The sequence below is a fragment of the Anaerofustis butyriciformans genome (genome assembly GCF_036289385.1).
Lineage (GTDB): Bacteria > Bacillota > Clostridia > Eubacteriales > Anaerofustaceae > Anaerofustis > Anaerofustis butyriciformans.
Window position 1 is genome coordinate 115344 of sequence record NZ_JAYFFH010000005.1, and the last position, 51652, is coordinate 166995.

A 51652-nucleotide genomic window follows, 5' to 3' on the forward strand; every position below is an offset into this window, starting at 1 on the left:
CGCTTTTAAGTCTCATTCCAAAGTATTCGCTTATTGGTTTACCTAAAACATATTCGATATATTCTATACAATATACTGCATTTGTGAAAAATACTCCGCCGCCTTTTGATAAATCAAGAGTCCAAGCATTGTAATCTCCAGGGAAAGAAGTCGCAAAGTCCATAAGACCTATTTCACCGATTTGTTTTTCTTTAATTATTTCTTTTACTTTATTTGTAACAGGAAGAAAAACTTCTTTTTGTGCTTCTGCCAAAAATAGATTTTTTTCTTTTGCAAGTTCAAATAATTCTTCTGCTTGTTTTTTTTCTAAAACCAATGGTTTTTCGCAAACTACATGTTTGCCTGCGTTTAATGCATCTTTAATATTTTGATAATGAGCAAAGTTTATAGTTGCTATATATATTACATCAACTTCATCATCATTATATAATTCTTCATAGCTTCCGTAGTATTTTCCTATATTTAATTCTTCTGCTTTTTGTTTTGCTTTTTCTTCTCCTCTTGAAGCTATTGCAACAACTTCTCCGTTTTCGCTTTCTCTTACACCTTTTACAAATCTTGGAACTATCGACGCTGTGCTTAATATCCCGTATTTAACCATTTTACTATCTCCTCATATTTTATATAGATAATTATACACTAAATAGATTTATTACTAAAGTATAACTTCTTGAATTTGAATAATTTAAAGGGTATAATTATATAATAAATTTTTAAGATAAGGGATGATAAAAATGATTATAGCGTTTACCGGAGCAGGTATATCAAAACAAAGTAATATTCCGACTTTTATGGAAAGACCTGATGTAAGAGAAAAACTGTTTAGAGATTTTGCCATATTACATCCAAAAGAATATAACGAAACAATCAGACAATTAAAAGCAAATATGAATGGAGCTGAGCCTAATGATGCTCATTATGCTTTAAGTGAATACAATATTCCAATTATTACAATGAATATAGATGGACTCCATACAAAAGCAGGAAGCGAACCTTTGGAGCTTCATGGGGGGCTGCCTGAAGATGACGAAATGGATATAGCATATAAATTACGCAATAAGCCTGTTTTATATGGAGATCCAGCTCCTAATTATCAAAAGGCTTATGAACTTGTTTCTACAATGAAACCTGGAGATGTATTTCTTGTTATAGGCTGCTCTTATCATACTGCTATTGCTTGTGATTTAAGAGAAGTAGCAAAAAGCAGAGGTGCAAAAATTGTAGAGATACAAGAAGATGCTCAAAAAAATGTAAGAAAAGTATTAGAAGAATTGACAAAATAAAAAATAATATCTTGGGAAAGAATATTATTATATTGTTTTCTTAGGAGGTAAGATTATGAAAGACGATTATTTGCAAGGTATATTGGTTGCTAATAAGAAACTTGGCGTTCTTGGTTGTAGTCAAGATGTATTTACACAACTTGAAAAATACAATGATGAATTTTTAGATGACCTTTTAAATGCTCTTGTAAAGTTTACAATGATTGAAACAAACGGTGTTGTAAATAAGTTTGCAAGATATGATACTTGTGTAGGTAATATTACAATATATACTAAAAAAGGACCAAATGACGAAGTGTATACAAATATATTATTTTCCGGAGAGATTATTTAGATTATGAAATATATAAAAACTGACTTTAAAGTACCTTACTATAACATGGCTTTTGAAAATTATGTAATGAATAATGATAAGTTCGATGATGATTATTTCTTTTTTTATATTCACGTTCCTTCAATTATAGTTGGAAAACATCAAAATACAATCGAAGAAATAAACAGTGAATATGTAAAAAAGAATAATATCATTGTTGCAAGAAGGAATACGGGAGGAGGAGCAGTGTATCATGATGAAGGGAATTTGAATTTTTCTTTCATTACAACAAAAAAAGATGATATAAAAGAAATTGATTTTGAAAAATATACTACTCCTGTAATAAAAGCATTAAAGAAACTGGGAATTGATGCTGTATTAAGCGGAAGAAACGACATACTTGTTGATGGAAAAAAAATAAGTGGCAATGCGCAGTGTATGAACAAAAAGAAAGTGTTACATCATGGAACTATAATGTTTGATGTTAATGTTGAAGCACTTGTTAATGCTTTAAATGTCAGCGATATAAAGATAACTTCAAAGGCAATAAAATCCGTAAGAAGCAGGGTTTTGAATATTAAAGATATGATAAACAGAGATATGGATATTTATGAATTTAAGGATTTTATTTTAAATGAAATATATAACAATGAGGATATTGATGAATACATACTTTCAAAGGAAGATATTGAGAATATAGAAAAACTGGTTAAAGAAAAGTATGGAACTTGGGACTTTAACTATGGATATTCGCCTAAATTTACAATAAAAAATAAAAAGAAAATAGAGGGCGTAGGTATAATTGATATTATGCTTGATATAAAAAACGGACTTATAAATGATATTAATATAAGCGGAGATTATTTTTCTGTTAAAGAAACCAAAGAGCTTGAAGATAATTTAAAAGGTATAAGATATAAAAAAGAAGATGTATTTAAACTTTTAAGTAATATAAATATATCTGATTATATTATAAATATTAAAAATGATGATTTTATTAAAATTTTATTTAATGAAAAAGACTGAGGATAATCAGTCTTTTTTATTATTTTTTTGCTTAATGCATATATATTAATATAGTCATTATTAGAATGTCGTTAGAATCTTATAATTATATTAAAAATAACAAATTATATAAAAATTTTACAAATTTTGTGCTAATATATGTTTATGTCAAAACGGAGGCGTAATGTAGAATGAAAATATTTCTAAAAAATAATGAAAATAGAATAAAAAAATCAAAATTAGGATTTAGTTTTACAACTTTGTTTTTTGGGCCATTTGTACCTTTGTTAAGAGCAGATTTTTTCTGGACATTAATAATGCTTTGCACTTATTTTGTTGTGGGATATATTCAAGATAAGTTTAATTTAATTTTACTAAATAGGTCTTTTACTTTGTTATGTATATGGTTTGTAATAAATTTGGTTTTTGCTTTTATTTATAATAGAAACTATGTGAAAACTCTTCTTTTAAATGGTTTTATGGGATATGATGAGGAAAATGAAGAAAAACTTAAATCAAAAAACATGAGTGTTACAAAAGAACAAATTGAAGAGTATCAAAATAAAAAAGAAGAAAAAAGAATTAAGAAAATAAATAAAAGACAACAAAGAGAGGAAAAAGAAAGAGAAAGACTTAGAAGAAAAAAAGAAGCAAAGCAGCTTAAAAAAGAAGAACAAGAAAAAAAGAATAATGCTAATAAAAATAGCGATAATTAATATTAAATTATAAAAATATACTTATATATTTAAGTATATTTTTTTGTATAAAATAGCGGTGATAATATGGAAATAAAAGAAAAAATAAAAATTCAGAATAAATTTTTTAATAGCGGCAAGACCTTAGATATTAATTTTAGAATAGAACTTTTAAATAATTTAAAAATGGGAATTCTTAAAATGGAAGAAGAAATTTGTGAAGCTATAAAAAAAGATTTAGGTAAAAGTTATTATGAAAGTTATATGTGTGAAATTGGAATGGTTTTAACTGAAATAAACTATATGATAAAACATATAAAGAAATTTAGTAAAATAAAGAAAGTTAAAACACCGATATCACAGTTTTATAGTAAAAGTTACAAGGTAAAGGTTCCTTATGGTTTAGTTCTTATTATGAGTCCTTGGAATTATCCTTTTATGCTCACGATTTCTCCTTTAGTAGATGCAATAAGTGCGGGAAATGTTTGTGTTGTAAAGCCAAGTGCTTATTCAAAATATACAGGTGAAGTATTAAAAAAGCTTCTTGAAAAATATTTGCCTAAAGAAGTAGTAAGTGTTGCAATTGGAGGAAGAGAAGTAAATAGCTTTTTACTTGATTTAAAATATGATTATATATTTTTTACAGGTAGTGTAAGCGTTGGGAAACTGGTTATGGAAAAGGCAAGTAAGAATTTAACACCCGTAACGTTAGAACTTGGAGGGAAAAGCCCTTGTGTTGTTGATGAAAATACAAATTTGAAACTTGCAGCAAAAAGAATAGTATTTGGCAAATTTTTAAATGCAGGACAAACTTGTGTTGCTCCTGATTATCTAATTGTAAAAGAAAATATAAAAGATAATTTTATAGAATTGTTAAAAAATGAAATATCAATTCAATACGGAGAAGAGCCTCTTAAAAATAAAGATTATGTAAAAATAATAAATGAAAAGCATTTTAATAGAATTGTATCTATGTTAAAAAAAGAAGATATAATTTGGGGAGGGAAAGTTGCCAGAGCAAATTTAAGAATTGAGCCTGCAATAATAGATAATGTAACATTTGAAAGCGCTTGTATGAAGGAAGAAATATTTGGGCCTATTCTTCCTATAATGACGTTTAAAACAAAAGAAGATATTGTAGAAATAATAAACCATAACAAAACTCCATTAGCTTTATATTTGTTTTCTAATAATAAAGCTTTAGAAGATTATATTTTATCAAGAGTTAATTTCGGGGGTGGATGTATAAATGATACCATTGTTCATCTTACAAACGAATATATGGGGTTTGGAGGAGTAGGTAACAGTGGTATGGGAAGTTATCACGGAGAATATGGGTTTAATACTTTTTCTCATGAAAAAAGTATACTTAAAAGAAGCAATTTAATTGATATTAATCTAAGATATCAGCCTTATACAAAGAAAAAAGAAAATCTTATAAAAAAAATTTTAAAATAAAAAGAAGAGTTTGTACTCTTCTTTTTTGTTTTTAAAAAATTAAAGCATATAAAATAGGGATTAAAAGTCCCGGAAGCATATTTAAAACTTTTATTTCTTTTATTTTCATTAAGTCAAGACCGATACATACAATCATTGCATATCCAACCAGACATATGTTATTTATAAGTGCATCAGATAAATAAGGAGATAAATATATTCCAAGAATTGTTATTGCTCCTTGATAAATTAAAACGGTTAAGCTTGAAAAATATACTCCAAACCCTAAAGTTGAAGCGAATAATATTGCTATTGTTCCGTCAAGTATTGATTTAGTGAAGAGAATTGTATGATCTCCTATAAGACCGTCATTTAAAGAGCCTATTATTGCCATTGCCCCTGTGCAGAATAAAACCGAAGCAGGAATAAATCCATCTGAAAATCCTTGTATTGAAAGTTTATTTTCTAATTTTTTTATTATCTGATTTGTCTTATAGTCTATATTTAAGATTTCACCGATAAACGTTCCTATTACCAAACTTAAAACAAGTAATAATACATTATTTGATTGTAGTACTCCTTTATTATCTACTGTAATACTAGAAGTGATTATTCCAAGTATGCCTATTATTACAGTAGAAAGTCCCAGAGCGGTTTTTAAGTTATTCTCTATTCTTTTATTTATAAATTTTTTAAAAAGCATTCCTATGGTACTTCCAAATAAAATTGCAATAACATTTACTATTGTTCCCATTTATTACCTCTTTGCCATATTAAGTTATTGATTGTTTTAATTTCATAATTAATATTTGTATCTAATATATTACTATTAAAATTTTTGTTTTTCAATAAAAGACTTTTTATATAAGTACAAAATTAAATAAATCAGCATACTATAATGGTGAATAACAATTTGGGAGGTAGTACATTGAAAAAGATTATTGCACTTTTAGTTAGTGCGTTTGTTTGCTTATCTTGTTTTATTGGGTGTGGAAACAATAAAGATGAGGGACTTGCAACTGTGAAAGTCAGCGAAGTTGCTCGTTCAATCTTTTATGCACCTCAATATGCGGCAATTAGTCTTGGATATTTTGAAGAAGAAGGTATAAATATTGAGCTTACAACAGCACAGGGAGCCGATAAAGTAACTGCTGCGGTTTTAAGCGGGGATAGTGATATTGGGTTTTGCGGTCCGGAAGCAACAATTTATGTTATGCAGGGAGGTCAAGAGGATTATTTAATAAACTTTGCTCAAGTAACAAAAAAAGATGGATCATTTTTAGTTGGTAGAGAAGACAGTAAAGGTAATTTTAAATATTCTGATTTAATAGGAAAACATATTATTGCAGGAAGAGCCGGTGGTGTTCCTGAAATGACTCTTGAATATGTACTTAAAAAGAACGGTTTAGATATTAAAAAAGATGTGACATTAGATACCTCAGTGCAATTTGCTGCAATGGCAGGAACTTTTGTAGGAGGAACCGGTGATTATGTAGCATTGTTTGAACCTAGTGCAACAGAAGTTGAAGAAAATAAACAAGGATATGTTCTTAAGTCAATAGGTGAAGAAAGCGGTGAAGTTCCTTATACCGTATATAATGCAAGAAAAGGGTTTATAGAAGAAAATCCAAATCTTATTCAAAGTTTTACAAATGCTGTTTCTAAAGGTTTAAAATACGTAAATAGCGCAAGCAGTGAGGAAATTGCAGATAACATAGCAGAATTTTTCCCTGATACAGATAAAGATACTTTAGTTAAAGTAATTGACAGATATAAAAGTATTGATGCATGGAATAATACACCTGTTATAACACAAGATGCTTTTAACAGACTTCAAGAAATTATGACAATGGCTGGACAGCTTGATGAAAAAGCAGCATATGAAGATTTGGTAAATACTACATTTGCAGAGAAAACAAAATAAATAAAGGAGTATGAGTGATGAGAAAACCTTTATTGGAAATTAGAGATTTGGTGAAAAACTTTCATACGAAAAACAGCATAATAACTGCAGTAGAAGGGTTTTCTCTGGATGTATATGAAGGTGAATTTATAGCTTTGGTAGGTCCAAGCGGTTGTGGAAAAAGTACTATTTTATCGATGCTTTCTAATTTGATTAAGCCAAGCAGCGGTACTTTTGCCATAAACAAACAAAACCCTACAATAGGTTATATGCTGCAACAAGATGAATTGTTTCCTTTTCGTACCATATTAAGTAATGCATTACTTGGTCTTGAAATAAGATCAAGAGGAAAAATAGATGATAAAGATAAAAAATATGTAATGGAACTTTTAAAAATGTATGGTTTGGAAAATTTCATAAATGCTTATCCAAAGCAATTATCAGGAGGAATGAGGCAGAGAGTTGCTTTAATAAGAACTCTTGCTCTAAAACCCGATATACTTTTGCTTGATGAACCATTTTCAGCTCTCGATTATCAAACAAGGCTTGCCGTAAGTGAAGATATAAGTTTGGCTATAAGAAGAAGTAATAAAACTGCAATACTTGTTACTCATGATTTATCAGAGGCTATTTCTTTGGCTGACAGGGTGGTTGTAATTTCTCAAAGACCGGCAAATATAAAAAATATATATGAAATTAATCTTTCCGTTGATTCTTTAAGTCCAGTTGAAAGGCGTAAAGCAAAGGAATTTGCTGATTATTATGATAAAATATGGAGGGATTTGGATGTGCATATATGATGATTTAAAGAAAAAAGAACATGAAAATTTCTTAAAAAATATAAAAAAAGAAAATTTTATAGTTTTGTTTTGGAAAGTTGCGATTTTAGTATGTTTTGTTTTGATTTGGGAACTAAGTGCAAAAATGGGATGGATTAATCAATTTATTACATCTTCTCCAAGTAGAATTTTTAAAACAATAGTGGATTTAATAAAAACAAACGGGCTTTATAATCACCTCTTTATTACAACTTTTGAAACTGTAATGGGTTTTAGTATAGGTACAATTCTTGGAACGATAATAGCAATGATGTTATGGTGGAGTGATAGGCTTGCAAAGGTACTTGATCCTTATTTGGTTGTGTTAAATGCTTTACCTAAAGTAGCATTAGGTCCGGTAATAATCGTATGGGCCGGAGCAGGAATGGGTTCTATTTTAATTATGACTCTTGCAATTTCAATTGTTGCAACAATAATAGGTGTATATTCCGGATTTATGCAAGTCGAGGAAGAAAAGATAATACTGCTTAAGACTTTTAATGCAACAAAGATGCAAATTTTTTCAAAAGCAGTTTTTCCTTCAAGTATAGAAAATATAATAAATGCTTTAAAAATAAACGTAGGTCTTTCATGGGTAGGCGTTATAATGGGAGAATTTCTTGTAAGTAAAGAGGGTCTTGGGTACTTAATTGTCTATGGTTCACAGGTATTTAATCTTGATCTTGTTATGGCAGGAGTCGTTATTTTATCGGCTGTTGCAGGAATTATGTATTTTTTAGTTTCATTCTTAGAGAAAAAAATCATTAAATATAATTAAAATATATTGAAAAATTTTCACTTATCGTATATAATAAATATAACTTAATAGAAAGTTTTGGAAGAGAATTAGAGAAACCATAACGAAATGCACATGTTACATGTGTTATTATGTTATGGTTTTTTTATATAAAATATAGTAATTAAAATAAAGAGAGGTACATATAATATGGCTAATGTAACAATTCTTGGTGCAGGGGCGATGGGAAGTGCCCTTTCTACTCCACTTAGAAAGAACGGACACAATGTAAACTTATGGGGGACTCATCTTGATACTGAAATTATCGATCAGTTGAAAAAAGACGGAACTCATATAAAACACAAATGTAAACTTGCAGACGGAATTAAGTATTTTTACAATGAAGAACTTGAACAAGCTATGGAAGGCGCAGATTTAGTTATAATGGGTATAACAAGCGACGGTCTTGCAAGTGTATTTAAAAAAGCAATTCCTTATTTAAAAGAAGGAATGGTTGTAGGTAGTGTTTCAAAAGGTTTTGAATACGATCTTGAACAAAAAGACAAAGTAATTATTCTTCCTGATATTTTAGAACAATTACTTCCTGAAGAATTAAAAGGAAAAATTCCTTTGGTATTTGTTGGCGGACCATGTAAAGCTGTAGAAGTTGTATGGGAATGTCCAAACTCAGTAGATTATGCAAGCAGAGATATTGAAGCAGCAAAATATATGAGAAGTCTTCTTGCAACAGATAAATATAATGTAGGTGTTACAACTGATGTAATCGGACTTGAAATTTGTGCGGCAATGAAAAATGCTTATTCAATCGGTCTTGGAATGGCTGAAGGTTTTAAAGAACTTGAAGGTAAAAACAACAATAACTGTAAAGCAGCTTTATTCACATTTGCAGTTGCTGAAATGGGCGTTTTAACAAAAGCAATGGGCGGAAGTTATGCTTCTGTTATAGGTCAACCGGGTGTTGGAGATCTTGAAATTACATGTGAAGCAGGAAGAAACAGAATTTTAGGTGAAGTTGTAGGTGCTGGGACTCCGGGAACAAAAGCCATAAAGAAAATGAGAGATGAAGATATAACAGTTGAAGGTTATAATGCGATAAAATTTGCTTGGGAACTTGTAGCTCAACTTGAAGAAAAAGGAGTATTAAAAAGAGAAAAACTTCCTTTCTTGGAAGCTTTGTATGAAATTTTATACAACGATGCTCCATCATATGAAACAATCGTTAAAGTAATGAATAAATGTACAGGTTTTGATTACGAATAGGAGGAAGAATATGAAAAAAATAGTATTAGGTGCAGATGCAGTAGGTTTACTTTTAAAGGATGAAATTGTTAAATTTTTACAAGACGAAGGATACGAAGTAACTGATTTAGGAGTTAAAGATGAAAATGATAAAACTTTTTATGCTCATATAGCAGAAAAAGTTGCATTAGCCGTAAGAGATGAAGATTATGACAGAGGTTTATTATTCTGCGGAACAGGTATTGGAATGAGTATTGCTGCCAATAAAGTTCCTGGAGTATGTGCAACTGTTTGTCATGACCCATATTCAGCAGAAAGAGCAAGCTTAAGCAACAATGCACAAATTATCACTATGGGATACAGAGTTATTGGTAAAGAAACAGCAAAAGTTGTTTTAAAACACTGGTTAGACAATGACTTTGAACAAGGTTGTAAGAGTCAAAGCAACGTTGATGAAGTAATGAAGCTTGACGAAAAATATCGTAAATAATTATTTTAATAATTATATATGTTTACCATTTTTTCTTTTTGGTAGGAAAGCCGCTTTTAGCGGCTTTTTTACATATAAAAAAAGAACCTTATCGGTTCTTTTTTATTGAACAGGTTCTTTTTTACTTATAAAGTCTTTTATTGTTTCTTTTGAAGCTTCTTCAATAGAAAAATCTAAATCGATATTTTTAATTTCAATATCTTTTTTATTTGCTATATCTAGTAATATTTCTTTTGTTAACCATGGATTTTTAATAAAAACAGGTCCTAATGCATTTGTATAAATTAAATTATTTTTTCTTGCTCCTTCTTTATGGTTTTTGTCATTTCCAAGTCCGTAGTTTACACTTCCGAAAGGAGTAATTTCATCACTGTTAAAAGTCATGTCAATTGAATTAATTTGGCATGATATTATTTCCATATCTTTACCATCTATATTAGCATTAAATGTTAAATCATCACCATATATCCATTTTCTTTCTGTTGCTGTCATATCAAATACATTTAAGCCTTCTTTTTCTCTTCCGTCTTCAAATTTAATATTTTTTGCAAGTATTGCACCTGTTGTGCCAATTGCAAACATATATTTATTTTCGTTTACGTATTTCTCAAATTCGTCTCTTTGATTATTAAAAGTTTCTACTATTGTGTCCATTACTTTTAATTCTCCAGGAGATAAAAGTATAATATCGAATTTGTCAAAGTCAATTTTTTCGTTTGGGCTGTCAATTCTTGTAGTTTTTAATTCTATACCCATTTCTTTTGCTATTTTCTCAAAAGCAAGAACATTTCCTCTGTCTCCGTGAAGGTTTAATATATCGGCATAAAGGTAAGCTAAATTAATTTCTTTTCCCATTTTTTTCTCCTATAAATTGTTTTTCTTAACATAATTTTTGATATCTATAAATGTTTCAAGCCATGTTATTAAATAAACATTTTTACATTCAGCTTCATCTACTTTTTCAAGTATTTTTTCTACATCATCTGTATTTAATATATCTATTTTATCTTTTTCAACACCTTCATAGATAAATCTGTTTGCAGTGTCATAACATACATATTCAGAGAATGCGATATATTTTTTTATATTTGAATTAACAAGTGGTGTGAAATTACAGTCATATGCATAGAATGTGTTTGTATAGTGAGGTGGCTCGTCTTTTATTATACAAAGTCCTAGTATAAATGTTTTTTCTGTTTTATCATTAGCCACTACATCTATGGCAGATTGTAATGTTTCAGGGTTTTCTTGTTTGATTCTTATATATTTAAGTTCTTTATCTTTATACTTAATTGTTTCTATTCTTCCGCCAATATTAACAAAAGTATTAAATGAATGTTGCATTTGTTCTTTTGTAAGTCCAAGTTTGTCGGCAAGTGCTATAACAAGAGCATAGTTATACATCATGAAAGGAACGTTATATGGCATTTTGAATGTTGTTCCATCATAAGTAAAAGTTGCGTTTTCAAAATCAACGTCTTTCATTTGATAAACAGGTTTGTCTTCGCTTTTAAAACCACAGTTTGTACAATTAAAATTACCTACATTGTCAACATTGTAATAATTAAAGTTAACTTTATGATTACATTTTGGACAAGGCATTGTAACAGCAAGCCTGTCATTATCAACTACAGATCTTTCATTTCTTTCAACACTGTAATATGTTATATCATCTGCAAAGTCTTCAAATGATTTACTTCTTGGTTCTTCATTGTTTAAATATAAATGCATATCTTTTGTTACAACATCTTTTATTTTTCTATAAATAAAGTCAGGGTCAGCATTTCTGTGTACTTGGTCTTTTTGAAGATTTGTTATAACAAGATGTTTTGCTGGGATAACTCTGTGAATGTTTTTTAATGATCTTTCATCTATTTCAAAAACAAAATATTCAGGCTTTAATTTTCCGGTTAAAGTAGAGTTTTTGATTAATGTTGTTGTTATTCCGGCAATTAAATTTGCACCTTCAAGATTTGATGCAACGCTGTAATTGTTTGATTTTAAGACATGGTGTATTAAGTTTGTAGTTGTAGATTTTCCGTTTGTTCCAGTTACAAATATTACTTTATTGTAGTCAATATTCTTAAATCCCAAAGGAAAATTTTTATTAAGCTTTAAAGCTATTTTACCGGGAAGGTCTGTTCCTCTGGTTTTATCAATAATATTAATAAGCAGGATAATCAATTTAGATATTATCATATCAATATAAAACATACATCGTACCTCTTTTTCTTATATTTTACGGTAAATTATTGTATCATAACTATAAAAAAAAGTATAGTGATTATTAATTTGTCTGAAAATTAAATTTCTATTATATTTTTAATTATGTTACATTTGGTTTCGTAAGAAAAACAAAAAAAACTTTTTTTTGCTTGTTGTCTTTAAAATCTTTGACAAAAGAAACTTTGTAAAGTATAATATATTCAAAGCTAAAATATGAGGTTTTTTATGAATAATATAGAATACATTTTATCTAATATATTTTTGCATTTATTTTATTATATATTCTTTTTTATTCCAATAAATAAGAAGAAGATAACTTTTGCTTCTCCAAGGAATACTATTTTAGAAGGAAATATTAAGTATATATATAGAGCATTATATGAAAAGCGTAAAGATTATAAATACATTTTTTTATTTGAAAAATATAGTTACTCTTTTTTAGGGAAAATTTTTTATTTATTTAGATTAATAAGAGGGGTATATCATTTATCAACTTCAAAAGTTTTTATTTTAGATAATGCATATTTCCCTGTTCATATAATTAAACATAAAAAAGGAACTACTGTAATACAAGTTTGGCATGGTGGTGGTGTATTTAAAAAGTTTGGAAATGACTGCGAAAATGTTGGAGAAAAGACTGAAGATAAGTTTAGACATAAAAATTATGATTTATGTATTATGGGTAGTGATTTTTCAAAAAAACATTTTGCAACAGCAACTGGGACAAGTTTGGATAAAATTATTGTTTTAGGTTGTGCAAGAACAGATTTGTTTTTTGATGATTCAAAACTTGAAAGAGTTAAAAATGAATTTTATGAAAAATATCCTAATTTGAAAAATAAAAAAATCATTTTATATGCACCTACATTTAGAGGTAGAGGAAGTAATGCTTATTGTGAATGTCATTTAGATAGAGATGAAATGGAAAAAGAGTTAAAAGATTTAGGTTATGTATTACTATATAAACCTCATTTAAGTGCAGTAGCTGAATATAACGAAGAAGATTCATTTTTAATAAATTTAGATAAAGATGATATATTAAATAAATTGATGCCTGTTTGTGATATTTTTATTACGGATTATTCTTCATCAATAATAGAATATGCAATTTTGAAAAAACCTCTTATTTTATATGCTTATGATGTTAAAGAATATGAGAAAAATCCGGGCTTTTATCAAGATTATGAAAAAGAAACTATAGGTGAAAAGGCCTATACAACAAAGGAGGTTATTAAACTTATTAAAGAAAATAATTTTAATTTTGACAATTATGATGAATTTATAAATGTTCACTATAAATTCCTTGATGGTAAAAGCTCACAAAGAGCTGCAGACTATATTATAAATAATTTAATGGAAAAATAAATTTTTAAGGAGGTAATTATGGCAACGGGCGTAATAATGCCTAGACAAGGGCAATCGGTAGAAAGTTGTATTATTACTAATTGGAACGTAAAAGAAGGAGACAGCGTAAAGGAGGGTGATGTTTTATTTGAATATGAAACAGATAAATCTGCTTTTGAAGAAGAAGCTAGTGTAGGCGGAACAATTTTAAAAATTTTGGCAGAAGAAGGTGACGATGTACCTTGTCTTGATATTGTTTGTGTGATTGGCAGTGAAGGTGAAGACATAAGTGAATTTTTATCTAAAGAAGAAAACGAAGTAAAAGAAGAAGTAAAAAACGACGTAGAAGAAAAGAAAGTTGAAGTAGAAAAAACACAAGTTACTTTATCTTCAGTTTCTGGTGAAAACAAAGTTTCTCCAAGAGCAAAAATGCTTGCAGAAGAAAAACATTTAGATTTAGACAAAGCTGTTGCCACAGGTCCAAACGGAAGGGTAATAGAAAGAGATATTTTAACTTTGGCTAAAAATGGATATAAAATCAATAATGAAATTCAACAAGAAGAAAGTTCTATTTTTATTAATGAAAATGTAAACGATACAATAAATGAATATGAAGATATTCCTCATTCAAATGTAAGAAAAGTTATTGCAAAATCAATGCATGCATCTTTAAGCAATATGGCTCAACTTACATTTAATCGTAGCTTTGATACTACAAACATGATGAACTATAGAAAGACTATAAAATCATCAATGGAAAGTTTAGGACTTAAAAAGATTACCGTAAACGACATAATAATGTACGCAGTATCAAGAATTATTTTAAATCACAAGAGCTTTAATGCTCATTATGATGATGAAAAATTGAGAGTATTTAACAATGTTCATTTAGGTATGGCTGTTGATACAAAGAGAGGTCTTTTAGTTCCTACAATATTTAATGCAAACAAGATGTCTTTAAATGAAATTTCAAAAAGATCAAAAGAACTTGGTGCTATGGCAAGTGAAGGTAAGATAAGCCCTGATTTATTGAGCGGTGCTACATTTACTGTAAGTAATTTGGGTTCTATGGGAATAGAAAGTTTTACTCCAATAGTAAATCCACCTCAAACAGGTATCTTAGGTGTTTGTGGTCTTGTTGATAAAATAAAAGTTGTAGATGGAAATATCGTTCCATATAAAGCAATGAACTTATCACTTACATGTGACCATAGAGCAGTAGATGGTGCTGATGCAGCAAGATTATTAAAGGATTTATGCGAAGCGCTTGAAAATTTCTCTGCTTTGCTTGCTAAATAGGAGGTAAATTTTTATGTATGATGTAATCGTTATAGGTGCAGGCCCAGGCGGATATCTTGCTGCTGAAAGAATATCAGCCGAAGGTAAAAAGACTTTACTTATTGAAAAAGAGCATATTGGTGGAGTATGTTTAAACGAAGGCTGTATACCTACAAAAACATTATTATATTCTGCAAAACTTTATGATGGAGCATTACACGGTGATAAATACGGAATAAGTGCAAAGGATATAACAATTGATCACAGTGCTGTAATAGATAGAAAAGATAAGGTTGTTAAAACTCTTGTTGGGGGTGTTTCTATGGCATTAAAATCAAAAAAAGTAGAAGTTATTATGGGTGATGCTCAAATTAAAGAAAAAAAAGACGGTAAAATTCAAGTAGAAGTAAACGGTGAGATAAAAGAAAGTACATATTTGATTATTGCGACAGGATCTGATAGTGTAAAACCTCCTATTCCTGGAGTAAAAGAAGGACTTGAAAGCGGATTTATTTTAACAAATAAAGAAATTCTTTCACTAAAAGAAGCTCCAAAGAAATTAGTTGTTATAGGAGGCGGAGTTATCGGTCTTGAAATGGCAAGTTATTTTAACTCTATAGGTTGTGAAGTTACAGTAGTTGAAATGATGGGTAAAATTGCCGGTCCTACAGATATAACAATATCTGAAAGTTTAAAGAAAGAATATGAGAAAAAAGGTGTTAAATTCTATTTAGAATCAAAAGTAACTAAAGTTGATGATAAATTTGTTTACTTTGAAAAGAATGGTGAAGAAAATAAAGTTGAAGCAGACAAAGTATTGTTATCAATAGGAAGAAGAGCAAATATTAACGGAATAGGTCTTGAAAATTTGAATGTATATACTGAAAGAGGCTGTATAAAAGTAGACGAAAAACAACAAACAAATATAGCAAACGTATATGCAGTTGGAGACTGTGTAGGTGGTGTTATGTTAGCTCATACAGCATACAGAGAAGCAGAAGTTGCAGTTAATAATATTTTAGGTAAGAAAGACAGAATGCAATATAACGCTGTTCCTAGTGTAATTTATACAAACCCTGAAATTGCAAGTGTGGGAGAAAGTGAACAAAGTGCAAAAGAATATGGTTTGGATATTATAGTAAAACAACTTCCTATGCAGTATTCCGGAAGATATGTAGCTGAAAATGAAGGCGGAAGCGGAATAATAAAAATAATTGTAGATAAAAAATGGAATACCTTAATAGGTGTTCATATGATGGGAAATTACTCAAGTGAAATTATCTTGGCAGCTGCAACAATGGTTGAAAGTAATATGAATATAGAGGAAATAAAAAAGGTAGTATTCCCTCATCCAAGTGTTGGTGAAATAATAAGAGAGGCAATATTTAGTATATAAGGAGAAAGTAAAATGACTAAGAGTTTATATGTTGACCCAAACGAAGTTAGAAAAAAAGGCACGATAAAATTCGAAGATATAAAAGTTAATGATTATCAAAAAAAGGTTAAAGATGTACTTGATGAATTCTCTACTGATGAATTTAAAAGAATATACAGAGATATGTGGTATATCAGAGAATTTGAAACAATGCTTAACTTAATAAAAACAAGAAGCGAATATGAAGGAATGGAATATAATAATCCCGGACCTGCTCATCTTGCCATTGGACAGGAAGCTGCTTATGTAGGTCAAGCTTTTGATTTAACCATTGATGATTATTCTTTCGGTTCTCATCGTTCTCATGGTGAAGTTTTGGCGAAAGGTTTATCTGCCATAGAAAAATTAAGCGATGAAGAATTAACTAAAATAATGGAAGAATTTGATGGTGGAAAAATCTATAAAATAATAAAAGAAAATACAACTTCAACTGATGTAAAAGATATAGCAAGAGAATTTTATTTATATGGATTTTTAGCTGAAATATTTGCAAAAGAAACTGGTTTTTCAAAAGGTCTTGGTGGTTCAATGCATGCTTATTTCTTACCTTTTGGTCTTTATCCTAATAATGCCATTGTAGGGGGCTCTGCTCCTATAGCTACAGGTGCTGCATTATATAAAAGAGCAAATCAGAAAAAAGGTATAGTAATTGCAAACTGTGGAGATGGTGCAATTGGATGCGGTCCTGTATATGAATCAATGAACTTCGCAAGTATGGATCAATTTAGAGAGCTTTGGGAAGATGGATTTAACGGCGGACTTCCTATTATTTATAATGTATTTAATAATAGTTATGGTATGGGTGGTCAAACTAAAGGTGAAACAATGGCTTATGGCATGGTTGCAAGATTAGGGGCTGGGGTTACTCCTAACCAAATGCATGCTGAAAGGGTTGACGGTTATAATCCTCTTGCTGTTATAGATGCATATAGAAGAAAGAGAAAAAAAGTTGAAAGCGGAGAAGGTCCGGTACTTCTTGAAGTTGTTACTTATAGATTCTCAGGTCACTCTCCATCAGACTCTTCTACATATAGAACAAAAGAAGAAATTGCTGCATGGGAAGAACAAGATTCAATAATTGATTTCGGAAATCAAATGGTAGAAGCTGGTGTATGCACTAAGGAAGATTTAAAGGAAATAGAACTTGCAGTAAGAGAAGATATTAAAAAAGCTGTTAAACTTTCAATCGATCCTGAAATATCACCAAGAATGGATCTTGATAATCATCCTGAACTTATGGAAAATATTATGTTTTCTAATGAAAAAATAGTAAACAGAGATGAAAGCAGAGTTCCTGAAATTAATCTTGAAGATAATCCAAGAATAAAAGCAATAGAAAGAAAAGTAAGAAGTGCTTATGATGAAGATGGTAAAAAAGTATCTAAAAACAAAGTTTTCCAAATAAGGGATGGTTTGTTTGAAGCGATAGTTGAAGGTTATAAAAATGACTCTACACTTATTGCCTACGGCGAAGAATGTCGTGACTGGGGAGGTGCTTTTGCAGTATATAGAGGATTAACAGAAGCTCTTCCATATCACAGATTATTCAATTCTCCTATTTCTGAAGCTGCCATAGTCGGAACAGCCGTAGGTTATGCTATGGCAGGGGGAAGAGTTATTGCAGAACTTATGTATGCTGATTTTATCGGTAGATGTGGAGATGAAGTATTTAATCAAATGGCAAAATGGCATGCAATGAGTGCCGGAGTACTTAAGATTCCTGTAATACTTAGACTTCCTGTTGGAAATAAATATGGGGCACAACATTCTCAGGACTGGAGCGGACTTTGCACACATATTCCAGGACTAAAAGTTGTTTATCCAAATACTCCTTATGATGCAAAAGGTCTTATGAATTCAGCACTTAGAGGAACAGATCCTGTTATATTTGTTGAAAGTCAAAAAATGTATGACAAAGGTGAAGAATTTGAAGAAAGTGTTCCAGAATGCTATTATGAAATAGAATTTGGTGAACCAAGCATAAAGAGAAAAGGAAACGATGTTACAATACTTACAATCGGTCCTACATTATATACAGCATTAGAAGCTGCTGATAAACTTGAAGAATATGGAATAAGTGCAGAAGTAATAGATGCAAGAAGTCTTGTTCCGTTTAACTATGAAAAAGTAATAGAATCTGTTAAGAAAACAGGCAAAATTATTCTTGCATCAGATGCATGTGAAAGAGGTTCATATCTTCAAGATATGGCAAGTAATATTACAAGACTTGCTTTTGATTATCTTGACGGACCTGCTGTTGTTGTGGGAGCTAAAAACTGGATTACTCCTGCGCATGAACTTGATCATACTTTCTTCCCTCAAAGCGATTGGATTATTGACGCCTTTCATGAAAATATAATGCCAATCGAGGGATACACCCCAAAACATAACTTTACACCTACAGAACTTATTAGACTAAATAAGCAGGGTGTATAACAAAAAGCTCTCCTTTAAGGAGAGTTTTTTGTAAAAAAACTATAAAAAAAGTGACAATAGATAAGTGAATATTAATAAGATAATTCTGCATAAAAATATAAAAATATGCAAAATCATATATAAAATAATAATATCATGAATGTCTCTAAAAGTATGCTTATTGTGATAAAACAAAGGAAAAGGAGATATTTATGAAAAAGATTTTTGCATTAATTTTATGTGGATTTATTATGTTAAGCCTTGTTAGTCCTGTAAGTGCATCAAATACGACTATAAATACGAACAAAATCATTGTTTCAGAAGAATTATATAATAATGGTGAACAAAGTCAGGTAGGAAATATTCCTACATTAGAAGAACAATTAACCGATCTTAACGGAACTATTTCGGCTGGTGAAGTTACAGGAAGTAAAAACGGATATTTTGAAAATGAAAAAGATAAAGAAGAGAGAACAGTAAAAATCAATATTGATTTAACAGCAAAGGGTGTTCAAACAGAAAGCGATACTATTTTTATTCTCGATGAATCAGGAAGTATGGGGTCGTATACGAGTAAGACAGAAGATGGTTTAGGTATAAATGGTGGTGGTGCATCTCCATGTCAAAATGTGGATCATTACTATAAGGTTGAGAAAGGAAAATACGGAGCAACCGAAGATACATATTTTAAATTATCAGATTATATGGCATTACCTTTTAATGGTTGGTCATCTTCTATTTTTACAAAAGTTAATTCTGATTTAGGGTTAAATTTAATAGCTGATAGAAGTACAATTACTTATTTAATAGATAATCATTATTGTAAAAAATCTGACGGATCTTATACTCATATACCACCAGATTATACATCGATGGGGTCTCCACGTGTTGATAATCCTTATGGATGTATTGATAAAGGAAATGTAGCTCATGCAGGTATATGGAATATAACTAAAAATTTAATAGAATCAAATCCAAACAATAGAGTTGCATTTGTAAGTTTTTGTTATACTTTAAGAGATAATGTAGATTTTTCTAATGACTTAGATATGTTAGAACCTATATTAAAAGATACACAGTTAGCTCTTGGAACAGATTATGGGACTGGATTCTCTGCTGCAAAAGCATTAATAGAAAAAAGAGAAAGTACGGATGTTCCTTTAAATGTAATATTTATTAGCGATGGTATGCCGACAGATTCATTCACTGTTAATAATGCTAATTATAAATATATAAAAAGTTTACCAAATACAAAAATATATACAATAAATATTATGTCTTCTGCATCAACATTATTAAGCAACATGGCTTCTTCAAGTGAATTGTATAGTTACTGTGCTGACTTAGATGAGCTTAATAATGTATTTAGTTCTCTTGCAGATTCATTAAGTGGATATCCAAAAATGGAAGTAACAGATGTAATTGACAAAGGATTTACCTTAAGAGTAGACAGTGAACATCCAATAACAATAGATGGGGTTGAATATACAAACATAGCCGATATACCAGCTGATATAGCAACAATAAGCGAAGACCAAAGAACACTTACATTTACACCTGAAATAGTAACTGAAAAAGGATATAGAATAAGCTTTTATGAAAGTTTAAATACAGAGGCACTAAATAAAGAGGATATAGCCGGAACATATTACACAAATGAAAAATGTGACATTACATATAAAAAATTAAATATAGACGGTGGAACAATAACTGAAGATAGTGAATTTACGACTATAAGTTTACCTTCGCCTGAATATAAAATAGTTACTACAGTTATAGATGATGGAAATAACGGTAATAACAATGGTAATAATAGTGGTAATAGTGATAATACATCAAATAATAATGACATACAAGGTGGAGTGAAAACATCAGATGAAAGCAATATATATCTTTATGTGATATTGTTAGGTGTGAGTATCTTTGGAATGGGATATGCTTTAAGAAAGAAATTTGTTAAATAAATAAAAAATAATTTTATGGACAGAGATAATATCTTTGTCCTTTTTTTCGTTAAAAAAATATAATATTTATATAAGAAATATATAAATTTTTTTAACTTTTTATATAAAAATATATAAAAATACTAATTAAAATATATAAAAATATGTTATTATTAATTAATACATAAAAGTTTAACTTTTTTAATAATATTATTACATGATTTGGAGTAAGAGATGATAAAAAGAGTATTTATAGGTAAAAAGGATGGGTTTGATACCTCAGGTGCAAATTTATTAAGTGATTTAAAAATCAACTTAAATATTTCTTCTTTAACTAAAGTAAACATATTTAATAGATATGATATTTTAGTTGACGGTGAAGAACATTTTGAAAATTTGGTTAACAATGTTTTAAGTGAAGTTAACGTTGATAATATTTATGTTGATAAATTGCCTGAATTTAGCGGTGCAACATTATTTGGTATAGAATACCTTCCGGGACAATATGACCAAAGAGCAGATTCTGCAGAACAATGTGCTAATTTAATTATGAACAATGAACAATTAAAGGTTAAAAATGCAAGAATTTATGTTCTTTATGGCGATATCAGTAATGATGAATTATTAAAAATTAAAAATTATTTAATAAATCCTGTCGATTCAAGAGAAGTCGAAGTTGACAGCAAAATCGATATGGAAGATGAAAAAGTAGAAGTTAAAAAAACTCCTATAATTGAAGGTTTCATAGATTCTGATGATGAATATCTTGAAAATCTTTTAAGTGAAATGGGTCTTGCAATGGATATAAATGACCTAAAACTTATAAGAGAATATTTTAAGAATGATGAAAAAAGAAATCCTACTCTTACAGAAATAAGAGTTCTTGATACTTATTGGTCTGACCATTGTCGTCATACAACTTTTTCTACTCATTTAACAGATATTGATATTGAAGCTGGTGGAATAAATGATGAAATTAAAGAGACATATGATGAATATATGGCTCTTAGAGATAAATTATATGTAGGTAAAAATAAACCTGTTACTCTTATGGATATGGCAGTAATCGGAACAAAAGAAATAAAAGCAAGAGGTTTATTAAAGGATCTTGAAGAAAGTGATGAGATAAATGCTTGCAGTATAAGAGCTGATGTAGATGTTGATGGAAAAGATGAAAAATATCTTATTATGTTTAAAAATGAAACACATAACCACCCAACAGAAATAGAACCATTCGGTGGAGCAGCTACTTGTCTTGGTGGGGCAATAAGAGATCCGCTTTCAGGTAGAAGTTATGTATATCAATCAATGAGAGTTACCGGTAGTGCAGACCCTACTGTAGCATATGATAAAACTTTAAAAGGTAAACTTTCACAAAGAAAAATTACAACAGGTGCTTGTCATGGTTTCTCTTCATACGGAAACCAAATCGGACTTCAAACAGGACAAGTTAAAGAATATTATCATCCAAATTATGTAGCTAAAAGGATGGAAATTGGTGCAGTTATAGCTGCTGCAAAAGAAGAAAACGTAAAAAGACTTACATCTGATCCAGGAGATATAATCGTTCTTGTTGGCGGAAGAACAGGTAGAGACGGTATCGGAGGTGCCAGCGGTTCTTCAAAAGAACATACTGAAAAATCAGTATTAACTGCAGGAAGTGAAGTACAAAAAGGTAATCCTATAGAAGAAAGAAAACTTCAAAGATTATTTAGAACTGATGAAGTTGCAAAAATGATTAAAAAATGTAACGACTTCGGTGCAGGCGGAGTAAGTGTTGCAGTAGGTGAACTTGCAGACAGCTTAAATATTAATCTTGATAGTGTACTTAAAAAATATGAAGGTCTTGATGCTACTGAAATTGCAATAAGTGAATCTCAAGAGAGAATGGCCGTTGTAATAGCAAAAGAAGACAAAGAAAAATTCATAGAAGCTGCAAGAAAAGAAAATCTTGAAGCCGTTCAAGTTGCAACAGTAACTAATGACGGTAATATCATAATGACAAAAGACGGCGAAGAAGTCTTAAAAATCAAAAGAAGTTTTGTTGATACTAACGGAGCAAGCAAAAATGCAAGCATTAAAGTTGGAAAAACTTCAAATGTTATATCTTCTTTAGCTGATAAAAATAAAACAAATAAAGAAAACTTTATAAATATACTTAAAAACCACAATGTTTGTTCTCAAAAAGGACTTGTTGAATATTTTGACAATACTATCGGGGCAAACAATGTTTTGATGCCTTACGGCGGAAAATATATGTTAAGTGAAGTTGATGGAATGGTAGCTAAAGTGCCTCTTGAAAAAGGAGATACAAAAACTGCAACTGTAATGACAAATGGATTTGACCCTGAATTATTAAGTGAAAATCCATATCTTGGTTCAATTTATGCAGTTGTTTCTTCTGTTTCAAAAGCAGTTGCAATAGGTGCTGATTATAAAAAATTAAGACTTTCATTCCAAGAATATTTTGAAAGACTTAGAAAAGACCCTACAAGATGGGCAAAACCATTTATTGCACTTCTTGGTGCTTTAAAAGTTCAACTTGAACTTAATACTCCTGCAATCGGAGGAAAAGACAGTATGTCTGGTTCTTTTGAAGATATAGATGTTCCTCCAACACTTGTTTCATTTGCTGTTGGTATTGTAAATGCTGATAAAGTTGTAAGCAGTGAATTTAAGAATGCAGGAAATAATGTATATGTAATTAAAATAAATAAAACAGAAAATAACACTCCTGAGTTTGAAAGCGTAAGAAAAGCCTTTGATTTGGTTCATGAATTAATTGAACAAGGAAAAGTAAAAGCTTCAAAATCAATAACTGTCGGCGGAGCTTGTGAAGCTGTTTCAAAAATGTGTTTCGGTAATAAAATCGGTTTTGAATTCTCAGATTCAGACTATGATATTTATGCTAAAAATTATGGTGATATCATTATTGAAACAAGCGAAACAATAGAAAGCGAAAATGCTGTTTTGCTTGGTAAAACAATAAGCGAAAAAGAAATAAGAGTTAAAGGTGAAGTTCTTGACCTTGAAATGCTTATAAAAGAATGGGAAAATCCATTGCTTAGCGTATTCCCAATTGACAGCGGAATTGAAACAGACGTAAAAGAAATCAGTTATACAAAAGGAAGTATAATAACAAGAAAAACAAGCATTGCTTCTCCAAAAGTTATCGTTCCCGTATTCCCTGGAACAAACTGCGAATATGATACTGCAAAAGCTTTTAATGAAGCAGGCGGAAACAGTGATATATTTGTATTTAAAAACAAAACTCAAAACGATATAGAAGATTCTGTAATCGAACTTGAAAAGAGAATAAGAAATTCTCAAATTATTGCCCTACCCGGCGGTTTCTCAGCCGGTGATGAACCTGATGGTTCTGCTAAGTTTATCGTAAGCGTATTTAAAAATGAAAGAATAAAAGATGCGGTTATGGATTTACTTAAAAACAGAGACGGCTTAATGCTTGGTATTTGTAACGGCTTCCAAGCTTTAATCAAAACAGGTCTTGTTCCTTACGGAGAAATAAGAGATCTTGATGAAACAAGCCCAACTCTTACATTTAACTTAATAAACAGACACATAGCAAATATTTCATATATAAAAGTTGCATCAAACTTATCTCCATGGTTTAAAAATGTAAAAGTAGGGGAAACATTTGTAAATCCTATATCTCATGGAGAAGGAAGATTTGTATGTAATGAAGAAGTTTTACAAAAACTTATAGATAACGGACAAGTTGCAACACAATACACAGATGAAAGCGGTAATTTATCTGTTTCACCAAAAGTTAATCAAAACGGAAGTGTATGTGCAATAGAAGGTATCACATCACCTGATGGAAGAATTTTAGGTAAGATGGGACACAGTGAAAGAAAAGGAAGCAACTTATATAAAAATATTTATGGAGAAATGGAACAAAATATTTTCTTAAGTGGTGTAGAATATTTCAAATAAAAGGAGAAACTAATGGGAAAAGTAGCAGTTATTATGGGAAGCGACTCTGATCTTGGAGTTGTAGAAAAAGGTTTAAAAGTGTTAAAAGAATTTGGTGTTGAATATGAAGCAAGAGTTATTTCAGCTCACAGAACACCAAGACAAGCTGAAGAGTTTGCAAGAAATGCAAAAGCAAACGGATTTGAAGTAATAATAGCGGCAGCGGGAAAAGCTGCTCATTTAGGAGGAGTTTTGGCAGCAATGACAACTCTGCCTGTAATTGGAATTCCAATTAAAACTTCATTAATGGGTGGTATGGATTCTCTTTTAAGCATTGTTCAAATGCCAAAAGGAATTCCTGTTGCAACAGTTGCTGTTGATGGAGCTGAAAATGCGGCTTTATTAGCTATTCAAATGATGGCGCTTAAAGATAAAGACTTGGATAAAAAACTTGAAGACTACAAAGTAAAAATGGAAGAAGAAGTAGTTGAAAAAGATAAAAAATTACAAGAAAGAATTTAAGGAGTGTTAAAAATGGAAAAATTAGAAATGTTATATGAAGGAAAAGCAAAAAAAGTATTTAAAACAGAAAAAGCAGATGAATATATCATCGAATATAAAGATGATGCAACAGCGTTTAACGGTAAGAAAAAAGATACAATTGCAAACAAAGGTATTGTAAATAATAAATTTACAGGTATAATCTTTGGTATGCTTGAAGAAGCCGGTGTTCCTACACACTTAATCAAAGTTCTTGACGATACTCATCAACTTGTAAAAGCTGTTGAAATTGTACCTGTAGAAGTTATTATAAGAAATGTTGCAGCAGGTTCAATTTGTAAAAACTTAGGACTTGAAGAAGGAAAAGAACTAAATCCTACAGTATTTGAATTCTGTTATAAAAACGATGATTTTGATGATCCTTTAATTAACGATTATCATGTTCTTGCAATGGGACTTGCAACACAAGAAGAAATTGATACAATCAAAGAATATACATTTAAAATTAATGAATTACTAAAAGATTTCTTCTTAAAACACAACTTAAAATTAATCGATTTTAAAATCGAATTTGGTAGATATAATGGAAAAATCGTTTTAGCTGACGAAATTTCTCCTGATACATGTAGATTATGGGATAAAGATACAAACAGAAAAATGGATAAAGACAGATTCAGAAGAGACCTTGGTGATGTAGAAGAAACTTATAAAGAAGTTTTAGGAAGAATAAGCGAATAAGGAATACTTTATTATTTATTAAATTAAAGAAATAAGGAGATTTTACTTTGGGGTATCAATTAGATAAATTTAAAGATGAATGTGGTGTAATGGGAGTATTGCAAGATACTCCTGAAAATACAGCTGCTTATGTATATTTAGGACTTTATGCTCTTCAACATCGTGGACAAGAAAGCTGTGGTATAGCGGTAAATAACGATACTGAAATAACACAACACAGAGGTATGGGACTTGTTGGGGATGTATTTACATCAGAAGAATTAAAAAAACAAAAAGGTGAAATTGCAATTGGTCATGTAAGATATTCAACGGCAGGAGATAGTGATATTAAAAATGCACAGCCTCTTACTGTAAATTGTAAAGATTGGCAAATTGCTTTAGCTCATAACGGAAACCTTGTTAATGCTGATGCAATTAAAAATATGCTTCAAGACGAAGGTGTAATCTTTATGACAAGTTCTGACACAGAAGTTATAGCAAATTTAATAGCAAGAAACTATAAATTCGGTATAGTTGAAGCATTAAAAAGAGTTGGTCAAATTGTTAAAGGTGCATATGCTCTTGTTCTTACAATGGGAGATATGTTAATTGGTGTAAGAGACCCATATGGACTTAGACCTTTATGTCTTGGTAAACTTGAAAATGGTGGATATGCTCTTGCCAGTGAATCTTGTGCTCTTGATGCAATAGGGGCAACTTTAGTAAGAGATGTTGAACCTGGTGAAATTATTGTTATAAGCGATAAACACATTGAAAGTTATAAAATAGAAAATTGGGCAAAGCCAAGAAGATGTATTTTTGAGCTTGTATACTTTGCAAGACCTGATAGTATTCTTGACGGAGATGAAGTTCATGAATCAAGAGCTATGGCAGGAAAATTACTTGCTAAAGCTGATAAAGGAAAGATTAATGCAGATGTTGTTATGGCTGTTCCTGACAGTGGTGTTTCTGCTGCAATCGGATATGCTGAAGAATCTGGAATTCCTTACGGTGTAGGTTTAATTAAAAACAGATATATTGGAAGAACATTCATTCAACCTACACAAGCTATGCGTGAGGAAGGTGTTGATATAAAATTAAATATTTTAAAATCAAACGTTAAAGATAAAAGTGTTGTTTTAATAGATGACTCAATAGTAAGAGGAACAACTTCAAAAAGAATTGTTGACAAATTAAGAAAAGCAGGAGCAAGAGAAATTCACTTTAGAGTTGCATCTCCTCCAACATCTTACAGTTGCTTCTTCGGTATTGATACTCCTAATAGAGATAAATTAATTTCTTCAAAATTATCTTTAGATGAAATTAAGGAGTTTATCGGAGCTGACTCATTATATTACTTAACAATAGATGAATTAAAACAAACTGTAAAAGATTTTGATAAAGGATATTGTATGGCTTGCTTTAACGGAGATTATCCAATGGAAGTGCCTTTTAGAGAAGAACAGGTAAGGAGTAGTAAATAAAGTGGAAAAATTAACTTATAAAAACAGTGGTGTAGATAAAGAAGCCGGATATGAAAGTGTTGAACTAATAAAAAAACATGTAAAAGAAACTTTCAGTAAATATGTTTTAACTGGACTTGGAAGCTTTGGTGGTGCTGTTGAGCTTCCTGAAGGTTATAAAAAACCTGTACTTATAAGCGGAACAGATGGTGTTGGTACAAAACTTATTCTTGCTCACAAACAAGATATACATGATACTGTAGGTATTGACCTTGTTGCAATGTGTGTAAATGATATTTTATGTCATGGTGCAAGACCTTTATTTTTCCTTGATTATATTGCTTGCGGAAAAAATTATCCAAAGAAAATTGAAGCTATCGTAAAAGGTGTAAGTGAAGGTTGTAAACAAGGTATGTGTGCACTTGTAGGTGGAGAAACAGCTGAAATGCCTGGAATGTATAAAGAAGATGATTATGACCTTGCAGGTTTTTGTGTAGGTGTTGTAGATAAAGATAAATTTATTTCAGGAAAAGATATAAAAGAAGGAGATAAAATTATTGGATTACCTTCAAGTGGTGTTCATAGTAACGGATATTCTCTTCTTAGAAAATTATTCTTTGAAGTAAAGGATTATGATGTTGATACTTATGTAGAATCTCTTGGTGATACAATAGGGAAAACTCTCCTTACTCCTACAAAAATATATGTTAAAAGTATTTTATCACTACTTGAAAAAGTTGATATTAAAGGTATGTGCCACATTACAGGTGGTGGATTTGTAGAAAATATTCCACGTGTGATTCCTGATGGACTTTGTGCAAAAGTTGATACAAACAAAGTAAATGTACTTCCTATATTTGATTTAATAAGCAAAGAAGGAAATATTGATAAAAAAGAAATGTTCTCAACATTTAACATGGGTATAGGTTTTGTTGTAGTTGTAAGAGATGAAGACTGTGATAAAACTTTAGAAGAATTAAAAGCTCTTGGTGAAGATGCTGTTGTTCTTGGTGAAGTTATTAAAGGTGAGGAGAAAATTGAATTATGTCTTTAAAAAAAATTGCGGTTTTAATCAGTGGAGGAGGAAGTAACCTTCAAGCTGTTATAGACAAAGTTCATAAAAAAGACGGAATAATTGATGTTGTAATCTCAGATGAAGAAGATGCTTATGGTCTTACAAGAGCAAAAAATGCAAATATTGAAACAATGGTTATAAACAACAAAGATTATGATTCAAGACAAGCTTTTTCTGATGCTATAAAAGATGAGCTTGTAAAAAGAGATATTGACCTTATTGTTCTTGCAGGATTTATGAAAATTTTATCTCCTTCATTTGCAAGAGAGTTTAAAAATAGAATTATAAACATACATCCATCTTTAATACCTTCTTTTTGCGGAAAAGGTTATTATGGAATAAAAGTTCATCAAGCAGTACTTGAATATGGTGCGAAAATAACAGGCGCAACAGTTCATTTTGCTGATGAAGGAGCTGATACCGGACCTATCATAATACAAGGAACAGTTCCTGTATTATATGATGATACACCGGAAATTTTACAAAAGAGAGTTCTTGAAGTAGAACATATGATTTTACCTAAAGCTGTAAGTTTGTTTTGCTTAGATAAACTTGAAGTTAGAGGCAGAATAGTTTATATTAAAGAATAATACGGAGGAATATAATGATAAAAAGAGCACTTATAAGCGTTTCTGATAAAACAGGTATTGTAGAAGTTGCCAGAAAATTAGAAGAAATGGGTGTAGAAATTATATCTACAGGCGGTACAAAGAAAGCACTTGAAGATGAAGGTGTAAAAGTTATTTCTGTTGAAGAAGTTACAGGTTTCCCAGAATGTTTAAACGGAAGAGTTAAGACTCTTCATCCTGGAATCATGGCTGGTCTTCTTGCAAAAAGAGATAATGAAGAACATATGCAACATCTTTTCGATTTATCAATAGAACCTATTGATATGATTATCGTAAATTTATATCCTTTCAAAAATACAATTTTAAAAGAAGGATGTACTTTTGAAGATGCTATTGAAAATATAGATATTGGCGGACCTACAATGCTTAGAGCTGCTGCAAAGAATTTCCAAGACGTTGCGGTTGTTATTGACCCTAAAGATTATGATGTTGTATTAAAGGAACTTGAAGAAAATGGAGAAGTTTCTTATGATACAAAATTAAATTTAGCTAAAAAAGTCTTTATGTCTACAAGTTATTATGATACATTAATAGCAAACTATTTAAGAGAAAAAGTTGGAGATGATTCATATCCTGAAACTCTTACTCTTTGTTATGATAAAGCACAAGATTTAAGATATGGAGAAAATCCGCATCAAGATGCTGTGTTCTATAAAGAAGTTCAACCTATGAAAGGTTCTCTTCCATTAGCAAAACAACTTCATGGTAAAGAACTTTCATATAACAATATAAATGATACAAACGGTGCTTTGGAAATATTAAAAGAATATAATGACGAACCAACAGTTGTTGCCGTTAAACATTCTAATCCTTGCGGAATAGCAAGTGATGCTTCTATTTCAAATGCATTTAAAAAATGTTATGAGGCAGATCCTCAATCTATCTTTGGTGGAATTATTGCTGCAAACGAAGAAATTGATAAAGAAACTGCTACACAAATCAGCAATATCTTTATTGAAGTTGCTGTTGCTCCAAGTTTCAGCGACGATGCAATTGAAATTTTAACAAAGAAGAAAAATATCAGATTATTGGAATTAGCAGATATTAAGTTCAATCAAGATGGCAAAGATATTAAGAAAGTAATGGGTGGTCTTTTGATGCAATCAAGAGATACAAAACTTCTTAGTGATGAACTTAAAGTTGTAACAAACAGAAAACCAACGGATAAAGAAATGCAAGATTTAATATTTGCATGGAAAGCCGTAAAACATACAAAATCAAATGCTATTTCTTTAGCAAAAGATAAAATATTAGTAGCAAACGGCCCTGGACAAGTAAGCAGAATTTGGGCACTTGAAAACGCAATAAAACAAGGCGGAGAAAGTGTAAAGGGTTCTGTTTTAGCGTCTGATGCATTCTTCCCATTTGATGATTGCGTAAAAGCAGCTCATGAAGCGGGAATAACTGCAATTATTCAACCCGGTGGTTCAATAAGAGATGAAGATTCAATAAAAGCTTGTAATGAATATGGCATTGCCATGGTATTTACAGGTATGAGACATTTTAAACATTCGTAAAAGGAGAATTAAGAATGAAAGTATTAGTAGTAGGTTCCGGTGGTAGGGAACACGCATTAGTTTACAAATTAAAGGAGAGTCCTCTTGTAACGGAAGTATTCTGTGCTCCTGGCAATGCCGGTATTGAAAGCATTGCTGAGTGCGTAGATATCAAAGTTGACGATATTGAAGGACTTAAAGAATTTGCAAAAACAAATGAAATTGGGCTTACTGTTGTAGGTCCGGAACTACCATTAGTCATGGGTATCGTTGACGAATTTGAAAAGGAAGGTCTAAAAGTGTTTGGTCCTAACAAACAATGTGCTGCTTTTGAAGGAAGCAAAGGCCTAACAAAGAGATTCCTTGAAAAATATAAGATACCAACAGCTAAATATTTAGAAGTAACAACATATGAAGAAGGTGTTAAAAATCTTGAAAAATTCGGATATCCGGTTGTTGTAAAAGCAGATGGTCTTGCTGCCGGAAAAGGTGTAATTATTTGCGAAAATAAAGAAATGGCAATTAATGCACTAAAAGAAATTATGATAGATAAAGTTTTTGGCGAATCAGGAAACAGTGTTGTTATCGAAGAATTCTTGACAGGTACGGAACTTTCTACTTTATGCTTTGTTGATGGGAATAAAATTATCCCTATGGAAAGTGCCAGAGACTATAAACCTGCATACGATAATGATGAAGGTTTAAATACAGGTGGAATGGGTAACTACTCACCAAATAAAATTTTTGATGATAAACTTAACGCAAAAATAAGAACAAAAATCTTAGATCCTATTATTAATGGATTTAAGAAAGAAGAACTTGATTATAAAGGTGTTTTGTTTATTGGTTTAATGGTTGATAACGGAGAACCAAAAGTTCTTGAATTTAATGTACGTTTTGGAGATCCTGAAACACAAGCAGTTATGCTTAGACTTGAAAGTGACCTTGCAAATATTATGTTAAATACTGCAGATGGTATTTTAGAAGAAGAAGATATTGTATGGTCTGATAAACCTTCTGTTTGTGTTGTTATGGTATCAGGAGGATATCCAGAAAGTTATGAAAACGGAAAAGTTATAAAAGGACTTGAAAATGTAAGTAATGATGTTATTGTTTTCCATGCAGGAACAAAAAAAGACGGCGATGACATTGTTACAAACGGAGGAAGAGTTCTAAATATCTGTGCTGTTGGAGATACTTTAGACGAAGCAAGAGAAAAGGTATATAACGAAGTAAACAAAATTACTTTTGACGGTGCATATTTTAGAAACGATATAGCAAGGTAGTAGAAGTGTCAAAAATAAAAAAACTTTTAAGCATAGTTGTACTGCTTATAGTGATACTTGTATCATTTCTTACGGGTGGATTTGAACATCTATCAAACTTTATAGGAAATGATTATATAACAGATATTGAACCTGGCAGTACTTTGGTTGAAGCTATTGATGTTGGACAAGGGGATGCTTTTTTAATAAGTAACGAAGAATATGGAAATATCTTAGTAGATACAGGTGAGACAGATCATGCACAAGATTTGGTTTCCCATTTGAAAGAAAGAGATATTGAAAAGATAGATTATATTATCATTACGCATCCACATGCTGATCATATTGGTGGGATGTGTGATGTTTTGGATAATTTTGAAGTAGGAAAAGTCTATATGCCAAAAATGTCACATACTACTTCTTCATTTAAAAACATGTTATCAAAAATGGAAGAAAAAAATCTTTATTTTACTGAAGCAAAAAGTGGAGTGGAGATAAAATTAAGTGATACTGATAATATAAAATTTATTTCTCCTACAAAAGATATGGACCTTGGTGATTTAGATAACTCTGATGCAGTTTGCGTATTAAATACAAATGGAAGAAAAGTTTTGTTTACCGGAGATATTTTTGAAGAAGCAGAACTAAAAATAATGAATAAAATTGGTAAAGTTGATATTTTAAAAGTTGCACATCATGGCAGTTATAAATCTACCAGTGATGAATTCTTGGAAAAGATACAACCTACATATGCAATGATAGGAGTAGGAGAAGATAATAAATATTCTCATCCTTCAACTGAAACATTAAATAGACTTGAACAACATGATGTTAAAGTATATAGAACAGATTTAGACGGTAATATTGCATTTATAATAGATAAAAACGGAAGTATTGAAGTTTATTCGAGTAAGTGATTATGATAAAGGGAATAATTGACAGATTTGAAAATGATAAAGTTGTAATAGAATTTGAAAATTTACAAATAGGTGTTTTACCTAAAAGTCTTTTTCATGAAGAGGTGAAAGAAGGCGACGAAGTGCTTTTAAATATTGATATAAAGCATAGTAAGAAAATTGATATAGATAAACTATTTAGGTAGTTTTAAGAGGAGAATTTATGAGCGAATATTATATGAAAATGAAAGAGCTTATCCAAAGATTAAAAGCTGACGGATACAGCATAACAGGAAGAATGATAAAGCATTATATTGATATAGGAATTTTGCAAAAACCTTATTATATTTGTGCAAACCAAGCTTTGTATGCCGATTTTCATTATATAAGATTAAAAAGAATTTTATCAAATAAAAAAGCAGGCAAGAGTATTGCCAAAATAAAAGAAGAAATTTTTAAAGAAAATGAAGAACTACTTTCAAAAGCTGCCGAACAAAATATGGATACTTCCGATATGAATGAGATTTGTAAAAGATTTGGTGCAGTTGAACAAGAAGAAGCCATGCTTACAAAATCAGAAAGAAAGCTTGGAAAAACTTTTTCAAAGGTTGATATACTTGAAAAATTAGACAGTGACGGAAGTATATTAGATCTTGCAGTTGATACGGGAGTTTTACAAGATAAAGATTCTTATGATAGTTATGAGTTATATATCTTAACTTGTGTAAAAAATCTTATTAAGGTAAAAAAACAAAATAAACGTGTCAGTGGTCAGCTTATTGAAAGAATAAGTGAAATCTCAAAGATAAATACGATCGCAAATGATTTGGCATACTTAATAAATTCAGATAAAGATAATTCATGGCTTTACACATACCTTATGGAAGCTATTCTTTTAAGTAAAACAGAAAGAGAAACACAAAAAGAAAACAAGATAAAATCTTTAAAAGAAGAGAATGATTATAAGTACAAAGAAGCTTTGGCTGCTTTGGAAAGCATGGAATATGATAAAAAATTTGAATGATAGGACAATGTAATATGAAATTTATACACACAGCAGATTTGCATATCGGAACCTCTTTTCTTTCATCTTCTTTTGATAAAAGCATTGCAAGAGAAAGAAGAGAGGATCTGTTTAAAGCATTTAATAAAGTTATTAAAGCCTGCAAAAAAAGAGAAGCTGATATTCTCTTGATTGCAGGTGATTTGTTTGAAGATGAACTTGTAAGAGCAAGTGATGTAAATAGAATAATAGACGGATTTAAAATGATTCCTGAAGTAAGGGTATTTATTGTTGCGGGTAATCATGATTATTTACATGAAAAATCTTTTTATAATTTACTTTCTTTCCCTGATAATGTCACTATTTTTAATAGTGATAAATTGGAAAAAGTTGAATTAGAAGACTTAAATACTTGTATTTATGGGTTAAGTTTTTTAAAGAAATATTATAATAAAGATATTTTGGAAATACCTAAACTTGATAAAACAAAAACTAATATATTATTACTTCATTGTGACTTACTAAATCCAAATGGGAATTATTTACCTGTAAGTAAATCAAAATTAGAAAAATCAGGTTTTGATTATTGCGCTCTTGGACATATTCACAAATCTGTTAAATTATCAAATAATTCTGTTTATCCTGGTAGTCTTGAACCTCATGATTTTTCAGAAAAAGGGTATCATGGATATATTTTTGGTCAAATAGAAGATAAAAAAGTTTCTGTTAAATTAATAAAGAATAATGTTAAACAATTTGAAGTTTTAAATGTTGATATAACAGGAATTGACTCTTTAGAAGAAATCGTAAATTTAGTTAAAGAAAAAGCAAATGGAAACATTGATAATTTCTTATATATAATAAATTTACAAGGAACATTAAGCGAACTTGTAACCATAGATGATATTAAAACCAGATTAAACGAAGAATTGTATTATGCAGAAATAATAGACAATACTTCTGCAGATTATTTCTTACCTAAAATTTATACCGAAAATAAGGATAATATTATAGGTTTATATATTGACGCATTAAAAGGAAGAGAAAACGAAATAGATATTGAAGCTTTGTATCTTGGTCTAGATGCACTTCTGAATGAGGGGTCCAAATAGATGAAAATAAGAAAATTAGGCATTAAAAGTTTTGGTAAATTTAAAGATAAAGAAATAAAATTTGAAGATGGTTTAAATGTAATATATGGTAACAATGAAGCAGGTAAATCAACTGCGCATAAATTTATTCAAGGGGTATTTTTCGGTTTCTTTAAGCCTTACAGTAAAAATAAAATTTATTCTTATGAATATAAAAAATATAAACCATGGAATAGTGATTTATATAAAGGTAGTTTAGAGTTTAATATTGGTAAAAGAGAATATAGAATTGAAAGAAATTTTGATAAACAAAATGAAGAATTTAAGTTATTTGATAATATAACAGGTGAAGATTTAACAGATAAACTTCCTTATGACGCATCTACAAAACAAAGAATTATTTCTCCTGTTATAAAATTAAACAGCGTATTATATAATAATACAATTTCAATTTCTCAACTTGGTAACAAAACAGAAAAAGATTTTAAAAGAGAAATAAGCGAAGCATTGGCAAATTATGAAAAGGGAAATAATAATAAAATTTCTGTTAATAAAGCCATTGATTATTTAGAAAAACAAAAAGCTTTAATAGGAACAAGAAAGCAATCAAAATCAGAATATGGTAGCAGTGTCATTAAACTTGAACAACTAAAAAAATCAAGAGAAGACGCTATTAAGGCAATGGAAGAAAACAGAGAATATTATTTAGAAGCAAATAAACTTGAAAAAAGATTAAATGAACTTTTAAATAAGAAAAAAGATATTCTAAGAAACATAAATGATATTGCGAGAAATAAAGAAAAAATAACATATTTTAAATATAAATCTGTTGAAGCCGATAATGAAAAGATAAGACAAAAAATTGAGGAATTAAAAAAATATAAAGATATAAATAATGATTTATATACAAAGTTTTTAAATTTATATAGTGAAAACAAATCTTTACAAGAACAAATTGACGATTTAAGAAAAAAACAAGAATATGTAAATAATGCTTTAAAAAGTTTAGATGATGAAAATAAAGAAGTAAATAAAGAAACAAAAGGTAAAGATTACAATAAAATTATTTCAGATATAGAAATATTAAAAGACAGGCTTGGTAATATTGAAAGACTTCAAGGCAGACTTTCAGAAAAAAAAGATGTTAAAGTTGAAAAAGATTATTCTGCTAAATCTACTACAAATAAAGTTATAAATATAGTTTGTGTAGTTATGGCAATAATATCTGCATTTATGCTTGCATTTAGCTTTACAATAAGCAAATCTTTATTACTTTATTTCTATATAGCACTTGGTGCAACCGTAATATGCTTAATTATGAAGCTTGTAATACGTAGTGTATATAAAGAAACATCAAAGAAATTTGAAAAATATGATACATCTTTAATTAGAACTCAAAATATGATTGAGTTAAATGAAGTTGAAATTAACAAGATTCTTAATGATTACGGTGAAGAAGATCCTCATAAGTTAATTAAAATATTAGAAGAAAAAAGTGTTATTGCAAAAGAATTTTCTTTTAATCAAAATAAGCTTGAAAAATATAAAATGGACTTAGAAGATTTTGACGGAACAAATAAAATATTAGAAGAAAAAATAAGCAACAATACCTATAAGATGAATGAAATATTAATAGAAAATAATATTTCAAATGTTGAAGAGTTTAAAGAAGCTTTAGAAAAAAGAGAAGAATATGACAGACTTATAGATAGATATGAAAGTAACAATAAATTACTTTTAAATATCATTGACGGAAATGATATTGATGCTTTGGCTAAAAAATTTGAAGGCGAAGATGTCGATGAAAATACTTTAAATTTAGTTAAATCTAATAATGGAAGTATTATAGATGACGATGTTGATGTAATCAATGATGAAATAACAAATGTATCCGCAAAGTTATCTAGAATAAACGGAATACTTGAAGAATCAAATTCTTTTAATGAAAATTTATGTGTAATTAATGAAGAAATAAATAAATATGAAAAAAGAATTAAAGAATTTGAATTTAAACTTCTTTCTCTTGAAAAGGCTATTGACACAATTAACAGTATTTCAAAAGATATTCATACAAACGTTGCACCTAAAATTAACGAAACCTTAGGACAGATTATGTCTAAAATCACAAATGGTAAATATTCTACCGTAAAAGTTGATGATAATATGGACGTTATGGTGCTTGATGAAGAAAGTGGACAAATGGTTGATGCTGAAACATTAAGTTATGGAACAATTGACCAAATATATCTAGCTCTTCGTTTTAGTATCATAGATAATTTACTTATTAATAGTACTATGCCTATTATATTGGATGACTGCTTTATTCAATATGATGATTACAGATTAAAAGAAGTATTGTCATACTTGGCATCAGTATCAGATGAAAAACAAATTATTATGTTTACATGTCATACAAGAGAAGAAAGAGCTTTAAAAGAATTAGGTATAAACTATAATAGAATAGTTTTATAAAAGGAGAAGTATAAGTGGAAAAAGTTGTAATTGGTATGAGCGGGGGAGTTGACAGTGCCGTAAGTGCATATCTTTTAAAAAGACAAGGATATGATGTAATTGGTTTATTCATGAAAAATTGGGATGAAACTGATGAAAATGGTGAATGTAGTGCTGAAGAAGATTATGATGACGCAAGAGCCGTATGTTTAAATATTGGCATACCTTGTTATACCGTTAACTTTACAAAAGAATATTGGGATAATGTATTTACTTACTTTTTAGATGAATATAAAAAAGGCAGAACACCTAATCCCGATGTATTATGTAATAAAGAAATAAAATTTAAGTGTTTTTTAGATTATGCAATGAATGTTCTTGATGCAGATTATATTGCAACGGGACATTATGCTAAGGTTGAACATACAGAAAATGGAACAAAACTTTTAAAAGCAAAAGACCAACATAAAGACCAAACGTATTTTCTTTCTTTATTAAGTTCAAAACAGCTTGAAAGAGTTATTTTCCCAATAGGAGATTTAGAAAAATCACAAGTAAGAAAAATAGCTGAAAGAGAAGGATTTAGAAACGCAAAGAAAAAAGATTCTACCGGAATATGTTTTATAGGAGAGAGAAATTTTACAAATTTCCTACAAAATTATTTGCCTAACCAAAAAGGTGATATGATTGATATGGACACCGGAGAAAAGAAAGGTGAACATATAGGTTTAATGTACTATACTTTAGGACAAAGAAGAGGTCTTGGTGTAGGCGGATGTGGAAGCGGAGAAAGATGGTATGTTGCTGATAAGGATTTAGAAAATAATATATTATATATTGTTCAAGGAGATAAAAATCCTAAATTATATAAAAATGGCTTTATTGCCACAGATGTAAATATGGTTTCTGGAGAGTTTCCTGCTAAGAAATTTAGATGTGATTTAAGATTTAGACATTTACAGCCTTTAAAGAAAGTAACGGTTGAAGTTTTGGATGAAAAAACAGTAAAAGTTATTTTTGATGAGGAACAAAGCGGCGTTACTCCGGGACAAATCGGTGTGTTCTATGATGGGGATGTATGTTTAGGTGGAGGAACAATAGATAAGTTAATTAAATTTTAATAAAAATGTTTTAAAATATTCTTATCTTTATGATACAATATATCACAAACAAATATGAGGTACGATTATATGAAAACAACAAAAAAAATATTAAGTATTTTAATTACTACTTTATTACTTTTTTCTCTGTTCGGTTGCGGTACAGAGCCTAAGGAACATTCAACTGATTTTTCAGATATTGAAAACAAATGGACACTTGATAGTATTTATGAAGATTCTCATGCGAAAAAGATTTCAGATGAAACAAAAACAGATATGGTTCTTGACGAATCTTCAATGGTTGTTACTGTTACCAAAAAAGAAGGTTCACCTACAACTACTACATATACAATAAGCGGAGTAGCTGATGGAAAATTTACTGCAACAAGCGGGGATGGGACTATAGAATATACTTTTAATTATGATCCCGGCGCTAATTTATTACATTTGTATAATACTGATTCAAAAGGAAGAACTGTTCATACTGTTTATAGAGAATATTCAGAAACTCTTCCTTGGGCAAATGAAGAAAAAACAGATGAAACAAAAACAAATACAGAATCAAATACTGATGAAACAAAGACAGAATAATTTATATCTTGGAGAAAAAAATGTTTGAACAGATTAAAGAAAAATATTTTGAAGAAATAACAAAAATAAGAAGAGATTTACATCAAATTCCAGAAGAAGGATTAAAGGAGTTTGAAACAAGCAAATATATAAAAACTTATCTTTCAAACTTAGGTTTTAAATATGAAGAAACAGCTAGTACAGGTGTTTTATGTTTTATAAATGCAGGCAGCGAAGAAACTTATGCATTCCGTAGTGATATGGACGGGCTAAGTATGGAAGAAAATAATGATATTGATTTTAAAAGTAAACATTGTAATATGATGCATGCTTGCGGTCATGATGGTCATATGGCTATACTTCTTGTATTTGCAAAATATTTATCAGAAAACAAAGATAAACTTAAAAAAAATATATTGTTAATTTTTCAACCGGCAGAAGAAGGACCCGGGGGAGCAAAACTTATTATTAAAGAAGGAAAATTAAAAAAATATAATGTTAAAAATGTTTTTGCTCTTCATCTTAGTCCAAACATCCCAAAAGGGAAATATTCATCAAAACCTTATGGCTTCTATGCTGCTTCAACAGAATTTACTGTATTTATAGATGGTAAAGCTTCACATGGAGCTGCTCCTCATAACGGTGTTGACTCTATTGTTATTGCAGCACAATATATAAATGGAATTCAAAGTATTGTAAGTAGAAATATTAATCCAATTAAAGAAGGACTTGTTACAATAGGTACTATTAAAGGTGGAGATAGAATTAATATTATTGCCGAACACGTTGAAATGGAAGGGACAATAAGAACACTTGATAAAAACACTTATAATATTATAGATAAGAGAATGCATGCATTGGCTGATGGATTAAGCGAAGCTTATGGCTGCAAAATCACATATGATTGGAGACCTTTTTATGGCGTAACTTATAATGATAAAGAACTTTATGATAAGGTTGTTCCTGCGTTTGGTGATGATTATATTTTAGGTGATGCTATTTTAAGTGCTGAAGATTTTTCTTATTATAGTGAGGAGGTTCCTTCATTCTTTTATGAACTTGGTATAAGAGAAGAAGACAAGGGATATGTAAATCCTCTCCATAGTGTTAACTTTAATTTTGATGAAGAAAGCTTGCTTTATGGAGTAATGGGAAATATTAATATAATAAAAACTTTAGGCATAATTTAAAAGGGTATTTATATACCCTTTTTTATTTTTTTAAGAAATTTATTAATATTTATGTTAAAATTATTAATAACAAATTTAAAAAAGGTAGATATTTATGGATATTAAAAGACCGGCAATAGTTCTTTTTTTATATGTTTTATGTTCTATAATATTAGCATATTTACAATGTCCTATTTTAATTTATATTTTAGGGCTTGTTTTGTCGTGTCTTGTTTTATTTAAACTTTTTCCTAATAATTCTTTGAGAGTTATTTTTATTGTTTGTATTATTTTTGGACTTATTACTTTTGTTCATACAAATTATAAACTTAATTATAATAGTGAATTAAATCAATTTGCAGAAAAAAATATTACATTTACCGCAAAAATTGTTAAAGCACCTGTCTATAAAGAAGATAAAACACAGCTTTATGTCAAAGATATAAATATTTTTGATGAAGGAAAAACTGTACATATAAAAGATAAAGTATTAATAAACGTTTATTATGACTATCATACATATAATGTTGGAGATTATTATAAATTTACAGGTAAGGTAAAAACTCCAAAAGTTTTTGATGATTTTGATTATAATTTATATTTAAAAACGATAGGTGTTTATAATTATATAAATGTAAATACAAATAAAGTTGAATTTAATAAAAGTGGACATCTAATTTTTTATTTAGATAAAATTTTTGAACTAAGAGATAGTTTTAAATTAAATTTACTTAAAAATATTGATGATGAAGAAAATGTAAATTTAATTATGGGTATAATGTTCTCAGATAAAAGTTTAAGTGAAGAAACGACTGAAGACTTTAATGCTGTTGGTTTAAGTCATGTACTTGCAGTATCAGGGCTGCATGTAGGACTTATTTATGGTGTAATATTATTTATCATTTCTATGTTTAATATAAACAAAAAATATAGAGTATTTTTTGTTGCGCCGATATTATTTATGTATGTTATGCTTGCGGGTATGTCTGTTTCAGCCCTTAGAGCAATGTTTTTGTGTATTTTAAATGAGTTATTATCCCTAAAACATGAAAAAGATAATGATGCTTTTAATAATATATTTGTAATAGCGATAATATTACTTATGATTAATCCTCTTAATTTATTTAATGTAAGTTTTTTATTATCTTTTAGTGCTGTAATAGGTATTATATTACTTGCACCGGTAATACAATTTAAAATTCTTGAAATGTTTTATGAAGAAAGCAGGTTTAAGAAAAATATTGTAGGTTTATTTTCTGTAAGTATATCTGCATATTTATTTACCATACCTATTATACTTAATTCATTCGGTACGGTTTCTATTATAAGTATTATAGGTAATTTATTGATAGTACCTTTAATGGCACCTATAATGATAATAGGTATTGTTGGAGGATTATTTGGTAATTTCTTGTTTGGAATGTTCCTTCTTCATTTTTTAAATATCATTTTAAGTATTATTAGATATATTATTTCTATACTTGCAAGTTTTCCTTTTGCTACGGTTAGTATAGAAAATATGAGTGTTGTTTTTATAATTTTATATTATTTTGTTCTTCTGTTGTTAAGCGGATATATAAAAATCCCAATTAAACATAAAGCAGGGTAATGATGACATAATAAAAAAGATGATAGGAGAAAAATTATGGATTATATAAAATTAAATGAAAATATAAGAAAGAAAACTTTTAAGAATATATATTTATTTAATGTTAAAGAAGATTATATTGCAAAAAAAATGCTTGAAAGTTTAAAAAATAATTTACTTTCAAAGGAATATGAAGCATTTAATTATTCTGTATTTGATGATAAAAAAATTGATATAAATAAGGCTATTGAACTTTGTGAAACTTTACCTATGCTGGATAATTACAGGATGGTTTTTATTAAAAGTGAGAGCATAACAAATAAAGATATATCAAAAAAATTTAGCGACTATATAAAAGATATTCCTAAAACTACAGTAGTTGTAATATGGATTAAGGGTTCTTTAGATAAAAGAACAGCTTTATATAAAACCATAAAAAAATATGGTGATATAGTTGACTTTGATAAATTTAAAGCTTATGCACTTGAATCATGGGTTAGAAAAAAATTAAAGGAAAACAATATTATTCTTACAAATGATGCTGTTGGATATTTTATAGAATCAAGCGGATATTTGGTTGATGAAAGTAAAGTTGATTTAGGTTATTTTGAAGGTGAAATAAAAAAATTATCAAGTATAAATAAAGAAAAAATAGATATTGATGAAATAAAAAAAATTATAAGTGTAAATATACAAGATGAAATTTTCAAATTGACAGATGCGTTAAGAGATAAAAATTCAGATTATGCTTTTAAGCTTTTGCATAATTTAAAATATAATGATGTGAAATTTATGCAGATACTTGGTGTTGTTGTAAGAAATTTTGAAAATATGTATATATGTAAACTGTATATAAAAAAAGGTAAAACGGAAAATGATATAGTAAAAGATTATTCTCTCCATCCATATGCAGTTAAAATGGCAAACATTTCTTCAAAGAAATATTCTTTGAATGAAATTCACGTTTTTCTTGACTTATGTTTAGACTTAGATTATAAAATAAAAATAGGAGAGATAAGTGAAAAAGATGCCGGAATTATATTGGTAGAAAAGATATCTAATAGATAGGGGGTATAAAAGATGTATAAAGTATCACTTCATAATCATACGAATTTAAGTGACGGTAAAGATGAAATGGAAACATTAATTATTGAAGCAATCAACAGGGGGTTTACTCATTTTGGTATTACCGATCATGTTTGTACATATAATTATGAAAACCATTCTTTAAGACCTGAAAAATATAATGAATATGTTGATAAAATAAATGAATATAAAGAAAAATATAAAGATAAAATAGAAATATTTGCCGGAATCGAAAGTGAAAGATATGGTAAAAGCGGATATTTAATGAGTGATATTTCTGGTATTAGAGATAGACTAGATTATGTTGTAGGTTCTGTTCATTTAACCAATGTAAACGGAATAATGGAGCCTGTTGATGAGTTATGTTCTACTTTTAGGAAATCATTAAAGAGAAGTTATGATAATGATGCAAGAAAATTTGTAATGGATTATTATGAAAATTATTATAACAATTTATGTGAATTAAAACCTGAAGTTGCAGGGCATATTGATTTGATTAAAAAAAATAATATAGATGATATTTTCTTTGACGAACAGAGTAAGTGGTATAAAGACTTAGTATCAGATGTTCTTGATAAAGTAAAAGAAATTGATGCTGTTTTAGAATTAAATACCGGTGGGGGATATAAACATGGGGTAAGAAGTTTGTATCCATCAAATGAAATTATCAAAATGGCAAATGAAAAAGGAATTAAATTTACCATGTCATCGGATACTCATAACTTGGAAATGCTTGATCTTCTTTATAATCTTGGAATAAGCAGATTAAAAGCTGCCGGCGTAAAAAAATTATATACTTTTTCTAATAAAGAGAAAGGATTTATTTCTTTTGAAATATAAAAAGGACTTTTTAAAAGTCCTTTTTTAAGTTAATTTTTTTGTGTATATAAAATATGTTTCAGGTTCTTTTTTGAAATAAATATTTTTTGAACTTTCTCTTTTGAATCCATTATGTTCATAAAAACTATAATCACATGTTGTGTCAGTAAAAAGATAAAATTTATCTGCATTATTTTCTTTCATATAATTATAAAAAGAATTTAATAATTTAGATCCTAAACCTTTTCCTTTTATGTTCTTGTTTAATGCAAAAAGAACCAGTTCTCCATCTGTATCTGTATTTAAATTATTTAATAGTTCATTGTTTACTTTTGCTATTTCTTTTTCTGATTTTAAAGCTTTTATACCGCCTTTAATAAGTATAGTTTTTAAACAGTGTAATATTAATTTTACTATATATGTGGTATTGTTTTTTAATTTATAACATTTGTTTATTCTTCCAAGAATTATTCCTACAACTTTATCTTTATAAATTGCAACGTTTGAAAATGTTTGACGATAAAGAAGTTCATACATAAAAATTGAACTTATTTCATTTGCAACTTCTTCATTTTCTCCATAGTCTTTTTTTATCCATGTATCGTAAAGTAAGTTTTTTATCTGGGGTAAATCTTCATCTTTTAGATTTCTGATTGTAATTTCTTTTTGTTCCATATATCCTCCTGTTAGCATTATAGCATAAAAAAATATTATAAAAAAGATATCTCAAGGCTTTACAAAAATAGTCAATAATATATACAATAATATATACTTTTATTAGATATGTATTAGGAGTAATAAATGATTAATGAAAAATTTTATGAGCTTGAAAAAGAAAAACAAGATAAAATAATAAATGCTGCTATTGAAGTATTTTCAAAAAATGATTATAAAAATGCCGTTACGGAAGAAATTGCTTATAAGGCAGAAATATCAAAAGGTTTGCTTTTTTATTATTTTAAAAATAAAAAAACTCTGTATTTATTTTTAATAGATAATATAATAAAAATAATTGAAAAAAGAATTGAAGAAAATAAAATAACTCAAATAAAAGATTTTTTTGATTTAATGAATTATGCCGCAAAAATAAAGTTAGATTTAGTAAAAGAAAATCCACATATACTGGATTTTTGCATTAGAAGTTATTATTGCAGTGATAAAAATATCATCAGTGAAATAAAAAAACTTATAGTAGAACAATGTAATGAATCATATGAGAAATATTTTTATAATATAGATTTATCAAAATTTAAAGATAAAAATGATTTATTTATGATATATAAAATTTTTATTTGGATTATGGATGGATATTTGCATGAAAAATTAATGAGGGATGAAGAAATTAAATCTTCTGATATCATTTTAGAATTTGATGAAATTATGGAATTATTAAAAAAGTATTTTTATAAATAAATTTAATTATGGAGAGTGAAATGAATATTATCGAAGTAAATAACATTACTAAAGATTATGGAGACAATAAAGGCGTTTTTGATTTAAGTTTTAACGTTCAAAAAGGTGAAATAATGGGATTTTTAGGCCCAAACGGAGCAGGAAAAACGACAACAATAAGAACATTGCTTGGGTTTATTAAACCGGATAAAGGTAGTGTAGAAGTTAATGGGTTGGATCCTTTTTTTAATAGTAAAATAATTAATACCAATTTAGGATATTTACCCGGAGAAAATACTTTAATGGATGATATGAAAGGCGATGAATTTATTAATTTTATTGCAAAAATGAAAGGTGTAGAAGATTTTGCAAGAATTAATCAGCTTAAGGAAATGTTTGAATTAAATGCTTCAGGGCGTATAAAAAAAATGTCAAAAGGTATGAAACAAAAAATTGCAATTATATGTGCCTTTATGAATTATCCTGATATTTTAATTTTAGATGAACCTACAAGCGGATTAGATCCATTAATGCAAAATAAGTTTATCGAGTTAATTTTAGAAGAAAAAAAACGAGGAGCAACAATTTTAATGTCTTCCCATATATTTGAAGAAATTGAAAAAACCTGTGATAGAAGCGTTATCATAAAAGAAGGAAGACTTGTATTAAATGAAAAAATAAGTTCTTTAACTAAACAAAAAAGCAAACATTTTATTATTAAATTTGCAGATGAAAAAGAAGCTATGAGATTTTCTGCATTATTTAAGAATATTCATCCTAAAGGAGATACTGTTAAAATTAACGTAAAACAAAATTTAGATAAACTAATAAAATTATTATCTAAGTTTAACGTCGTTGATATGGATATAAAACCTTTAAGTCTTGAAGAATTATTTATGCATTATTATGAAGGAGAAAAAAATGATTAATTTAGTACTTTTAAAGAAAGAAATAAAATCTAATTATAAAATATTATTTATATTTATGGCTATTTTGACTCTATATTCTTCGATGATAGTAAGTATGTTTGATCCAAAACTTGGGGAAAGTTTAAAAATGATGTCAGAAAGTATGTCAGGTATTTTTTCTGCTTTTAATATGTCTAATCCGGGAACCTCATTAATTGAATTTATTTGTAATTATTTATATGGGTTCTTATTTATTGCTTTCCCTCTTGTTTTTATAGGAATATTAACCAATAGGCTTATTGTAAAATATACCGATAAAGGATCTTTATCTTATATTTTATCTACACCAAACAGTAGATTTAAGATAATTTTTTCTTGGTTATTTGTTATGATTTTTATGTTACTTGTTTTGGTTATATACATATCTTCATTAATTATTATTTTAAGTCAGGTTATGTTTAATGGAGAACTTGATATATCCAAATTCCTCTTGGTCAATTGTGGTGTATTTGGACTTTGGATATTTATTTTAGGTATATGCTTCTTAACAAGTTGTATATTTAATGATTCCAGATATGCTTTATCTGTTGGAATAGGGTTAAATGTTTTGTTTTTATTAATACAAATGATTTCCGGTGTTGGAGAAAAATTCTCATATTTAAAATACCTTACTCCACTTACTTTATTTGATACAGCAAAGATTATAGAAGGTGATATTTTAGGAGTTTTATTTGCCATAATACTTTATGTTATCGGTATATTATTATTTTGTATAGGGATAAAAGTATTCTGTAAAAAAGATCTATCAATATAAAACAGCTTTTAGCTGTTTTTTTATAAATTACTTGCTTTTTAATATTATATATAGTAGAATATCCGAAATAAATTAGAATGAATATAATTTGTAAGGGGATTATTATGAAGTTTAAAAGAATATTAACTTTTTTAATGATATTATTTGTAAGTTTATCTTTATTTGTACCAAACATTAAAGCGGCAAATAAAGAAATGGGGAATCTCATCTTTATTGTTAAATTTAAAGATGATACGAAAGAAACATATAATGAAGATTATACATATAATGCAAAATATTCGAAATTTACTTATTTTGAAAACCAAGTTAATGATAACTCAGATAGCTATATACCAAATTCATTTGAAAAATATATAAATATTTTATCAAACGGACAATTAAACGTAAGGTCTTATTTTCCTCAAAAAAATGAAGATAACAGAACAATAAAATATATTACTCTTGATAAAAATAAATCAGACTATAATAGTTCGCAGTCTTTATTAAATGATTGTCTATCAAAAATGGGAGAATTTGAAAATAATATTAATGCAAGTGAAGTAGATAAAAACAATGATGGTTATATTGATAATTTGACTATTATGGTACAAATCGATAAAGTAGATGCACCTAAAGACAATTCAGATGTGATTTGGCCTCATAAGGCAGATAATAATAATTATAATTTTACAATAGCAGGTAAGAGTATATTAAATTACAATGTTTTGAATACTCAAGCAAGTAATCTTATTCCAACAATGGTACATGAATTTTTACATTCTCTTGGTGTACTTGATTTGTATAGTAAAGACAGCACTAAAACTCCTGTAGGTCCTTATGATGTAATGTCTAAAGTAGGCAGTGCTCCGTCTTATCCATTGGCACAAACAAGAAAAATGTTAGGTTTTGATACAATAAAAGATATTTCTGGAAGCGGAACAAAAAGTGTTACACTTTATGCTCCATATTCAAATAAAGGAGATAATGCCGTTATGGTTAAGACTCCTCTAAAGGATAATGAATATTTTGTTTTTGAATATAGAAAGAAAACAAATTTAAATGATTCAAATAATGTAGACAGTCAAATACCTTATTCTGGACTTGTTTGTTATAGAGTAAACGATGCGTTAAGTGATAGTGATAAAAGTAATTTTAACAATAAAAATTATATTTATGTATTTAGACCTAATGATACAGGTATAAATGATTTTGCTGGAGATATAAATAATGCTGTATTATCACTGAGTGACGGAAAAAGAAGTGAGATAGGTAGCAGTGATGAAAATGCAACTATAAAAGATAATGCACTTGTTTATACAAATGATGTTAATAGTAGAATTCAACTTAAAGTTACATCACAGGGCGATGATTATATTATATTTGATATAACAATTCCTGATTATTCAAGTGAAAATCTATGGTCGGATTTGACTGATACATCTTTAAATACAAATTATTTTGCAGATAGCGATAATGCAAAATCAATTGGACAAATAGGTAATACTTTATATTTTCTAAATAAAAATAAAGTATATCAATATAAAGATGGTGTATATTCATCATTGGGTATAGTTGACAGTAATGTAAACAATGGTAATCTTGTTATTTTAAATAATGAAGTTTATGTTTTTTATGCTGATTATTCATCAAAAAAAGAGAGTGTTGTATTAAAAAAATATGAAAATGGTAATTGGATAGAAAAAAGCAGAATAAGTACAAATGGAAGTTATGCAAACGTTCCATATGCCATAAATTTAAACGGAGAGTTATACTGTTTATACGACTTGGATAATACCAATGTTACTGTTATGAAATGGAATGGAAGTGAGTTTTTAACAGTTGGTAAAATAACTGATTGTAAATATTTAATGGCACCAAGTATGGCTCTGTATAAAAATGAACTTTACGTAATGTTATCTGATTTTCAAAATAAAAATGAAGGAGGAATTATTTATAAACAAACAAATAATGGATTTAAAAAAGTTTATAATGTGAATTCTTCCGCAAATCATTTCCAGAAGTTTGTTGTTTCAGAGGATAATATATATGCATGTACTTATAATACATCATTAAATAAAACGAATATTGTTGTAAGCTCAGATGGCAAATCATGGAGTACTGATAAAGTAGCAACTTTTGAAGAAAAGGTAAATAGTATTTCATTTGATATAAAAGATGGTGATTTATATTTAGGTGTTGTTGATTCAAATGGTGTTACTAAAATGTATAGTTATAAAGATTCTTCATGGAATAAAGTCGGCAGCAATATTTATTCAAATGCAAGTTCTATGTCTTTTATACTAGGAAGTGATAAGATATAGGCTTATTTGGGCGATAGTATAAAATATAAAACGATAGTTAAATATAACGAGTATTTGAATAAAGATGATAATACAAATACTGGAAATGGAGAAGGTGGTTCTTCAGAAGGCGGAAATACAACGGTTGATCCACCAAAAGATGATACGACTGTTGAAAAGCCAAAGGCGTGAGTTATAACTATAACGCAATTAAACTTACATGGAATAAAGTAAGTAATGCTGAGAGATATTATATTTATAGATATGATGCAAAAAGTAAAAATTATAAACTTATAAAGACAGTAAGCAGTAAATATAATTATTATATAAATTCTTCTCTAACATGTAACAGCTATTATTATTACAGAGTTGTTGCATATAATAATACGAATGGACTTGTAAAGAGTAAATATAATACAGTAAAAGTTAAGCCTGTTTTAAAAAGTACGAATATTAAAGTTTCTGCAGGGAAGAAGAAAGCATATATAAAATGGAATAAAGTTTCAGGTGCAAGCGGATATCAAATATATACAAAAAATAGTAAAGGTAAATATGTTCTTACAAAAACAACAAAAAGTACAAGTTATACAAAAACAAAATTAACATCTAAAAAAACATATTATTATAAAGTTAGAGCATATAAAGTTGTAGGAGGAAAGAAAGTTTATTCTTCATTCTCTTCTGTAAAAAAAGTAAAGGTTAAGTAACCTTTACTTTTTTTTATAAAAAATATAAAAAGGGTTTATTATTTTGTATTATAGTTGTATAATAGGTTACAAAATTTTACAAATAATTTATATTTTTTTTCATTATTATTTTCATTTTATTTACATAGGGGTTTTAATATGGTATTTAGCAGAAAAAAGATCGACACAAAGGATTTTTTATTTTCAAATAAAGCATTAATGATTTTAATTGTTCCACTTATTGTAGAACAGTTTTTAGCTATTTTAGTAGGTATGGCGGATTCTATTATGATAGCAAGTGTAGGTGAAGCTGCTGTATCGGGAGTATCTTTGGTTGACAGTGTAATGCTTCTTTTAATAAATATTTTTGCTGCTCTTGCAACGGGAGGAGCTGTTGTTTGTGGTCAGTATTTAGGTAAAAGAGACAGAGAAAACGCATGTGAATCATCAACACAGCTCGTATGGTTTATAACTATATTAGCTGTATTTATTATGATTTTTATGTATATATTGAAACAGTTTATTTTAACTAAAGTATTTGGCAGTATTGATGCAGAAGTTATGGGACATGCAAATACATATTTGCTTATCGTAAGTGCATCAATTCCTTTTATTGCATTATATAATGCAGGAGCGGCTATATTTCGTTCAATGGGTAATTCCAAAGTTTCTATGAAAGTTTCAATCTTAATGAATTTAATTAATGTATGTGGTAATGCTATACTGATTTATATTTTTCATTTTGGAACTGCCGGTGTTGCAATACCAACATTAGTTTCAAGAATTGTTGCAGCTGTGGTTATTGTTATTCTTCTTTTAAATAAAAATAATACTTTATATATAAAAAGAAGTTTTAAATATAAACCAAGATTTGATATGATAAAAAGTATTTTATACATAGGTGTTCCAAATGGACTTGAAAACAGTATGTTTCAACTTGGTAAAATAATAGTTTTAAGTTTAGTATCTACATTTGGTACTTATGCAATAGCAGCAAATGCTGTTGCAAATGTAGTTGCTTCATTCCAAATTTTATCAGGAATGGCTGTTTCTCTTGCTATTACTACCGTTATTTCAAGGTGTGTTGGCGCAGGGGAATATAAACAGGCAAGATATTATACAAGAAAATTATTAAAGATAACTTATGTTTGTGTAGCTATATTGGTATTATTTATATTTTTAATTTTACCTTTGATACTTAAAGCATATAATTTATCTGATATAACTGCATTGGAAGCAAGCAAAATTTTAATTTTACATGGATGTTGTGCGATTATAATTTGGCCTACTGCTTTTAATATCCCATCTGCATTAAGAGCTGCCGGTGATGTAAAATATTGTATGATTGTTTCTATTGTATCAATGTGGGTATGCAGAATTATATTTAGTTATATTTTGGGTAAGTATATGGGATTTGGTGTTTTTGGTGTATGGATTTCAATGATACTTGATTGGGTAGTAAGATCTATTTTCTTTATAATAAGATATAGAGGTTCAAAATGGGAAAATAAACAAGTCGTATAAAACTCCGTAAAGGAGTTTTTTTATTGAAGAATTTTTATATTTATAATACAATATTTTTATAGATATAAAATGAGGTGTATTGATATGTTAGATATTATGTATATGTTTTTTATTGCATTCTATTGTTTTATTTTCACAGTTGTGCCTTTATTAATTATTGTACATCTTTTTATTTCAACAAGAAATATGGATATGTTCATAAATACGTATACTGAAATTGTAAAAAGATGTGATGATTTACTTGTTTTTAATTTGAAAAAAGAAAATTCTTTTGTAAAACATAAATCATATAGAAAATTAGCTGCAAGATTAGTAAAAAAGAATATACCTAAAAAAGCTACATATGATGTATTAAAACCATTTAATATTATTCCTTCTTTAACGAATATACAAGTATGTGATTTCGATAATGATAGAGAAAAATATATATTTAATTCCATGCTTTGGTATTATTCTGTAATGAGAGAGCAACCTATATTTAATAGATTTTACAAAAATTATATATGTCTTTTTGACTATCTTTTTATATCTTCTTAAATGTCCGCAAAGCCTTATTTTATCGGCTCTACGGGCATTTTGCTTTTGTGGTAAACCTCACATATCTAGGTCTATC

Annotated in this window: 47 protein-coding genes (1 of these 47 running past the window's edge); 42 read left to right on the forward strand and 5 right to left on the reverse strand. The window is 28.7% G+C overall.

What is annotated here, in order from left to right; all coding sequences use genetic code 11:
* A protein-coding gene (locus tag V2W16_RS07950; protein WP_329384040.1) for a Gfo/Idh/MocA family protein crosses the window boundary here: on the reverse strand, positions 1-601 show its 5' portion. It extends 353 nt beyond the left edge of the window; 601 of the gene's 954 nt are visible here — the first part of the coding sequence; it begins with the start codon at positions 599-601; its stop codon lies beyond the left edge, outside the window.
* A gap of 133 nt (positions 602-734) precedes the next feature.
* Between V2W16_RS07950 and V2W16_RS07955 the strand changes: the two genes are divergently transcribed.
* The 5 genes from V2W16_RS07955 to V2W16_RS07975 all read left to right on the forward strand — a co-directional run bounded on the left by V2W16_RS07955 (position 735) and on the right by V2W16_RS07975 (position 4754).
* Positions 735-1283 carry a Sir2 family NAD-dependent protein deacetylase gene (locus V2W16_RS07955; protein WP_207669790.1) on the forward strand — a complete coding sequence of 183 codons (549 nt, stop codon included), beginning with the start codon at positions 735-737 and terminating at the stop codon, positions 1281-1283.
* Positions 1284-1338: 55 nt separating this feature from the next.
* Entirely contained in the window at positions 1339-1617 is a 279-nt protein-coding gene (locus V2W16_RS07960) for a hypothetical protein (protein WP_138268722.1), read from the forward strand.
* Positions 1618-1620: 3 nt separating this feature from the next.
* Complete coding sequence (gene lplA / locus V2W16_RS07965) at positions 1621-2622, forward strand: lipoate--protein ligase (RefSeq protein ID WP_329384045.1); 1002 nt, start codon at positions 1621-1623, stop codon at positions 2620-2622.
* Between the two features lie 170 nt (positions 2623-2792).
* Positions 2793-3317, forward strand: coding sequence for a hypothetical protein (locus V2W16_RS07970; protein ID WP_253229994.1), 525 nt, complete (start codon positions 2793-2795; stop codon positions 3315-3317).
* 66 nt (positions 3318-3383) lie between these two features.
* Positions 3384-4754, forward strand: coding sequence for an aldehyde dehydrogenase (locus tag V2W16_RS07975; protein WP_329384050.1), 1371 nt, complete (start codon positions 3384-3386; stop codon positions 4752-4754).
* A 31-nt stretch (positions 4755-4785) separates the two neighbouring features.
* On the opposite strand, the gene V2W16_RS07980 is transcribed toward V2W16_RS07975, so the two are convergent.
* Positions 4786-5487, reverse strand: coding sequence for a DUF554 domain-containing protein (locus tag V2W16_RS07980; RefSeq protein WP_329384053.1), 702 nt, complete (start codon positions 5485-5487; stop codon positions 4786-4788).
* A gap of 174 nt (positions 5488-5661) precedes the next feature.
* Between V2W16_RS07980 and V2W16_RS07985 the strand changes: the two genes are divergently transcribed.
* The 5 genes from V2W16_RS07985 (at position 5662) to V2W16_RS08005 (ending at position 9940) form a co-directional block, all read left to right on the forward strand.
* Entirely contained in the window at positions 5662-6657 is a 996-nt protein-coding gene (locus V2W16_RS07985; protein ID WP_329384056.1) for an ABC transporter substrate-binding protein, read from the forward strand.
* Between the two features lie 17 nt (positions 6658-6674).
* Entirely contained in the window at positions 6675-7436 is a 762-nt protein-coding gene (locus V2W16_RS07990; RefSeq protein WP_329384059.1) for an ABC transporter ATP-binding protein, read from the forward strand.
* The gene (locus V2W16_RS07995) at positions 7423-8232 is read left to right on the forward strand and encodes an ABC transporter permease (protein WP_329384062.1); all 810 of its coding nucleotides are present in this window, start codon (positions 7423-7425) and stop codon (positions 8230-8232) included. The genes V2W16_RS07990 and V2W16_RS07995 overlap by 14 nt, the downstream gene beginning before the upstream one ends.
* Positions 8233-8400: 168 nt before the next feature.
* Positions 8401-9471, forward strand: coding sequence for an NAD(P)H-dependent glycerol-3-phosphate dehydrogenase (locus tag V2W16_RS08000; protein ID WP_329384065.1), 1071 nt, complete (start codon positions 8401-8403; stop codon positions 9469-9471).
* 10 nt (positions 9472-9481) lie between these two features.
* The gene (locus tag V2W16_RS08005; protein WP_253229989.1) at positions 9482-9940 is read left to right on the forward strand and encodes an RpiB/LacA/LacB family sugar-phosphate isomerase; all 459 of its coding nucleotides are present in this window, start codon (positions 9482-9484) and stop codon (positions 9938-9940) included.
* Positions 9941-10042: 102 nt separating this feature from the next.
* On the opposite strand, the gene V2W16_RS08010 is transcribed toward V2W16_RS08005, so the two are convergent.
* Both V2W16_RS08010 and V2W16_RS08015 read right to left on the reverse strand, forming a co-directional pair.
* A complete protein-coding gene (locus tag V2W16_RS08010; RefSeq protein ID WP_329384071.1) occupies positions 10043-10795 on the reverse strand; it encodes a hypothetical protein in 753 nt (250 codons plus the stop codon).
* Positions 10796-10804: 9 nt separating this feature from the next.
* A complete protein-coding gene (locus V2W16_RS08015) occupies positions 10805-12154 on the reverse strand; it encodes a MurT ligase domain-containing protein (protein ID WP_329384074.1) in 1350 nt (449 codons plus the stop codon).
* 237 nt (positions 12155-12391) lie between these two features.
* Between V2W16_RS08015 and V2W16_RS08020 the strand changes: the two genes are divergently transcribed.
* From V2W16_RS08020 to V2W16_RS08135, 24 genes are all read left to right on the forward strand, one after another.
* Positions 12392-13531 carry a CDP-glycerol glycerophosphotransferase family protein gene (locus V2W16_RS08020; protein ID WP_329384076.1) on the forward strand — a complete coding sequence of 380 codons (1140 nt, stop codon included), beginning with the start codon at positions 12392-12394 and terminating at the stop codon, positions 13529-13531.
* An 18-nt stretch (positions 13532-13549) separates the two neighbouring features.
* A complete protein-coding gene (locus tag V2W16_RS08025) occupies positions 13550-14809 on the forward strand; it encodes a dihydrolipoamide acetyltransferase family protein (protein WP_329384079.1) in 1260 nt (419 codons plus the stop codon).
* Between the two features lie 13 nt (positions 14810-14822).
* Positions 14823-16184, forward strand: a complete 1362-nt coding sequence (gene lpdA / locus V2W16_RS08030) for a dihydrolipoyl dehydrogenase (protein ID WP_329384082.1) — start codon at positions 14823-14825, stop codon at positions 16182-16184.
* 12 nt (positions 16185-16196) lie between these two features.
* A complete protein-coding gene (locus tag V2W16_RS08035; protein ID WP_329384085.1) occupies positions 16197-18659 on the forward strand; it encodes an alpha-ketoacid dehydrogenase subunit alpha/beta in 2463 nt (820 codons plus the stop codon).
* A gap of 191 nt (positions 18660-18850) precedes the next feature.
* The gene (locus V2W16_RS08040) at positions 18851-20602 is read left to right on the forward strand and encodes a vWA domain-containing protein (protein ID WP_329384088.1); all 1752 of its coding nucleotides are present in this window, start codon (positions 18851-18853) and stop codon (positions 20600-20602) included.
* 213 nt (positions 20603-20815) lie between these two features.
* Positions 20816-24538 carry a phosphoribosylformylglycinamidine synthase gene (locus V2W16_RS08045; protein WP_329384091.1) on the forward strand — a complete coding sequence of 1241 codons (3723 nt, stop codon included), beginning with the start codon at positions 20816-20818 and terminating at the stop codon, positions 24536-24538.
* 12 nt (positions 24539-24550) lie between these two features.
* Complete coding sequence (gene purE / locus V2W16_RS08050; protein WP_138269132.1) at positions 24551-25039, forward strand: 5-(carboxyamino)imidazole ribonucleotide mutase; 489 nt, start codon at positions 24551-24553, stop codon at positions 25037-25039.
* A gap of 12 nt (positions 25040-25051) precedes the next feature.
* Positions 25052-25756, forward strand: a complete 705-nt coding sequence (gene purC, locus V2W16_RS08055) for a phosphoribosylaminoimidazolesuccinocarboxamide synthase (RefSeq protein WP_329384096.1) — start codon at positions 25052-25054, stop codon at positions 25754-25756.
* 89 nt (positions 25757-25845) lie between these two features.
* Positions 25846-27219 (forward strand): amidophosphoribosyltransferase, encoded by a 1374-nt coding sequence (gene purF / locus V2W16_RS08060; protein ID WP_329384185.1) that lies wholly within the window; start codon positions 25846-25848, stop codon positions 27217-27219.
* Between the two features lies 1 nt (position 27220).
* Positions 27221-28252 carry a phosphoribosylformylglycinamidine cyclo-ligase gene (gene purM / locus V2W16_RS08065; protein ID WP_329384099.1) on the forward strand — a complete coding sequence of 344 codons (1032 nt, stop codon included), beginning with the start codon at positions 27221-27223 and terminating at the stop codon, positions 28250-28252.
* On the forward strand, positions 28243-28863 hold the full coding sequence (gene purN / locus V2W16_RS08070) for a phosphoribosylglycinamide formyltransferase (protein ID WP_138269129.1): 621 nt from the start codon (positions 28243-28245) through the stop codon (positions 28861-28863). The genes purM and purN overlap by 10 nt, the downstream gene beginning before the upstream one ends.
* Positions 28864-28877: 14 nt before the next feature.
* A complete protein-coding gene (purH, locus tag V2W16_RS08075) occupies positions 28878-30419 on the forward strand; it encodes a bifunctional phosphoribosylaminoimidazolecarboxamide formyltransferase/IMP cyclohydrolase (protein WP_329384104.1) in 1542 nt (513 codons plus the stop codon).
* 14 nt (positions 30420-30433) lie between these two features.
* Positions 30434-31684 (forward strand): phosphoribosylamine--glycine ligase, encoded by a 1251-nt coding sequence (gene purD / locus V2W16_RS08080; RefSeq protein WP_329384107.1) that lies wholly within the window; start codon positions 30434-30436, stop codon positions 31682-31684.
* A gap of 5 nt (positions 31685-31689) precedes the next feature.
* On the forward strand, positions 31690-32580 hold the full coding sequence (locus V2W16_RS08085; RefSeq protein ID WP_329384109.1) for a ComEC/Rec2 family competence protein: 891 nt from the start codon (positions 31690-31692) through the stop codon (positions 32578-32580).
* 2 nt (positions 32581-32582) lie between these two features.
* Positions 32583-32765: a DUF3006 family protein gene (locus V2W16_RS08090; RefSeq protein WP_329384112.1), complete on the forward strand. Its 183-nt coding sequence runs from the start codon at positions 32583-32585 to the stop codon at positions 32763-32765.
* A gap of 17 nt (positions 32766-32782) precedes the next feature.
* Entirely contained in the window at positions 32783-33583 is an 801-nt protein-coding gene (locus tag V2W16_RS08095) for a hypothetical protein (RefSeq protein ID WP_329384115.1), read from the forward strand.
* A gap of 14 nt (positions 33584-33597) precedes the next feature.
* Complete coding sequence (locus tag V2W16_RS08100; RefSeq protein WP_329384118.1) at positions 33598-34674, forward strand: metallophosphoesterase family protein; 1077 nt, start codon at positions 33598-33600, stop codon at positions 34672-34674.
* Positions 34675-37125: an ATP-binding protein gene (locus V2W16_RS08105; RefSeq protein WP_329384121.1), complete on the forward strand. Its 2451-nt coding sequence runs from the start codon at positions 34675-34677 to the stop codon at positions 37123-37125.
* 14 nt (positions 37126-37139) lie between these two features.
* Entirely contained in the window at positions 37140-38225 is a 1086-nt protein-coding gene (gene mnmA, locus V2W16_RS08110; protein WP_329384124.1) for a tRNA 2-thiouridine(34) synthase MnmA, read from the forward strand.
* A 69-nt stretch (positions 38226-38294) separates the two neighbouring features.
* Positions 38295-38795 carry a hypothetical protein gene (locus V2W16_RS08115; RefSeq protein WP_329384127.1) on the forward strand — a complete coding sequence of 167 codons (501 nt, stop codon included), beginning with the start codon at positions 38295-38297 and terminating at the stop codon, positions 38793-38795.
* Between the two features lie 20 nt (positions 38796-38815).
* Positions 38816-39964: a M20 metallopeptidase family protein gene (locus tag V2W16_RS08120; RefSeq protein WP_329384130.1), complete on the forward strand. Its 1149-nt coding sequence runs from the start codon at positions 38816-38818 to the stop codon at positions 39962-39964.
* 94 nt (positions 39965-40058) lie between these two features.
* Positions 40059-41552, forward strand: coding sequence for a ComEC/Rec2 family competence protein (locus tag V2W16_RS08125; RefSeq protein WP_329384133.1), 1494 nt, complete (start codon positions 40059-40061; stop codon positions 41550-41552).
* A 36-nt stretch (positions 41553-41588) separates the two neighbouring features.
* Positions 41589-42599 (forward strand): DNA polymerase III subunit delta, encoded by a 1011-nt coding sequence (holA, locus tag V2W16_RS08130; RefSeq protein ID WP_329384136.1) that lies wholly within the window; start codon positions 41589-41591, stop codon positions 42597-42599.
* A 12-nt stretch (positions 42600-42611) separates the two neighbouring features.
* Complete coding sequence (locus tag V2W16_RS08135) at positions 42612-43457, forward strand: histidinol-phosphatase HisJ family protein (RefSeq protein ID WP_329384139.1); 846 nt, start codon at positions 42612-42614, stop codon at positions 43455-43457.
* A gap of 24 nt (positions 43458-43481) precedes the next feature.
* Here the strand turns inward: V2W16_RS08135 and V2W16_RS08140 are convergent, their stop codons facing one another.
* Positions 43482-44111: a GNAT family N-acetyltransferase gene (locus tag V2W16_RS08140; RefSeq protein ID WP_329384142.1), complete on the reverse strand. Its 630-nt coding sequence runs from the start codon at positions 44109-44111 to the stop codon at positions 43482-43484.
* Between the two features lie 126 nt (positions 44112-44237).
* On the opposite strand from V2W16_RS08140, the gene V2W16_RS08145 reads away from it, so the two are divergent.
* The 8 genes from V2W16_RS08145 (at position 44238) to V2W16_RS08180 (ending at position 51576) form a co-directional block, all read left to right on the forward strand.
* Complete coding sequence (locus V2W16_RS08145) at positions 44238-44849, forward strand: TetR/AcrR family transcriptional regulator (protein ID WP_329384145.1); 612 nt, start codon at positions 44238-44240, stop codon at positions 44847-44849.
* A 20-nt stretch (positions 44850-44869) separates the two neighbouring features.
* Positions 44870-45757 carry an ABC transporter ATP-binding protein gene (locus V2W16_RS08150; RefSeq protein WP_329384148.1) on the forward strand — a complete coding sequence of 296 codons (888 nt, stop codon included), beginning with the start codon at positions 44870-44872 and terminating at the stop codon, positions 45755-45757.
* On the forward strand, positions 45750-46550 hold the full coding sequence (locus V2W16_RS08155; protein WP_329384151.1) for an ABC transporter permease subunit: 801 nt from the start codon (positions 45750-45752) through the stop codon (positions 46548-46550). The genes V2W16_RS08150 and V2W16_RS08155 overlap by 8 nt, the downstream gene beginning before the upstream one ends.
* Before the next feature lie 104 nt (positions 46551-46654).
* Positions 46655-48850: a metallopeptidase domain-containing protein gene (locus V2W16_RS08160; protein WP_329384154.1), complete on the forward strand. Its 2196-nt coding sequence runs from the start codon at positions 46655-46657 to the stop codon at positions 48848-48850.
* Between the two features lie 6 nt (positions 48851-48856).
* Positions 48857-49021, forward strand: coding sequence for a hypothetical protein (locus tag V2W16_RS08165; RefSeq protein ID WP_329384157.1), 165 nt, complete (start codon positions 48857-48859; stop codon positions 49019-49021).
* Complete coding sequence (locus tag V2W16_RS08170) at positions 49018-49536, forward strand: fibronectin type III domain-containing protein (protein ID WP_329384160.1); 519 nt, start codon at positions 49018-49020, stop codon at positions 49534-49536. Before V2W16_RS08165 ends, V2W16_RS08170 begins: the two co-directional genes overlap by 4 nt.
* 138 nt (positions 49537-49674) lie before the next feature.
* Positions 49675-51039, forward strand: a complete 1365-nt coding sequence (locus V2W16_RS08175; protein WP_329384164.1) for an MATE family efflux transporter — start codon at positions 49675-49677, stop codon at positions 51037-51039.
* Between the two features lie 84 nt (positions 51040-51123).
* Entirely contained in the window at positions 51124-51576 is a 453-nt protein-coding gene (locus tag V2W16_RS08180) for a hypothetical protein (protein WP_329384166.1), read from the forward strand.
* Positions 51577-51652 lie beyond the last annotated feature (76 nt).

Coding starts and splice junctions, on each gene's coding strand:
- purC (WP_329384096.1), top strand. CDS start 25,052: ATGGAAAAATTAGAAATGTTATATGAAGGAAAAGCAAAAAAAGTATTT.
- V2W16_RS07995 (WP_329384062.1), top strand. CDS start 7,423: ATGTGCATATATGATGATTTAAAGAAAAAAGAACATGAAAATTTCTTA.
- holA (WP_329384136.1), top strand. CDS start 41,589: ATGGATTATATAAAATTAAATGAAAATATAAGAAAGAAAACTTTTAAG.
- V2W16_RS07990 (WP_329384059.1), top strand. CDS start 6,675: ATGAGAAAACCTTTATTGGAAATTAGAGATTTGGTGAAAAACTTTCAT.
- V2W16_RS08000 (WP_329384065.1), top strand. CDS start 8,401: ATGGCTAATGTAACAATTCTTGGTGCAGGGGCGATGGGAAGTGCCCTT.
- V2W16_RS08145 (WP_329384145.1), top strand. CDS start 44,238: ATGATTAATGAAAAATTTTATGAGCTTGAAAAAGAAAAACAAGATAAA.
- V2W16_RS08120 (WP_329384130.1), top strand. CDS start 38,816: ATGTTTGAACAGATTAAAGAAAAATATTTTGAAGAAATAACAAAAATA.
- V2W16_RS08025 (WP_329384079.1), top strand. CDS start 13,550: ATGGCAACGGGCGTAATAATGCCTAGACAAGGGCAATCGGTAGAAAGT.
- purH (WP_329384104.1), top strand. CDS start 28,878: ATGATAAAAAGAGCACTTATAAGCGTTTCTGATAAAACAGGTATTGTA.
- V2W16_RS08045 (WP_329384091.1), top strand. CDS start 20,816: ATGATAAAAAGAGTATTTATAGGTAAAAAGGATGGGTTTGATACCTCA.
- lpdA (WP_329384082.1), top strand. CDS start 14,823: ATGTATGATGTAATCGTTATAGGTGCAGGCCCAGGCGGATATCTTGCT.
- V2W16_RS07960 (WP_138268722.1), top strand. CDS start 1,339: ATGAAAGACGATTATTTGCAAGGTATATTGGTTGCTAATAAGAAACTT.
- V2W16_RS08010 (WP_329384071.1), bottom strand. CDS start 10,795: ATGGGAAAAGAAATTAATTTAGCTTACCTTTATGCCGATATATTAAAC.
- V2W16_RS07955 (WP_207669790.1), top strand. CDS start 735: ATGATTATAGCGTTTACCGGAGCAGGTATATCAAAACAAAGTAATATT.
- V2W16_RS08155 (WP_329384151.1), top strand. CDS start 45,750: ATGATTAATTTAGTACTTTTAAAGAAAGAAATAAAATCTAATTATAAA.
- V2W16_RS08150 (WP_329384148.1), top strand. CDS start 44,870: ATGAATATTATCGAAGTAAATAACATTACTAAAGATTATGGAGACAAT.
- V2W16_RS08125 (WP_329384133.1), top strand. CDS start 40,059: ATGGATATTAAAAGACCGGCAATAGTTCTTTTTTTATATGTTTTATGT.
- V2W16_RS08160 (WP_329384154.1), top strand. CDS start 46,655: ATGAAGTTTAAAAGAATATTAACTTTTTTAATGATATTATTTGTAAGT.
- V2W16_RS08095 (WP_329384115.1), top strand. CDS start 32,783: ATGAGCGAATATTATATGAAAATGAAAGAGCTTATCCAAAGATTAAAA.
- V2W16_RS08015 (WP_329384074.1), bottom strand. CDS start 12,154: ATGTTTTATATTGATATGATAATATCTAAATTGATTATCCTGCTTATT.
- V2W16_RS08005 (WP_253229989.1), top strand. CDS start 9,482: ATGAAAAAAATAGTATTAGGTGCAGATGCAGTAGGTTTACTTTTAAAG.
- V2W16_RS07975 (WP_329384050.1), top strand. CDS start 3,384: ATGGAAATAAAAGAAAAAATAAAAATTCAGAATAAATTTTTTAATAGC.
- V2W16_RS08175 (WP_329384164.1), top strand. CDS start 49,675: ATGGTATTTAGCAGAAAAAAGATCGACACAAAGGATTTTTTATTTTCA.
- V2W16_RS08100 (WP_329384118.1), top strand. CDS start 33,598: ATGAAATTTATACACACAGCAGATTTGCATATCGGAACCTCTTTTCTT.
- V2W16_RS08040 (WP_329384088.1), top strand. CDS start 18,851: ATGAAAAAGATTTTTGCATTAATTTTATGTGGATTTATTATGTTAAGC.
- V2W16_RS08135 (WP_329384139.1), top strand. CDS start 42,612: ATGTATAAAGTATCACTTCATAATCATACGAATTTAAGTGACGGTAAA.
- lplA (WP_329384045.1), top strand. CDS start 1,621: ATGAAATATATAAAAACTGACTTTAAAGTACCTTACTATAACATGGCT.
- V2W16_RS08105 (WP_329384121.1), top strand. CDS start 34,675: ATGAAAATAAGAAAATTAGGCATTAAAAGTTTTGGTAAATTTAAAGAT.
- purF (WP_329384185.1), top strand. CDS start 25,846: ATGGGAGTATTGCAAGATACTCCTGAAAATACAGCTGCTTATGTATAT.
- V2W16_RS07970 (WP_253229994.1), top strand. CDS start 2,793: ATGAAAATATTTCTAAAAAATAATGAAAATAGAATAAAAAAATCAAAA.
- purE (WP_138269132.1), top strand. CDS start 24,551: ATGGGAAAAGTAGCAGTTATTATGGGAAGCGACTCTGATCTTGGAGTT.
- V2W16_RS08180 (WP_329384166.1), top strand. CDS start 51,124: ATGTTAGATATTATGTATATGTTTTTTATTGCATTCTATTGTTTTATT.
- V2W16_RS08020 (WP_329384076.1), top strand. CDS start 12,392: ATGAATAATATAGAATACATTTTATCTAATATATTTTTGCATTTATTT.
- V2W16_RS08140 (WP_329384142.1), bottom strand. CDS start 44,111: ATGGAACAAAAAGAAATTACAATCAGAAATCTAAAAGATGAAGATTTA.
- purD (WP_329384107.1), top strand. CDS start 30,434: ATGAAAGTATTAGTAGTAGGTTCCGGTGGTAGGGAACACGCATTAGTT.
- V2W16_RS08115 (WP_329384127.1), top strand. CDS start 38,295: ATGAAAACAACAAAAAAAATATTAAGTATTTTAATTACTACTTTATTA.
- V2W16_RS07980 (WP_329384053.1), bottom strand. CDS start 5,487: ATGGGAACAATAGTAAATGTTATTGCAATTTTATTTGGAAGTACCATA.
- V2W16_RS08090 (WP_329384112.1), top strand. CDS start 32,583: ATGATAAAGGGAATAATTGACAGATTTGAAAATGATAAAGTTGTAATA.
- purN (WP_138269129.1), top strand. CDS start 28,243: ATGTCTTTAAAAAAAATTGCGGTTTTAATCAGTGGAGGAGGAAGTAAC.
- V2W16_RS08035 (WP_329384085.1), top strand. CDS start 16,197: ATGACTAAGAGTTTATATGTTGACCCAAACGAAGTTAGAAAAAAAGGC.